This is a genomic window from Bradyrhizobium sp. SZCCHNR3119, assembly GCF_032487775.1.
In the GTDB taxonomy this organism is placed as follows: domain Bacteria; phylum Pseudomonadota; class Alphaproteobacteria; order Rhizobiales; family Xanthobacteraceae; genus Bradyrhizobium.
In genome coordinates this window covers 1359019-1401595 of sequence record NZ_JAUEUV010000002.1, presented here as the reverse complement: position 1 = coordinate 1401595, position 42577 = coordinate 1359019, and the positions used below count along the sequence as shown (strand labels likewise).

Annotated in this window: 33 protein-coding genes and 1 pseudogene (1 of these 34 cut by a window edge); 24 read left to right on the top strand and 10 right to left on the bottom strand. The window is 63.2% G+C overall.

Translation table 11 applies throughout. The features are described from left to right. From QX034_RS33945 to QX034_RS33905, 9 genes and pseudogenes are all read left to right on the top strand, one after another. Nucleotides 1–2823 (top strand): annotated as a pseudogene (locus QX034_RS33945) (hypothetical protein); the annotation flags it as partial. 2 nt (nucleotides 2824–2825) lie between these two features. Beyond that, nucleotides 2826–6077: a tetratricopeptide repeat protein gene (locus QX034_RS33940; protein WP_315766582.1), complete on the top strand. Its 3252-nt coding sequence runs from the start codon at nucleotides 2826–2828 to the stop codon at nucleotides 6075–6077. Nucleotides 6078–6105: 28 nt separating this feature from the next. Further along, a complete protein-coding gene (gene hemA, locus QX034_RS33935; protein WP_410052835.1) occupies nucleotides 6106–7362 on the top strand; it encodes a 5-aminolevulinate synthase in 1257 nt (418 codons plus the stop codon). A gap of 260 nt (nucleotides 7363–7622) precedes the next feature. Continuing rightward, a complete protein-coding gene (locus QX034_RS33930; protein ID WP_315704249.1) occupies nucleotides 7623–8384 on the top strand; it encodes a MetQ/NlpA family ABC transporter substrate-binding protein in 762 nt (253 codons plus the stop codon). Nucleotides 8385–8560: 176 nt separating this feature from the next. After that, nucleotides 8561–9598 (top strand): putative FMN-dependent luciferase-like monooxygenase, encoded by a 1038-nt coding sequence (locus QX034_RS33925; RefSeq protein ID WP_316175476.1) that lies wholly within the window; start codon nucleotides 8561–8563, stop codon nucleotides 9596–9598. A gap of 65 nt (nucleotides 9599–9663) precedes the next feature. Then, nucleotides 9664–10821, top strand: coding sequence for an ABC transporter substrate-binding protein (locus QX034_RS33920; protein ID WP_316196337.1), 1158 nt, complete (start codon nucleotides 9664–9666; stop codon nucleotides 10819–10821). Between the two features lie 52 nt (nucleotides 10822–10873). Continuing rightward, on the top strand, nucleotides 10874–12697 hold the full coding sequence (locus tag QX034_RS33915) for an ABC transporter permease (RefSeq protein WP_316196336.1): 1824 nt from the start codon (nucleotides 10874–10876) through the stop codon (nucleotides 12695–12697). After that, a complete protein-coding gene (locus QX034_RS33910; protein ID WP_315744413.1) occupies nucleotides 12697–13581 on the top strand; it encodes an ABC transporter ATP-binding protein in 885 nt (294 codons plus the stop codon). The genes QX034_RS33915 and QX034_RS33910 overlap by 1 nt, the downstream gene beginning before the upstream one ends. Continuing rightward, entirely contained in the window at nucleotides 13578–14321 is a 744-nt protein-coding gene (locus QX034_RS33905; RefSeq protein ID WP_315703207.1) for an ABC transporter ATP-binding protein, read from the top strand. The genes QX034_RS33910 and QX034_RS33905 overlap by 4 nt, the downstream gene beginning before the upstream one ends. Nucleotides 14322–14376: 55 nt before the next feature. On the opposite strand, the gene QX034_RS33900 is transcribed toward QX034_RS33905, so the two are convergent. Then, nucleotides 14377–15135 (bottom strand): SDR family oxidoreductase, encoded by a 759-nt coding sequence (locus QX034_RS33900; RefSeq protein WP_315703208.1) that lies wholly within the window; start codon nucleotides 15133–15135, stop codon nucleotides 14377–14379. A 78-nt stretch (nucleotides 15136–15213) separates the two neighbouring features. Next, nucleotides 15214–16485, bottom strand: coding sequence for an ROK family protein (locus tag QX034_RS33895; RefSeq protein ID WP_315703209.1), 1272 nt, complete (start codon nucleotides 16483–16485; stop codon nucleotides 15214–15216). Nucleotides 16486–16729: 244 nt separating this feature from the next. On the opposite strand from QX034_RS33895, the gene QX034_RS33890 reads away from it, so the two are divergent. From QX034_RS33890 to QX034_RS33880, 3 genes are all read left to right on the top strand, one after another. Continuing rightward, nucleotides 16730–17692: a sugar-binding protein gene (locus QX034_RS33890; protein ID WP_315703210.1), complete on the top strand. Its 963-nt coding sequence runs from the start codon at nucleotides 16730–16732 to the stop codon at nucleotides 17690–17692. 64 nt (nucleotides 17693–17756) lie between these two features. Beyond that, nucleotides 17757–19283, top strand: coding sequence for a sugar ABC transporter ATP-binding protein (locus tag QX034_RS33885; RefSeq protein WP_315703211.1), 1527 nt, complete (start codon nucleotides 17757–17759; stop codon nucleotides 19281–19283). Further along, nucleotides 19280–20341: an ABC transporter permease gene (locus QX034_RS33880; protein ID WP_315703212.1), complete on the top strand. Its 1062-nt coding sequence runs from the start codon at nucleotides 19280–19282 to the stop codon at nucleotides 20339–20341. Before QX034_RS33885 ends, QX034_RS33880 begins: the two co-directional genes overlap by 4 nt. Before the next feature lie 123 nt (nucleotides 20342–20464). Here QX034_RS33880 and QX034_RS33875 read toward each other — a convergent pair whose 3' ends face one another. The 3 genes from QX034_RS33875 to QX034_RS33865 are packed head-to-tail and all read right to left on the bottom strand — an operon-like array spanning nucleotide 20465 to nucleotide 23646. After that, nucleotides 20465–21493 (bottom strand): class II aldolase/adducin family protein, encoded by a 1029-nt coding sequence (locus QX034_RS33875; RefSeq protein ID WP_315703213.1) that lies wholly within the window; start codon nucleotides 21491–21493, stop codon nucleotides 20465–20467. Nucleotides 21494–21502: 9 nt separating this feature from the next. Next, nucleotides 21503–22369, bottom strand: a complete 867-nt coding sequence (locus QX034_RS33870; protein WP_315703214.1) for a TIGR01459 family HAD-type hydrolase — start codon at nucleotides 22367–22369, stop codon at nucleotides 21503–21505. Next, nucleotides 22366–23646, bottom strand: a complete 1281-nt coding sequence (locus QX034_RS33865) for an FGGY-family carbohydrate kinase (RefSeq protein WP_316196335.1) — start codon at nucleotides 23644–23646, stop codon at nucleotides 22366–22368. Before QX034_RS33865 ends, QX034_RS33870 begins: the two co-directional genes overlap by 4 nt. Nucleotides 23647–23807: 161 nt before the next feature. On the opposite strand from QX034_RS33865, the gene QX034_RS33860 reads away from it, so the two are divergent. From QX034_RS33860 to QX034_RS33815, 10 genes are all read left to right on the top strand, one after another. Beyond that, nucleotides 23808–24821: a sugar-binding transcriptional regulator gene (locus tag QX034_RS33860; RefSeq protein WP_315703216.1), complete on the top strand. Its 1014-nt coding sequence runs from the start codon at nucleotides 23808–23810 to the stop codon at nucleotides 24819–24821. Nucleotides 24822–24841: 20 nt separating this feature from the next. After that, nucleotides 24842–26281, top strand: a complete 1440-nt coding sequence (locus QX034_RS33855) for an extracellular solute-binding protein (RefSeq protein WP_315703217.1) — start codon at nucleotides 24842–24844, stop codon at nucleotides 26279–26281. 144 nt (nucleotides 26282–26425) lie between these two features. Then, nucleotides 26426–27352: a carbohydrate ABC transporter permease gene (locus QX034_RS33850; RefSeq protein ID WP_409977517.1), complete on the top strand. Its 927-nt coding sequence runs from the start codon at nucleotides 26426–26428 to the stop codon at nucleotides 27350–27352. Between the two features lie 16 nt (nucleotides 27353–27368). Then, nucleotides 27369–28226: a carbohydrate ABC transporter permease gene (locus QX034_RS33845; protein ID WP_315703219.1), complete on the top strand. Its 858-nt coding sequence runs from the start codon at nucleotides 27369–27371 to the stop codon at nucleotides 28224–28226. A gap of 6 nt (nucleotides 28227–28232) precedes the next feature. Then, a complete protein-coding gene (locus QX034_RS33840) occupies nucleotides 28233–29339 on the top strand; it encodes an ABC transporter ATP-binding protein (RefSeq protein WP_316196334.1) in 1107 nt (368 codons plus the stop codon). A gap of 22 nt (nucleotides 29340–29361) precedes the next feature. Continuing rightward, the gene (locus tag QX034_RS33835; RefSeq protein ID WP_315806623.1) at nucleotides 29362–30471 is read left to right on the top strand and encodes an ABC transporter ATP-binding protein; all 1110 of its coding nucleotides are present in this window, start codon (nucleotides 29362–29364) and stop codon (nucleotides 30469–30471) included. 2 nt (nucleotides 30472–30473) lie between these two features. Continuing rightward, the gene (locus QX034_RS33830) at nucleotides 30474–32045 is read left to right on the top strand and encodes an FGGY-family carbohydrate kinase (protein ID WP_315806620.1); all 1572 of its coding nucleotides are present in this window, start codon (nucleotides 30474–30476) and stop codon (nucleotides 32043–32045) included. After that, a complete protein-coding gene (locus QX034_RS33825) occupies nucleotides 32038–33093 on the top strand; it encodes a 2-hydroxyacid dehydrogenase (RefSeq protein WP_315703222.1) in 1056 nt (351 codons plus the stop codon). Before QX034_RS33830 ends, QX034_RS33825 begins: the two co-directional genes overlap by 8 nt. An 18-nt stretch (nucleotides 33094–33111) precedes the next feature. Beyond that, entirely contained in the window at nucleotides 33112–33846 is a 735-nt protein-coding gene (locus tag QX034_RS33820) for a class II aldolase/adducin family protein (protein WP_315703223.1), read from the top strand. Further along, nucleotides 33843–35351, top strand: coding sequence for a glycerol-3-phosphate dehydrogenase (locus tag QX034_RS33815; RefSeq protein WP_315703224.1), 1509 nt, complete (start codon nucleotides 33843–33845; stop codon nucleotides 35349–35351). The genes QX034_RS33820 and QX034_RS33815 overlap by 4 nt, the downstream gene beginning before the upstream one ends. Before the next feature lie 91 nt (nucleotides 35352–35442). On the opposite strand, the gene QX034_RS33810 is transcribed toward QX034_RS33815, so the two are convergent. The 5 genes from QX034_RS33810 to QX034_RS33790 form a co-directional block, all read right to left on the bottom strand. Further along, on the bottom strand, nucleotides 35443–36315 hold the full coding sequence (locus QX034_RS33810) for an ABC transporter ATP-binding protein (RefSeq protein ID WP_315703225.1): 873 nt from the start codon (nucleotides 36313–36315) through the stop codon (nucleotides 35443–35445). After that, on the bottom strand, nucleotides 36312–37184 hold the full coding sequence (locus QX034_RS33805) for an ABC transporter permease (protein WP_409977516.1): 873 nt from the start codon (nucleotides 37182–37184) through the stop codon (nucleotides 36312–36314). Before QX034_RS33805 ends, QX034_RS33810 begins: the two co-directional genes overlap by 4 nt. A 35-nt stretch (nucleotides 37185–37219) precedes the next feature. After that, complete coding sequence (locus QX034_RS33800; RefSeq protein ID WP_316196333.1) at nucleotides 37220–38641, bottom strand: ABC transporter substrate-binding protein; 1422 nt, start codon at nucleotides 38639–38641, stop codon at nucleotides 37220–37222. A 165-nt stretch (nucleotides 38642–38806) separates the two neighbouring features. Beyond that, complete coding sequence (locus QX034_RS33795; RefSeq protein WP_315703228.1) at nucleotides 38807–39592, bottom strand: Crp/Fnr family transcriptional regulator; 786 nt, start codon at nucleotides 39590–39592, stop codon at nucleotides 38807–38809. 182 nt (nucleotides 39593–39774) lie between these two features. Further along, the gene (locus QX034_RS33790; protein ID WP_316196332.1) at nucleotides 39775–40080 is read right to left on the bottom strand and encodes a gamma-butyrobetaine hydroxylase-like domain-containing protein; all 306 of its coding nucleotides are present in this window, start codon (nucleotides 40078–40080) and stop codon (nucleotides 39775–39777) included. Nucleotides 40081–40306: 226 nt separating this feature from the next. Between QX034_RS33790 and QX034_RS33785 the strand changes: the two genes are divergently transcribed. Together QX034_RS33785 and QX034_RS33780 are read left to right on the top strand one after the other, a co-directional pair. Then, nucleotides 40307–41080: a ferredoxin--NADP reductase gene (locus tag QX034_RS33785; protein ID WP_315703230.1), complete on the top strand. Its 774-nt coding sequence runs from the start codon at nucleotides 40307–40309 to the stop codon at nucleotides 41078–41080. 112 nt (nucleotides 41081–41192) lie between these two features. Further along, nucleotides 41193–42577 carry the 5' portion of a fumarate reductase/succinate dehydrogenase flavoprotein subunit gene (locus QX034_RS33780; protein WP_316196331.1) on the top strand. It continues 388 nt past the right edge of the window, so the window shows 1385 of its 1773 coding nt (coding positions 1–1385); it begins with the start codon at nucleotides 41193–41195; its stop codon lies off the right edge, out of view.

The following is a 42577-nucleotide window of genomic DNA, read 5'->3' as shown; positions in this document are numbered from 1 at the left end:
GCGTCGGTGTCGACGGCGCGCTGCGACAGCTGCCACAACGGCTCCTACACCGGCCAGGGCACCAAGGGCGCGATGGGCACGGCGTCCTATCCGAACCATGTCCCAACCGGCGGCCAGGACTGCATCACCTGCCACGCCAAGGCAGCGAGCGGTGGGTTCGCCAGCTGGGGCGGCGCCGGCTACAAGCATGCGGCCACCGACACCAACTGCGCGACCTGCCACAACGGCAAGACCGCGATGGGCATGACGACGCCACCGCACATCCCGGTGACGGGGGTGCAGTGCTCGAACTGCCATACGAACACCGCGGCGAGCTTCGCCACCTACACGATGAACCATGCGGCGGTGTCGACGGCGCGCTGCGACAGCTGCCACAACGGCTCCTACACCGGCCAGGGCACCAAGGGCGCGATGGGGACGGCGTCCTATCCGGGTCACGTCGCCACCGGCGGCCGGGACTGCGTCAGCTGCCATACCAAGGCAGCGAGCGGCGGCTACACCAGCTGGGCAGGCGCCGCGTTCGCCCATACCGCGGCCGACACCAACTGTTCGTCCTGCCACAACGGCTCGACGGCAAAGGGCATGACGACACCGCCGCACATCCCGGTGACGGGCGTGCAGTGCTCGAACTGCCACAGCAACACCGCGGCGAGCTTCGCCACCTACACCATGAACCATTCGGCTGTTCATGCGACCAGGTGCGACAGCTGTCACAACGGGGCGTATCGGAGCCAGGGGCGAAGGGGCGCGCAAGGACCTGGCCACAGTGCCAAAGCGCAGGATTGCGGCTGCTGTCATCAAGGCGCCGCGGCCAACTTCTCGACCTGGGATGACGATCCGCGGGAATCGGCTGGTGGCTGCTCGACCACGGCGAAGTCGCTCACCCCGGCGAACCCGACGGCCAAGTCGGCGACAGCGGCCACTGCCAATCGGACCATGACCACGGCTCCGGCGAACGCGCCGCAAGCAGCGACTGCGCCGTCCGCGACGACGCCAGCGGCAAAGCCTGCCGCAACGGCTGCGGCGCCAGGCGGGAACGCGGGCATTCTGCTCAGCAACAAGCCGGTCGCGAATGCGGCGAATCCGATGGCATCGGCACCGGCAAACGACAACGTCGGAGCGGGTGGCGCGGCCAAGCCGGATGCGGCGCCGAAAGCCGGAGCCTTGCCGACCTTCTCGACGGCGCCGCAGTCGGCCAATCCTCAGGCTGCTGCTCCGGGATTGGGACAACTCCCCTCGACAGATCCGCGGACAAGGCTGTCGCCTGCGTTCGGCCGGCCAGCAGCGGACCAGTCGGAGACTTCCGCAGGCGGACTCTCGTCGCTGGATCCAACCAAGCAACTCAAGCCTGGCCTCACTGGTTTGGGGACGCCGAGCCTTGGCGCGAGAAAGTTCGATCATCTTACGGCGAGGGGACCATGCGCCTCCTGCCACAACGGAAGAGACGCCACCGGAAAGCCCCAGAACCATATCGCGACCAATGCGCCCTGCGACACTTGCCACAAGAGCACGGCCACGTTCGCCGGCGCGCGGTTCAGCCACACCGGCACGACGGCGGCGTGCAGCTCGTGCCACAACGGCACGATTGCGATGGGCAAGCCGCAGAAGCACGTCGTGACCAATGCGCCCTGCGAGACCTGCCACAAGAGCACCGCAACGTTCGCAGGCGCGCGCTTCGATCACGCCGGTACAACGGGGGCGTGCAGTTCCTGCCACAACGGCACGATCGCGATGGGCAAGCCGCAGAAGCACGTCGTGACCAATGCGCCCTGCGAGACCTGCCATAAGAGCACGACAACGTTCGCCGGCGCGCGGTTCAGCCACACCGGCACGACGGCGGCGTGCAGCTCGTGCCACAACGGCACGATCGCGATGGGCAAGCCGCAGAAGCACGTCGTGACCAACGCGCCGTGCGAGACCTGCCACAAGAGCACGGCCACGTTTGCCGGCGCGCGCTTCGATCACGCCGGTGCGACGGGAGCTTGTAGCTCCTGCCATAACGGTATGACTGCAACCGGCAAGCCGCAGAAGCACGTCGCGACCAATGCGCCTTGCGAGACCTGCCACAAGAGCACGGCCACGTTTGCCGGCGCGCGCTTCAATCACACCGGAGTCACCGCACCATGCGCCAGCTGTCACAACGGGGCGGTCGCAACCGGCAAGCCGCAGAAGCACGTCGTGACCAATGCGCCCTGCGATACCTGTCACAAGAGCACGGCAACGTTCGCCGGAGCTCGTTTCAATCACACCGGAGCCACCGCACCATGCGCAAGCTGCCACAACGGGGTGACCGCGACCGGCAAGCCGCAGAAGCACATTGTGACCAACGCAGCCTGCGACACTTGCCACAAGGGGACGGTCTCGTTCAGCGGCGCACGAATGGATCACGCGACCTTGTCCGCGCCGTGCGCGAGCTGTCACAACGGGACGACCGCAAGCGGAAAAAGCCCGCGGCATTTCGTGACCAACGCACCCTGCGAAAGCTGTCACCGAAGCGTTAGCTGGACCTCTGTCACCTACCAGCACATGTCGGCCAGCTTCCCGAACCATGGCGCTGCGATCAGCTGCGTCGGCTGCCATGCCAGCAATTCACAAGTCGTTCCCTGGAAGTTCGCGGCCTACAAGCCCGACTGCGCCGCCTGTCACGCCGGTGACTTCCATCCGCAACAGCACGCAAAGTATCTCAAGCCCGTACCGATGAACTACACCGCTGCCGAGCTCCGGGATTGCACCGGCGCCTGCCACCTCTATGCCGATCAATCCCAGACGACGATCGTGACGCGGCGACCGAAGGCGCATCGCGTGAACGGAGGCGGATGGTGAGCATGTGCAGCTTCCTCTCGCTCGCCGGCCGTTCGGCGAGCGCCGCCGTGCGGCTATCGTTTGTGCTGTTTGTTGCCGGCGCCTGCCTGTTCGGCTCGAGCGTCCGGCGCGTAAACGCCCAGCCGGTCATCGACCAGTTCGTGTCCTCCGCCGACGTCACGACGATCGGCAATTGCAGCCTGCTGCGGATCAATTTCCATGTCCGCGTCCGCTATACCGGACACTTTCCGCAGGATCGCGGTGACCAGCTGAGCATCAACCTTCAGCTGGTCGATCGCGAAGCGGTTCTGGCGCGGCGTCTGGTCAGGCGCGAGGGTATCAGGATCGAGAGGGCGCAGTCGTCGGGAATCCAGGATGTCTACCTCGCCCTGGATGAAGCCAAGGGCCCGGTCCTGGTCGCCCAGTTTGCGGGCCCGGTTGCCTATCAGGTCGTGCAATCCGGAAGCTTCGAAACGATCGCGGTGGTGATCGCACGGAAGGGGCCCGTCTCGGCCTGCAAGGTGGGGGCGCTGTTCCCAACTGCTCCTGCCCCAGGTGCTCCGGACGTCCGCAACCCCAAGCAGAAGGGCTCTGCCACCGCTCCGACCTCGGTGCGTAAAGAGGGACCTCAGCAAAGCCTTACGGAAGCCGACATCAGACTGATCGAGGGGTCGATGGACGAAGCGCGGGCTGCGGTCCGGAAAGGCAATTTCAGCAGCGCGATCGCCATCCTGCGGCGGGTCTTGAAATATCCGGAGAACAGCGCGAGCGCCGAAGCCCAGGAGTTGCTCGGCGTCGCATTCCAGAAGTCCGGGCAGACCGCTGCGGCACAGGCCGAATACGAAGACTACCTTCGGCGCTACCAGAGCGGGGAGGGCAGCGAGCGCGTCCGGCAACGTCTTGCGGCCATTCTGACTGCGACGAGCAGCGCGCCCGAGCGGCCCCGCGACATGCCGGCGGGCTCGCCCGATACGCTTCCGGTCAAGGCCGGGACGCCCACGGGCGAAACCCGTTGGTCGGTGTCAGGCAGCGCCTCTACGACCTTCATCACCAATGACAGTACGAATGCGGTGAAGGATCTGTCGACCGCTCCCAATCCGAATGCCGATGCGGACGCGCACCGCGTGCACCAGAACACGCTGCTCACCAACATCGACGTGTTCGGGACGGCCGACAATGACCGCGTCAGAACCAAATTCAAGCTGGCCTTCACCCATGAACGGCAGTTCGACACCAGCACCGACAAATACGGCGTCTCGACCGCACAGGTCGACTACACCCTCAAGGAAGCCGACGTGACGCTCCGTGTCGGCCGCCAGTCCCGCAACACGGGCGGCGTGATTGGCCGGTTCGACGGCGCGGTGGTGAGCTGGCAGCAGAGCCCCGCGTTCCGCTTCAACGTGCTGGCAGGTTCGCCAAATTGGAGCCGGTTCGACGCGCCGTTCAAGGACAACAAGTCTCTCTACGGCGCCAGCATCGATTTTGGCAAGATCCTGGGCGGCCTGGAGACGAGCGTCTACCTGATCACCCAATATGATCGGAACGTCATCGACCGCCAGGCAGTCGGAGCTGAATTTCGCTACTTCGACAGCAACAAATCGATCCTCGGCACGATCGATTACGATACCTATTTTCGACAGCTGAATGCGGCGATCTTCTCAGGGACCTATACCCTGGAGGACAAGTCGGTGTTCAATGCCTCGGTGGACTACCGCAAGGTGCCGTATCTGTCGACGTGGAATGCACTTCAGGGCCAGCCGTTCCTGACGCTTTACGACATGATGAAGTTCAACACCGCGGCGGAGATCAAGCAGTTTGCGATCGACCGCACGCCCACCTTCGAGTCGGCGATGATCAGCTACTCCAAGCCGTTGAACGATACGTGGCAGGTCAGCACCGATGCGACGGTCACGAATCTGACGGGAACGCTGCCCTCGGGCGGCGTCGATGGCACGCCGGCAAGCGGGCTGGAATATTACCTCTCCGCACAGTTGACCGGAAACAACATCTTCACGCCCGGAGACCTGTTCATGGGGGCGGTGCGCTATGCGAGCCTGGCGGATTCCAAGATCTATGTGCTCGATCTCAATTCGCGCTATCCGATCACACCCAATCTCTCAGTCAGTCCAAGGGTGCGGCTGGGCTACAGGACGGGGACCCGGACCGACCTGAAGGAATACACGTTCCTTCCATCGTTCCTTGCGACCTATCTCTGGTCCAATGAGATCAGTACGGAGGCGGAGATCGGCTACAGATACGTCGACAGCACGCTTGCCAATATCAAATCGACGACCAAGGACCTGTTCGCGACCGTGACGTTGAGGCGTGACTTCGGCGCGGATGGCGTCACCAAATGTCAGGCTTCGATGGTTAGCTGCGCATGGGCTCGCCCGGCGGCGATGGCCGCCGGCCAGAGCCCTGGGGCGGGTTTGCCGGTCAAGTCGTCGTCATCGCCGTTCGCGTCCTATGCGCTCGAGGCCGGATTGCGCTACTGGTACAGTTCGGGGCAGAACCGATACCGCTATTTTGCCGATCAGACCGGGACCGCGCAGGTATCGCGCCTGGCCTACAGCGGGCTGACCGGGCACACCGGCGAGATGTTCTTCAGGGTGGACGCACTCGATGGTCCGTTCACGAACATGTTTCTGAAGGGCTACGTTGGTGCAGGCAAGATCAGCTCAGGCAGCCTGGTCGACGAGGACTTCGCGCCCTTCGTCAATCCGTCATCCAAGACTTTGAGCAGCGCCAGCGGCCAGCTGCAGTACGCAAATCTCGACGTCGGCTTCAATCTCCTGGAGATGGAGCGATTTCGGCTCGGCGCCTTCGTCGGCTATCACTATTGGACGGAGACTGTCGATGCGCGAGGCTGCACCCAGGTCGGCGCCAATCCGGTGATCTGCGCGCCTGCGCTTGGGCCATCGGTCAAAGTCGTGACCGAGCAGGATCATTGGCACACGGGACGCGCCGGCATTACGGTGGATACGCGGCTGTGGGACCGGTTGAGCTGGCAGGCCGAGGTCGCCTATGCGTGGACCCGCCAGAACGCGGTCGATACGCACTACTTCACCTTTGGACGCGATCCCGCCTCCGGCAGCGGCAGCGGCTTTCAAGTCGAGACGGTGCTGAACTATCAACTGACTGACAGCTTTCGCCTCGGCATCGGCGGGCGCTGGTGGCATCTCAGCACGGATTCCGTGGACTCGTTCAATCAGCTCCTGAGATACACGACCGAGCGCTACGGCGTGTTTGTGCAGGGGTCCTATAAATTCAACTAATATTGGTCCAGATCTGGAGGTCTATGTCATGAACTATCAAGCAAGGGCGATCGGCCTCGGTATTGATTACGACGCCTATTTCGATCGCGCCCTTGGTCAGCTGCATCAGGAGCGCCGCTACCGGGTGTTTGCCGATCTCGAGCGCCTGGCCGGCCGCTTTCCCCATGCGATCTGGCATTCGCCGGAGGGCGAGCGCGACGTCGTGATCTGGTGCTCGAACGATTATCTCGGCATGGGCCAGCATCCCAAGGTCATCGGCGCCATGGTCGATGCGGCGACGCGGATGGGGACCGGCGCAGGCGGCACCCGTAACATCGCCGGCACCAACCATCCGCTGATCGAGCTCGAGCGGGAGCTCGCCGATCTCCACGGCAAGCAGGCCGCGCTGGTCTTCACCTCAGGCTATGTCTCCAACGAGACCGGCATCTCCACCATCGCCAAGCTGCTGCCGAACTGCCTGCTGCTGTCGGATTCGCTGAACCACAATTCCATGATCGAAGGCGTCCGCAAGGCCGGCACCGAGAAGCAGATCTGGCGGCACAACGACACGGCGCATCTGGAGCAGCTCTTGCGCGCCGCCGATCCGGATCGGCCCAAGCTGATCATCTGCGAAAGCCTGTATTCGATGGACGGCGACGTCGCGCCATTGCACCGGATCTGCGACCTCGCCGAGCGTTATGGCGCGCTGACCTATGTCGACGAGGTGCATGCGGTCGGCATGTACGGCCCGCGCGGCGGCGGCATCGCCGAGCGCGACGGTGCCATGGACCGGATCGACATCCTGGAGGGCACGCTGGCCAAGGCCTATGGCTGTCTCGGCGGCTATATCGCGGCCAATGCGAACCTGATCGACGCGGTGCGCTCCTATGCGCCGGGCTTCATCTTCACCACCGCGCTGCCGCCGCCGGTCTGCGCGGCGGCCACCGCCGCGATCCGTCACCTGAAGACCTCGCAATGGGAACGGCAGCGGCATCAGGATCGCGCAGCGCGGCTCAAGGCCGTGCTGCATGCGGCGGGCCTGCCGGTGATGCCGAGCGACACCCATATCGTCCCGGTTCATGTCGGCGATCCCGAAAAGTGCAAGCTGGCCTCCGACCTCTTGCTGTCGGAGCACGGCATCTACATCCAGCCGATCAACTATCCGACCGTGCCGCGCGGGCAGGAGCGGCTGCGCATCACGCCGTCGCCCTATCATGATGACGGCCTGATCGATGCGCTCGCCGAGGCGCTGGTCGAGGTCTGGGCGCGTCTTCAGCTACGAAGGTACGAGGATCGAGGCCTTTAGTCGTCGACCCGATTCCCGCGCGACGTCGATCGGCGTTGCGCCGAGGAATCTGACGAAATCGCTCCTTGCGCTGCTGGCGGCGCGGCGCCAGCCGGGGAGCGTAGATCCATTTCCTTTTGGGGCGCCGGCATAGAACCGGCACCCCGCCACAAGCACAAATTTGGATTTCCATTTCATTGATTTCATGGGCGGCGCGGGAGATGACCATGCCATAGTTCTGAATTCCAGGAGAGGCTGAGGTGTCGTTTCGTTCCGTTTTCATGCTCCCGACCTTGCTCGTGGCCTGGTCGGTGGGCGCTTCAGCCGAGACCATCAAGGTCGGCGTGACCCCGGGGCCCCATGCGCAGATCCTGGAAGCCGTAAAGCCGATCGCCGCGAAGAGTGGGCTCGATATCCAGCTGGTCGAGTTCTCGGATTATGTCGTGCCGAATGCCGCGCTTGATGCGGGCGACATCCAGGCCAACTCGTTTCAGAACCAGCCCTATCTCGACAACCAGAAGGCCGATCGCGGCTACAAGATCGAGTCGGTCGGGTTGACCGTCAATTTCCCGATCGGGGTCTATTCCAAGAAGTACAAGACCTGGGCGGACGTGCCGGAGGGCGGCAAGATTTCGATCCCCAACGATCCGACGAATGGCGGGCGGGTGTTGCTGCTGCTGCGCGACAAGGGTGCGATCAAGCTGAAGGATGGCGTCGGCTTCAAGCCGACAGTCCTAGACATTTCCGACAATCCAAAGAAGCTGAAGTTCATCGAAGTGGACGCAGCGCAATCGCCGCGCGCGTTGGACGACGTGGACGCCGCTGCGATCAACACCAACTACGCGACCCAGGCAGGACTTGATCCGGTGAAGGACCCGATCCTGCGGGAGGACCCCAAGGGCCCCTACGTCAATCTGATCGCCGTCCGCGCCGCCGACAAGGACAAGCCCTGGGTCAGGATTCTCGTGGACAGCTACCACGCGCCAGAGGTCAAGGAATTCGTTCTGACGAAGTTCAAGGGCGCAGTACTGCCGAGTTGGTGATCCGATCGAACCGGTTGCCTGACGCTATCCCTGCAAGCACAGTTTGAAGCCGGCAGAGGCTGCGTGCCTCGTGCTTGCGTGCGTCGATTTGACGGGACGATGATCTGCGCGCAAACTTGCCGGACGGTGGCGAAGCCGGACAAGCCCGACCGGTGGGTTTCAAGCTAAAGGTCTTCATGAACCGTTTTGCAGAACTTAAGAGATTGGGATTCTTCACGCGTCTGCTCGATGATGCGGCACCGGCTGAGCGCTACCGACTGGCAACCGAGCAGATACTGCACGCGGAAAAGGCAGGTCTCGATTCAGCGTGGATTGCGCAACACCATTTCCATGAAGGCGAGGGTGGGCTTCCGTCTCCGTTCGCCTTTCTAGGATTCGTCGCCGCGCGAACCTCGCGCATCCGCTTGGGGACGGGCATCGTCACGCTCCCTTTGGAGCATCCGGTGCGCGTGGCGGAGGATGCGGCCGTTCTTGACTTGCTCTCCGGCGGGCGGCTCGAGCTTGGCGTCGGGACCGGCGGAAATCCATCCGCCTTTGCCTCGTTCGGGCTCGACAGTGCGCAGCGCGCGGAGATCTTTGCCCGCAATCTCGACATTGTCCGCAACGCACTCGGCGGGATGACGCTCCCCGGCGGCGACATGATCTATCCGCCAGGACCGCAGCTTTGCGATCGGATCTGGCAGGCGACGTTTTCGGTGAGCGGTGGCGCGAGAGCAGGCAGGACGGGTGACGGCTTGTTGTTGTCGAGGACGCAGCCCCGATCCAAGGACGCGCCACGTGCCTCGCTGGCCGAGATTCAGGACCCGATCATCGATGCCTATCTCGAGGCCCTGCCGCGGGGGCGGCAGCCAAGGATCATGGCCTCGCGCAGCGTGTTTGTCGCGGACGGTCGCAAGGAGGCGCTGCGCTTGGCCGATATCGGCCTGCGGCGTGCCCGGGAGCACTTCATCGCCGGTGGCCACGCCCCGCCCGGAGATACGCTGAGCGAGATGATCACCGCGTTCGATGTCCATGTCGGCACGGCCGACGACGTGATCGATTCACTTCGTGCCGACAGCACCCTGCAGCGGGTGACCGATCTGGTGTTTCAAGCGCATTCCATCGACCCGCCTCATCCGTTCATTCTGCGATCCATCGATCTGATGGCGAGCGTGGTGGCGCCGGCCTTGGGTTGGACGAGAGAGGCTGAAGCCGAAGCGCCAGTGGCGAACTGATGGGCACGAGACCAGCGAACGGGACCAGCGTTCCAGAGCAGAATGAAGAATGAATGGAGCCGCACATGAGCAAGATGAACCGTCGGACCGTGGTCAAGGGATCGCTCGCAGTGGCCGTGATGGCCGCAGCCGGGGCCCGCAATGCCCTGGGGCAGTCGTCCGAGCCGATCATGCTCGGGGTGAGCGGACCGCTGACCGGGCCGAATGCGCAATATGGCGCGCAATGGAAGCAGGGTTTCGACCTCGCACTGGATGAGATCCAGGCGGCCGGTGGCATCAATGGGCGCAAGCTCGCTTACAGGTTCGAGGATAGCCAGAGCGATCCGCGCCAGTCCGTCGCTATCGCCCAGAAGTTTGTGTCGGACCCGAGTATCGTGATGGAGCTCGGCGATTTCTCCAGTCCGGCATCGATGGCGGCCTCGCCGATCTACCAGCGCGGAGGCCTGGTCCAGTTCGGCTTCACGAACTCTCATCCGGATTTCACCAAGGGTGGCGACTTCATGTGGAGCACCTCGGTGAGTCAGGCTGACGAGCAGCCGCTGCTGGCGCGTTACGCGGTGAGCAAGCTTGGGCTCAAGAAGCTCGCCATTCTGCACCTGAACACCGATTGGGGGCGTACCAGCCGCGACTATTTCGCCAGCGCCGCCAAGGAGCTTGGCGCTGAGGTGGCCATCACGGAAGGCTATATTCCCGACGAGCGCGATTTCCGGTCGACGCTGGTACGCGTTCGCGACGCCAATCCGGATGGCCTCATCCTGATCTCGTATTATTCGGATGGCGCGCTGATCGCACGTCAAGCGCGACAGCTCGGCCTGAAGCAGACGATCTGCGCTGCGAGTTCGGTCTACTCGCCGAAATTTTTGGAGCTCGGTGGAGAGGCGGTCGAGAATGTTCATCTCGGCACCAGGTATTTTCCCGAAGATCCGCGGCCGGAGGTGCGCAAGTTCATCTCGGGCTTCAAGGCAAAATACAACGGCCAGGAACCCGATGCGTTCAACGCCTATTCCTACGATGCGATGAATGTGGCGGCGGCCGTGCTGAGAATTGGCGGGACCGATCGCCGCGCCATTCGCGATGCCTTCGCCAAGGTCCACGACGTCTCCACGGTCATCTTCGGACCGGCGACCTTCGATATCCAGACCCGCCGCGTCAAAGGCGCCATGAATGCAGAACTCGTCGTCAAGAAAGGTCAATTCACGCTGTGGGATGGCAAGCCGAGCTGATGTTCACTGGCCGGCTTCAATAGGCGCCGGCGCTTTTGATTAGGAATCACGCGTGTCTTCCTGGCTCGACTACACGATCAATGGGCTGATCGTCGGCAACGTCTACGCACTCATCGCGGTCGGGCTTGCCCTGATCTTCGGCGTCAGCCGCCTGATCAATTTCGCGCAAGGCTCGATCTACCTTGTCGGCGCCTATATCGGCTGGGTCGCGGTGGTCGGGCTGCGCACGCCGCTGCTCCTCACCATCTTTCTGGTCGTGGCAGCCTCCGCGCTGGTCGGATTGATCATCGAGCGCTTCGGACTGCGCCCGCTGCAAAATTCGGCCCGTATCGCGCCGCTCCTGGCTACGATCGGCATCAGCTTCGTGCTCGATCAGCTCGTCATGCTCACCTTCTCGCCCAATCCGCGAGCGCTGCCGAGCCAGCTGCCGGATATCCGTTACCAGATCGGCAACGGAACGATCGGTCCGCTCGACATCTTGATCGCCGGCATTGGCATCACCAGCGCTGCTCTGCTCTTCGTTTTCCTACGCTACAGCAAACTCGGCTGGGCCGTGCGAGCCACAGCGCAGGACCGCGAGGCTGCCATGCAGATGGGGGTTGACGTCAACCGGGTCAATCAGACCGTGTTCGGGATAGCTGCCGCGCTTGGCGGGCTCTCCGGCATGCTGGTCGGCATGTATTACAACCAGATCGATACAGCGATGAGCCTTCAGGCAACGCTCAAGGGCGTCGTCGCGGAGGTGGCCGGCGGGGCGGGCAATGTGCCCGGCGCGGTCGTCGGCGGTCTCCTGCTTGGGCTGGTCGAAAGCTACGGTGTCGCGCTGTTCGGCACCAGTTATCGCAATCTCTTCGCGTTTCTACTGCTGATCCTGGTCCTCGTGCTGCGGCCGAACGGCCTGTTCGCGAGCTCCAAGCAAACCCCTCCGGAGCCGCTGACCGGCACTTTCGTTGCACCCAGCCGTCCGCTCCGGATTCCGCGCTGGAGCTTGGCGATCGCGGTCGTGGTGTTCGCATCGCTGCCGCTGCTGCCACTCTCGTCCTACGTGCTTCAGGTTCTCACCAATGCCTGGCTGTTCGCCATGCTGGCGCTCAGCCTGACGCTTGTCGCCGGCACGGTGGGGCAGGTTTCCCTGGGCCATGCCGCGCTGCTTGCAATCGGTGCCTACACGTCGGCGCTGCTTTCGCTCGAGCTTTCCGTGCCGGTCGGAATTGCGATCATCTGCGGCGGACTGATGAGTGCTGGGCTCGGCACGGCTCTTATCTCGCCATCTTTCCGATTGCGCGGTCACTACGTCTCGATTGCAACATTGGCGATCGGCGAGATCGTATCCTTGGTCATCTTGAACTGGGAATCGGTCACGCGCGGACCGATCGGCATTTCGGGCATTCCGCCACTGTCGCTGTTTGGCTACGAGCTGGTCAGCCCTGCAGCAGTCTACTGGTTCAGCTTCGCCGTCATGGTTCTGCTGGCGCTGCTGCAGACGAGGCTGCTTGCGTCGCATCTCGGTCGCAGCTTCCGTGCCATCCGCGACGACGACGTGGCCGCGCGCAGCTACGGCCTGGGATTGAACCGTTACAAATCGCTGGCATTCATTTACGGCGGATTCGCTGCCGGCGTGAGCGGAGGCATCGCTGCCCACCTGTACTCCTATATCAATCACGAGACCTTCAACACGCAGCAATCCATCCTGGCGCTCACTATCGTGATCCTGGGAGGATTGGGCAACGTGGTGGGCGCTATCGTCGGATCGGTAGCGCTGGTTGGTCTGCCCGAAGTGTTCCGCGTCGCAGCCGAGTACCGCATCCTGATCTACGGCATCGTCCTGTTGCTGCTGGTGCGATTCAGGCCGCAGGGCCTGCTGGGGACGATCTGATGGCCGCACCCAGCGCAGCGCAGACGAACGCGACCGGCGGTGGCCCGTCAACCCTGCTTTCCTTGCGCGGGCTGACCCGGCGCTTTGGCGGACTCACGGCGGTGGACGGCATCGACCTCGATCTCGCCGAGGGCGAACTCGTGAGCATCATCGGCCCGAACGGTGCCGGCAAGACGACCTTGTTCAATCTCGTCACCGGGCTGGATGCGCCCGGCGCAGGTCAGGTGTTTTTCGATGGCCGGGACATCACAGGTCTGTCGCCCGAGAGGCTGGCCGCCGGCGGCATGGCGCGCACATTCCAACTGGGGCGCGTCTTCGGCAATCTCAGCGTGATGGACAATGTCCTGATCGGTGCCCATACGCGGCTCCGCGCCGTCAGGCCGCCGGCGATCCTGGCCGCGCCGTTGCTCGAGCTCGGCTTGGCGCTGCTGCGGCCGGGCAGCGTGAAGCTTGAGGAGGAGCGGCTGCGCGAGGAGGTGAGGGGGATTCTTGCCCGGTTCGGCGAGCGTCTCCTGCCACGGATCGACCAGCCAGCTTACAGCCTGTCCTACGCCAATCGCCGGCGGGTCGAGATCGCACGTGCGCTCGCGCTCCGGCCGCGGCTGCTGCTGCTCGACGAGCCGACCGCGGGGATGAACCCGACCGAGACCAGCGAGATGCAGGAGCTGATCGCCGAACTGAAGGCGGAGGGTCTGACGATCCTTCTGATCGAGCACAAGCTCGACATGGTGATGCGCCTGTCCGACCGTGTCGTCGTCATGGACGAGGGCAAGAAGATCGCCGAGGGGACCGGCGAGGAGGTGCGTAACGATCCCAAGGTGATCGAGGCATATCTCGGTCATGGCCTGTCGCAACCCGCGGACGACGAAGAGACGGTGGCATGAACCCACCATCCTGCTCCGATCCGCTGCTGCGACTGTCTGCGATCAATACCTTCTATGGCCAGGCGCAGGTGCATTTCGACCTCTCGATCGAGGTGCCGCGCAGTCATATCGTGTGCCTGCTTGGCGGCAATGCCAGCGGGAAGTCGACCACGATGAAGATCATTCTCGGCCTGGTGCGGCCGCGCTCGGGCGAGTTTGAGTTCGACGGAACCTCGATGCTCGGTTTGACGACGCCGCAGATCGTGCGCCGCGGTATCGCGTCCGTGCCGGAGGCGCGCCGGCTGTTCGCGGACATGAGTGTTCGCGAGAACATCCTGATGGGCGCATTCGTGCGCACGGACGGTGCGGAGGTCGGGCGTGACCTGGATCGCATGCTGACGCTATTTCCAAAGCTCGGAGAGCGGCTGTCGCAACGGGCCGGCTCGCTGTCCGGTGGCGAGCAGCAGATGGTCGCCATGGCCCGTGCGCTGATGAGCCGCCCCCGATTGATCGTCATGGACGAGCCCACCATGGGGCTGTCACCGCTCTATGTCGATCGTGTGCTGGAGCTGATCCGGACGATCAACCAGGAGGGCGTCTCGATCTTCATGGTCGAGCAGAACGCAAGCCTTGCTCTCGAAATCGCCCATGAGGCCTATGTTCTGCAAACCGGCAGGATCGTCCTGTCCGGTCCGGCGCGCGAGCTCAGGCAAGACCCGCGCGTGCGCGACGCTTATCTCGGCGGTGCCACCTCTGAATGAGAGGGAGCGGCGGCCTGCGGGCGAGCGCACCTGCCACCCCGGTCGGCCAGGTGGGTCAAACCCAGCCGCCGTCGACGATGTAGTTCTGGTTGGTGCAGGCGCCGCTGTCGTCCGCAGCAAAGAAGAGGACGACGCGGGCGATGTCATCCGGCACGAGCTTGCGCTTGAGGCATTGGCGCTGCATGATTTCGGCCTCACCCTCAGGCGTTAACCAGAGATCCTGCTGCCGCTGGGTCATGATCCATCCGGGCAGGATGGAATTGACGCGCACGTTGTTCGGCCCAAGGTCGCGGGCGAGCGCACGGGTCAGGCCTTGAATCGCTGATTTGGCGGTGGTGTAGCAGGGCATGTTGCCTTGGCCGATCACCCAGCTCACCGAGCCGATGTTGACGATCGAGCCGCCGCCTGCCTGGGTCATGTCCGGCGCGATCGCCTGGGCGGCAAAGAACTGGTGTTTGAGATTCACTGCGATCCGCTCGTCCCAATATTCGGGCGTGACCTCCTCGATGGTGTGACGGTCGTCGCGAGCCGCGTTGTTGACCAGGATGGTGATCGGCCCCAGCGCCTCGCGGACGCCGGCGACCGCGCGCCGCAGGGCGGCGATATCGCGCAGGTCGGCGGGCTCGAAATGCACCTTGGCATCGGCTGGCAGGTCGGCCAGCAGCTGATTTGAGGCTTTCACATCGATGTCGATGAAGCCGACCCGCGAGCCTTGGCCGACGAATTGCCGAACGATGGCCTCGCCGATGCCGGAACCGCCGCCGGTCACCAGTACGGTCCGGTCCTTGAGACTTGGATAGATAGCGCCCAGCATTGGCGTCCTCTCGATGTGGCGCCTGAAGGGCGTCGGTTGCACGGCTGCAGCTCGAACAAGGGCCGCAGCTTCCGGTGTTCACTCGCTGCTTTCCATGTGGGTCCGGTCCACCACACGCAAGGTCCGCCGCACCATGCCATCGACGATCGCCGCCGACTCGCAGGGACGCACATAGATCGCCGTGGACTTGAGCAGCCACGGCAACACCGCCTGCGCGAGCCGCTCCTCATAAGCGTGGCGCATCATGTCAAATCCCTGCAGGCCGGGGCCGGCCAGGATGACATGGTTGGGGCGCAGCACTGAAATCGTTGCGGCAACGGCCTCCGCAAGCGCGTGGCCTGCCTGCTGGAACAACTGCTCGAAGCGGGGATCGCCGCCCAGTGCTCGCTGGCGAAGCAAGTCCATCTGCGCCTCCGACGGCTGCTGCGATGCCGCAGGCGGCAGGTCGAGAAAGGTGCGGGCATCGCGATAGAGCGCATAGTCGGCGAGGTAGGCCTCGACGCAGCCGCGCTGGCCGCAGCGGCACTGCGGACCGTTCGGCGCCAATTTGATGTGGCCGATCTCGCTGCCGGCGCCCCAGCGCGCTTCGCCGTCGACGACGACGCCCATCCCGACGCCGTGGCCGACCATGATCGTGGCCGACAGGCCCTCTGCCAGTGCCGGTTCGGCGGCTGCCAGCGCCAGCGCGACTGCGACCGCGTCGTTCGCCATCACGACCTCGACCCCGAACGCCTGACGCAGCGGCTTCGCCAGATCGACATCGGTGACCGACAACGCGGGACTCCACAGATGCCGCCCGGCGTCGGCATTGACGATGCCTTGCAGCGCAATTCCGATTCCGAGCAGCCGGTGGCGCGGCGTCGCGGTCGCGTCAAGCATCGCGTCGATCTGCGTGATTACGAGATCGCACAACGCAGCTGCATCGAGAGCGCGCGTCGCCAGCGTCAGTCGCGATTGCGCCAGACCGGAGCCACTGAAGTCTGCGATCAGCGTCTCGATCAGGTTCATGCGCAGCGAAACCGCAATGATGCGGCCGAACTCCGGATTCATGGTCAGCAGCACCGCCGGCCGGCCACGGCGACGGCCATTCAGCCCGTCAGCATCCTCTTCATCGGTATCGTCGGGCCACGATGTCGCTGCCCCGGCTTCGGTCTCGGCCTCGCACAGCAGTTCTTCCGACATCAGTTTCGACGTGATCGCCGAAATGGCCGGGAAGCTCAGCCCCGTACTCCGCGCGAGCTCCACGCGCGGCAACGGCCCTTGGCGCCGCAAGACCTCGACGAGGCGGCCGCGATTTGATCCGCGGGTCACACTCGCAGCACGTCTCGTCGGTTCGGGTTCGTCATCCATGCCAGTGTTTTAATTCGATAGGTGAAGTTAATCAACGTGTGCGGTGCGGCCGTGAAGAAGTGACGCAGCGAAAGTCTGCCTGATTGTACCTCGTGCACTATTTTTGCGGGAGCGAAGGAGCAAGAACATCCTTGACCTGAGGTATTCTTCTCCATAATTTATTCGAAGCGTAAATAAAATAAGGCGCAAGAAGCGCCGCGCATGAATCCCCTCATAACGGGGGTGACATAAGGGAGAGGTGCACATGAAGGGCTCAATGAAGCTGATCGTGCCACTGCTGGCGAGCGCAGCTGTGCTCGTGACGGCCATCGGGACGGCGCAGGCTCAGCAGAAAAAGACCATCGCGCTGGTGACCAACGTCGCGGCCGATTTCTGGACCATCGCCGGTCGCGGGCTTGAGAAGGCGCAGAAAGAACACCCGGATTACAATATCGAGTTGATCGTCACCAACGAAGGGACCGCGGCGGGCCAGCGGCGGGAACTGGATGACTTGCTGGTGCGCGGCGTCGCCGGCATCTCCATCTCCGTCGACGATGCCCCACATGCAACGGAAGAACTCAACAAGGTCGCCGCCAAGACCGTGTTGATCACGACCGACAGCGACGCGCCGCAGAGCAATCGTCTTGCCTATATCGGCACCGACAATGTCGCGGCCGGGCGGCAGGCCGGCGAGGAGATCAAGAAGGCGCTGCCGAACGGCGGCAAGATCGCGCTGTTTGTCGGAACGATGGACGCTGACAATGCTCGCGAGCGGGTGCAGGGGATCAAGGACGCGATCGCCGGCACTAAGGTCGAACTGGTCGACGTGTTCACCGACCAGGTGGATTTCGCCAAGGCCAAGGCGAATATGGAGAACGTGCTCGTCAAATATCCCGACATTGCGCTGTTGTCGGGTCTGTGGAGCTACGAGACGCCGCTGATCTATGACGCGGTGAAGGCGGCCGGCAAAGCCGGCAAGGTGAAGATCGTCGGCTTCGACGAGGACCAGCGCACGCTGCGGGGCATCTCGGACGGCACCATCGAATCCACCGTCGTGCAGCAACCCTACGAGTTCGGCTATCTCTCCGCCACCAACATCATCAAGACGCTGAATGGCGACAAGTCCTGGATCCCGAAGGACAGCAAGCTGATCGTGCCGACCAAGGTGATCGACAAGACCAACGTCGCGCAGTTCACCGCATCGATGAAAGAGCTGCTGAAGAAGTAACATCAGCGGTGCTTTACCGCCTGGCGGCCACCGCCGCCGGGCGTTGTGCGGGAGGAAACGCCGAATGGCGGAGACGTTGCTGGAACTTGCCGGGATCAGCAAGACCTATCCCGGTGTCAGGGCCCTCGACGATGTCAACCTGCGCGTCGAGCGCGGCGAGGTGCTGGGACTGATCGGCGAGAACGGCGCCGGCAAATCGACCTTGATGCGCGTGCTGGCGGGCGTGATCGCGCCGAGCGCGGGCGTGATCCGCATCGGCGGCAACGATCATGCGCGCATGACGGTGAGCGAGGCGACGCGGGCCGGCATCGCCTTCGTCCACCAGGAACTGAACCTGTTCGAGAATCTCGATGTCGCGGCCAACGTATTCATCGGGCGCGAGACGCTGATCGGCGGTCCGCTGAAGCTGGTGGACAACACGAAGATGCGTGCCCGGGTGACGCCGCTGCTGGAGCGGTTGGGTGCCGATTTCATGCCGGATACGCCGGTCGACAACCTGTCGATCGCGCAGCGCCAGATGGTGGAGATCGCCAAGGCGCTCTCGATCGACGCCCGCGTCATCATCATGGACGAGCCGACCTCCAGCCTGACGATCTCCGAGACCGAACGGTTGCTGGAGGTGATTGCCGACCTGAAGGGGCATGGCATTTCGGTGATCTATATCTCCCACCGGCTTGGCGAGATCACGACTTGCGCGGACCGCGTCGTGGTGCTGCGCGACGGGCGCACGGTCGGCGAACTGGCGCGGCACGAACTCAGCCATGCCGCGATGATCCGGCTGATGATCGGTCGCGACCTGAAGGCGCTATATACGCCGCCGGGACGGCCGCCGCAGCCGGGCGGCTGCGATATCGTCGGCCTCGTCACATCAGCGTTTCCCGACCGGCAGATCAATCTTTCCGTGCGCCGTGGCGAGATCCTCGGCCTGGCAGGGCTGGTAGGTGCGGGCCGCACCTCGCTGGCCCGCGCGGCCTTCGGCATCGACCCGCTGCTTGGCGGGGAGATCAGGATCGACAACGAGCCGGTCGGTGTCGCTTCCCCGCGCGATGCGATCAGGCAAGGGATCTATCTGGTCCCGGAGGACCGCAAGAAATCCGGGCTCGTGCTGGATCTGCCGATCCGGGAGAACGTGACGCTCGCGAACCTTTTGAACTATGCGCGGATGTGGCTGGTGAGCGGCACAGCCGAACGCAAGGTCGCCAAGGAACAGATGAGACGTCTGTCCATCAAGGCGCCGAGCGCCGATATGGAGGCCGTGACGCTCTCCGGCGGTAACCAGCAGAAAGTGGTGCTGGGCAAGTGGCTTTCGATGCAGCCACGGGTAATGTTCTTCGACGAACCGACCCGTGGCATCGATGTCGGTGCCAAGAGCGAGATCTACCTGCTGATGCGCCATCTCGCCGATCAGGGCGTCGCGATCGTGATGATCTCCTCGGATATGGAGGAGGTGATCGGCGTCTCCGATCGGGTGGCGGTCATGCATGAGGGCTGTGTCAGCGGCGTGCTGCCGCGCGAGCAGCTCAGCGAATACAACGTGCTGCGGCTGGCGATCGGCCAAGCGCTGGAAACCGTGGAAGCCGCTGCGCCATGATGAAGAAGGAACTCGGCCTGCTCCTGCTCCTGGTCGTGATTTCCGCGATCACGGGCGCCATCAATCCGGCCTTTCTGTCGCTGGTGAACTTGCTGAACATGGCCAATCTGATCGGCCTGTTCGGTGTGTTCGCGCTGGGCGAGGGGCTCGTGATCATCACGGGAGGCATCGATCTCTCGCTTGGCTCGATGTTCGCGCTGCTTGGCGTGGTCTTCATCGACCTTCTCACGACTTATGAGATCTATTGGCCGCTCGCGCTGCTGCTTGTCCTGGCGGGCGGGCTGGCTCTCGGCGCGATCCAGGGTTTCCTGATCACGCGGCTGAAAATGCAGCCCTTCATCGTCACGCTGTGCGGGTTGCTGATCTATCGCGGCGCCGCCCGCTACTATACCAGCGATTCGACGCGGGGGTTCGGCTACGGTGATGAAGCCAAGACATTGAGCGACATCGCGTCCGGTAGTATCGCCGGCATTCCGAACACCTTCATCTTCCTGATCATCCTTGCGCTGATCCTGGGCGTGCTGCTGCACCGCTCGGTCTACGGGCGCTGGCTCTATGCGGTGGGCAAGAACGAGGAAGCGGCGCGCTTCTCCGGTATCAACACGGACCTCGTGATCGCGACGGCCTATATCATCAGCGGCGGGCTCGCGGGCGTCTCAACCGTGCTGTTCGTGTTCTATACGAACTCGGTGTCTCCGAGCTCGTTCGGCAATTTCTACGAACTCTACGCCATCGCAGCTGCCGTTCTGGGTGGGTGCAGCCTGCGCGGCGGTGAAGGCTCCATTCTGGGCATCGTGCTGGGAACGGCGCTGCTGCAGGTGCTGCAGAACCTCGTGAATATCCTGGGCATCCCCAATTCCCTCAACTTCGCCGTGATGGGGACGGTGATCTTGCTCGGCGTGCTGGCGGACCAGCAATTGCAGGCGCGCCGGCGCCGCCAGATGGCGCTGGCCGGGCCGGCCCGCACGACACCGAGATCGACGCTTGTGCAGGGGATGCAGAGCGCATCACCTGGCGGCGCGGCTGCGTTGCCGACGAGAACAGGTGATCAGGCATAATGGCTCTCACGTGCTGACGCGGCGGGAGTTGCCTTGGTCAAGCACAAGAAAGATGGAACATGCGGTCTGCGGCCCGCCGGAAGGCCCTATTAATGCCTCGTCCCACAGGTGCGCCGGTTCTTGTCAGCGACGAGCGGTCAGCTGCTGGCGGTAGCGCTCGGCGTCCCAATTCAGAAGAGCTTGTTCATTCTCGGCGGTGAGATAAGCGACTTCGGCGCTTAGCGGCAGGCGCGCGGTGACCAGCGCAAGGCAGCTCAGCATGGCTTCGGCGCCGGGACTGGCATCGGTGCGAATGACGGCACCCTTATCTGGTACGAGAACAGCCACGGGCGGCGGCAGTCCGTTTGCGCTGGCGCGCGCCCCCATCGCGAGAAGGTCCTCGCCTTGGCCCAGCATCGGCAGGCCAGGCCCCAGAAAGACGACGTGATCGGGATAAAGCGAGCCGCTCGTTGCAACGGCACGACTGAAGCGATCGGTGGCGATGGCATGGCAAAGCGGATCTGTCGGCAAGCGATAGTCCGTCCCTCGACATAGTTCGTGAAGCGCTTTCTCGTCCGCTGCCGGCGCAGCACGGGGCACGAGTGCAAGGCGCTCTTCGACCTCGTGAACAAGCGCTTCTGCAGCACCGCAGCTCGGTGCACCGACGACAAGGCCGTGATTGCCGAGGATCAGGACGTCGATTGTGTCCTGTGCGATGACCGCGCCGACGGCGCGGGCCAGCGGCAGTCCGGGGTGATAGTAGTCGAGGTGACGCCAAGCCAGCCCATCCAGTCGCCTGGCAAATTCCTCGGGCGCATCGGTTCGGACCGCCCATGCGATGGTGTTGACGGAATGCACGTGCAGCACCACCGGATGTGGCAGAAGCGCGTGGAGAGACGTCTCGATCGAAGCGCGCAGCGCGGTTTGGCCATGATCGGCGAGGGGGATGCGCTCATCGCCGCGTGCCAGCGCCGCCTGCGCCTGTTTGAGCAAGACCGGCACGAAGATGTCCTTGTGCTCGGCATCGGCAAGCCAGGTGCCCGAGGCTTTGACCCATAGCATATCGCCATGCTTGATCGAGGAGTTGCCGCCTGCACCCTGCACCAGGCGAATATCGCGGCCGACCCGGGCCGACATCAGGCGAAGCTCGTGGAGGTCTGCAGCGTCTTGCATCAACGTCCCTCACCAGGTCAGAGCGCCCATGATCCAATTCGGCATGCGGTCGCGCGAGCCGGCCAGCTTTCGTATCGGCTCATCGATATCGCGTGTGGCGAGGAAATCCCGGTGCACGCCCGAACTCAGGAGCAATGTCAGCATTCCGGCGGCGCGCCCTCCGGCGACATCATGGTCAAGGGAATCGCCAACCATCAGCACGCACCTTGGATCGGGGTGGCCGAGGCGCTCCAGCGCCGCCTCAAAGATCGGGGCATGCGGCTTGCCGACGAACCTCACGGCGCCGCCGAGCTGCTCATAGACGCGCGCCAGCGCGCCGGGCGCGGGGACCAGCCCGGCCTCGCCGAACATCTTGAGGTCGGGATTGGCGCAGAGCATCGGAAGCCCGCGCGCGATGGCCAAGCTGAAGCATTCGCGCCAGCGGTCGGGCTCCGCGCGCTTATCGTCGACGCCAGCAAGCAGGACGAAATCGGCTTCTCTCACATCCGCGACGATCGCTAGATTAAGCCCGTCGACAATGGACCGGTCGCTCCCTCGGGTGATGAGGAAACAGGAATGGCCAAACTCGGTGAACGGCTTGTGCGTCCGATTTCGCAGGCCCTGCCAGGTCACTTCTCCCGAGGTAAGAATGCCGTCATAGGCCGACGGCGGCAGACCGAGCCGGGCAAGCCGTTCGGCATTGCTGCGTGCGCGCTTGCCCGAATTCGAGAGCACCAGGACGTGCTTGCCGGCTTCCCTGAGCTTGGCCATGCAATCCCGCGCAGCCGGAAAGATCCTGCCGCCTTCGTGCAGCGTGCCCCATTGATCGAGCAGGACATGGTCGAACCGGTCTGCGATCGCTGAGAGCCCCGCGATTGCGAGGGTTTCGCGCGTCATGGCCGACCACCTCGCAACGCGAGAAGCGCGGCGCCATAACATGCCTCGGTCTGCTCGGCGACGCTCACGGGCACACCAAGGATCCGGCGCCGGATCTCCGTCCAGACGGCGTTCTTGGCGCCACCGCCGATGCTGATCACGCGGCGGAGCGGTGGCGCTCCGAGTTGCGCCAGCCGTCGGTAAGCGAGCGCTTCGACCGATGCGATGCCTTCGAGAAGAGCCTGGAAGAAGCGATGATCCTCGGACGGGCGCGGCGCGATCCGCGGCGCGAGAGCAGGATCGGCGATCGGGAAACGTTCGCCCGGTTTGGGAAGGGGATAGTAGTCGAGGCCTGTCGGCACATCGGGGGTGAGCAGCGGAGTCAACCGATCCATCTGTTGCGCGGTGAAATGCGCCAACAAAGCCCCGCCGCCTGAATTGGAAGCCCCACCGGCGAGCCAGCGATCGCCGAGCCGGTGCGAATAGACGCCCTGGTCCGCGGCAAAGATCGGTTGCGTTGCAAGCAGTTTGACGACCAGTGTCGTTCCGAGCGACGTCACGGCGTCCCCCGGAGCATCAGCGCGCGTCGCAATGAAGGCTGCAACGCCGTCGGTGGTGCCGGCCGCGACGTGGGCTGAACGCGCTATACCAAGCGCGGATGCAACCTCCGGATCGATCGCAGCAAAGGACGTGCCGGGCACCAGCACTTGAGGCAAAAAGCCGCGGCTGACGCCGAGCTGGTCGAGCCACGCCGGCCAGGCGCGCGCGACCGGGTCGTAACCCAGCTTCAGCGCGTTGTTTTCGTCGCTGATGCCGTGACGGCCGGCAATGCGTCCAGCAATCCAGTCTGCTTGATGCACGGCAATGCGTGCCTCCTTGGCCGGCGCGCGATCCAGCAGGAAAAGCAACTTCGCGAGCGCGCTGCTTGCGCCATGTGCTCCGCTTTCCGCTGGCGCGATCGCTGCGATGCGGGCGGCTTGGTTGATCGCGCGCGCGTCATTGTACATGAGCCCCGGCGTACAAGGCCGGCCGGTCGTGTCGATCAGCAGGAGAGTGCCGGAGGTGCCATCGACCGCGATCCGTTCGACACGCTTGAGGTCAACTGTGCGGCCGAGTCCTGAAATCGCCGAGGTCGTCGCCTGCCACCAGAGTTCCGGGTCCTGATCGATCGCGTTGCCGTCCTGGTGCGGCGGAGGGAGGTTCGCCGATTCGATCCCCTGGATTTCGCCGCGCGCGTCGATCGCGCAGGCGCGGACGCCACCCGTGCCGACGTCGATGCCGAGAAACAGACCCGTCATTGGACTCACCATCTGGCAGCCGCCTCCGAAGCGAGGCGCGGATAACGTCACAACGCGATCCGGGCTCGACTGCACCGCAGCACGTTTGGGGGATTGACGATCGTCCGCGCCTCTGCAATTTTTTGCAAGGTGTGAAGAATTTTGCAAGCGGGCTTTTCGGCGTGGGGACACCAGACAGGCTGCCGACGGTTGATGGCGAAGCTTCGCTTGCGACGCGCGCGGCGTGGCTGTACTTCGCCGCCGGGCTGACGCAGTCCGAGGTCGCCGAGCGGCTGAACATCCAAAGCACCAAGGCGCATCGGCTGATCGCGCGCGCGAGTCGCGAAGGCATGATCCGCGTCTTCGTCGAGGGGCCGGTGGCCGAATGCGTGGCGCTGGAGAACGCGCTTGCCGAACGCTATGGCCTGTCCTTTTGCCGCGTCGCACCCGACCTCGGCGAAGGCGAGTTGCCGCTGAAAGCACTCGCGCTCGAAGGCGCGAGCTTCCTGCGGCAGATCCTTGAGCGCGGCGAACACAAGATCATCGGCGTCGGGCATGGGCGCACGCTCGCGGCCGTCGTCGAGCAATTGCCGCAGACCCCCGCGCGCGATGTGCAGTTCGTGTCGTTGCTCGGTGGCCTGACGCGGAAATTCGCTGCCAATCCGTTCGACGTGATTCATCGTCTGGCCGAGCGAACCGGCGCGGAAGCCTATCTGCTGCCGGTGCCGGTGTTTGCGAATTCGGTCGCCGACCGTGCCGTGCTGATGAAGCAGTACGGCATCGCCGATGTGTTCGCGCTCGCGCGCAGGGCGTCGCTCCTGGTCGTCGGCATCGGCCAGATCCACAGCGACGGCTTTCTGGTCTCGAGCGGCATGATCAAGCCCGACGAGGTCGTGGAGTTGAAGCGGGCCGGGGCCTGCGCCGATCTGCTCGGCCATTTCTTCAATGCCAAGGGTGAGATGCTCGACATCGATCTCTCGGCGCGCGCCACCTCGATGGAGGCCGCGGATCTCAGGAAACACCGCATTGTCGCCATTGCCGGCGGGCTCGCGAAAGTGACGGCACTGCTTGCCGTGCTGCGCAGCGGCCTCCTGCATGGCCTCATCATCGACGAAGCGACCGCGCAAGCGCTCGCAAGCGAAAAGCCGGAGGCAACATCCGGCAAGACCAAGACCAAAAGTCGGAAGGGCAGGTAACGCCAACATGGGAGGCTTCAATGTACGATCGCGAGAAGAGTCTATTCGAATCCTACGCCGCCAAACGCATCAGTCGGCGTGATCTCCTCGACGGCGCCGCCAAGCTCGGCATCGCCGGTGTCGCGGCCAATGCCGCATTCGCATCAGCGATGTCGCGTGCGATGGCGGCGGACTTCAACTGGAAGGCCTATAGCGGCAAGTCCATCAAGCTGCTCTTGAACAAGCACCCTTACGTCGACGCGATGATCGCGGATCTTGACGCGTTCAAGAACCTTACCGGGATGAACGTCGCCTACGATATCTTCCCGGAAGACGTCTATTTCGACAAGGTGACGGCGGCGTTGTCGTCGAAGTCGGATCAGTACGACGCGTTCATGACCGGCGCCTACATGACCTGGACCTATGGTCCGGCGGGCTGGATCGAGGACCTCAACCCCTACATCAAGGATCCCGCGAAGACCAATCCGGCCTTCGCCTGGGACGACGTGCTGCCGAACCTCAGGGCATCGACGGCGTGGGACGGCGTTGCCGGCTCCGAGCTCGGCTCCGGCAAAGCCAAGCAATGGTGCATCCCCTGGGGTTATGAGCTCAACAACATCACCTACAATCGCAACATTTTCGACAAGGTCGGGGTGAAGCCGCCGAAGAACCTCGACGAGATGCTCGACGTCGCCGCGAAGATCACCAAGGACGCGGGCGGATCTTACGGCATCGGTGTCCGCGGTTCGCGCTCCTGGGCGACCATCCATCCGGGTTTCCTGTCGGCCTACTCGAACTTCGGCCAGAAGGATTTCGTGATGGAAGGCGGCAAGCTAAAGGCCGCGATGAACACCAAGGCCTCGAGGGAATTCCACGAGAAATGGGTCAAGATGATCCAGACCTCGGGTCCGAAGAACTGGTCGACATACACCTGGTACCAGGTCGGTACCGATCTCGGCGCCGGTGCTTCCGGCATGATCTTCGACGCCGACATCCTCGGCTATTTCATGAACGGCGGCGACAACAAGGAGAAAGGTCACCTCGGTTACGTTCCCTTCGCCGCCAATCCGGAAGCCAAGGCCCCGACACCGAACGTCTGGATCTGGTCGCTGGCTCTGTCGAGCTTCTCCAAGCAGAAGGATGCGGCGTGGCTGTTCATGCAATGGGCGGCCTCGGTCGAGCACGATCTGTTCGGCGCCCGCAAGATGGACTTCGTCAATCCAGTGCGCGCGTCGGTGTGGAAGGACCAGGAGTTCCGCGACCGGATTGCAAAATCCTATCCCGGTTATCTCGAGCAGTTCGACGTCTCGTCTCCCGGGGCGAAGATCTACTTTACCGCGCAGCCATTGTTCTTCGACCTCACGACCGAATGGGCGGCTTCGCTGCAGAAGATGGTAGCCAAGGAGGTCAGCGTCGATGAAGGGCTCGACAAGCTCGCCGACAGTATCAACCGCCAGCTGAAGCAGGCAGGTCTTGGTTGAATTCGCCTCGGTTGAAGCCTGGTGTTCCGGGCGCTGACGTTCGCATCCCATCTACGATGCTTGCGAATGTCGGCGCCAAAGCACCGCATGGCAGTCATGTTGATGCTGGCGCAAACGAATGAGCGATCTCTTATCGTCATGAGCATGGTTCAACTTCTTCAGGCCAATGCGCTACCACGCGGTGCGACAAAGCTGCGTGGCCGCATCCTGCCTTACCTGCTGAGCCTGCCGGCGCTGCTCGTCTGCATCGCCATCTTGGTGCCGTTCATCACGGCGGCAGTGTATTCGTTGCAGCGCTACCGCCTGAATTTGCCTTACCTTCGCGGCTTCATCGGGATCGACAACTATATCGACTTCCTGTCGGACCCCGCATTCTGGAACACGCTTCGAATCTCGCTCGTCTACACGGCCTCGACGGTGGTCGTTGAGCTGCTGCTCGGCCTCTGCATTGCGCTCTTGCTGCGACGGCCGACACGCTTCCACAATGCGGTCTCGATCATGCTGCTGCTGCCGCTGATGACGGCGCCGGCGATTGCCGCGCTGATGTGGAAGCTCATGACCAATCCGAGTTTCGGCATCCTGTCCTATCTCGTCAGCCTGTTCGGGGTCCATGATTTCAAGTGGGCCTCCGATCCCTCGACTGCGCTGTTCACCGTGGTGCTGGTCGACGTCTGGGTCTATACGCCGTTCATCATGATCCTGCTGCTGGCCGGATTGCGCTCGCTGCCGCGCCAGCCGTTCGAGGCCGCCGCACTCGATGGCGTGCCCGCGAGCTTCGTGTTCTTTCGGATCACGCTGCCGATGCTCGCGCCCTATATCATCACAGCCTCGCTGTTCCGGCTGCTCGATTCCATCCAGCAGTTTGACATCATCTACGCCATGACGCAGGGCGGACCCGGCGACCGGCTGATGGTGTTCCAAGTTCAGGCCTATCTCGAGTTCTTCCAGTACACCAACGTCGGACGATCGGCGGCGCTGCTGATGATCCTTTGGCTGATCACCAACATTCTGTCGAACATCTTCATCAAGAACTGGCTGCGGCTGCGGGCGCGCGCCCACGGTCACGCCTAGGCGAGGGGAGGCGGCGATGGATCACTCCAGTCTGGCGGGACGCATCTTCCGGGGCGTGGCGCTCACGGTCGTGCTCGTCTTCTTCATGTTCCCGATCGTCTGGATTCTGTTGATGTCGTTCCAGACCAACGAGCAGATTTTGCGGATTCCGCCACGTCTCTTGTTTGAGCCGACTCTCGCCAATTATGAGGCGCTGATCTCGGGCCAGCTGCATACGGCAGCTGGGAATCTCGAGATCTCCTTCATGCGTAACCTCTTCAACAGCTTCGTGCTGTCGAGTGCGGCGGTGGTCCTGGCTCTGCTGCTCGGCATTCCGGCAGCCTATTCGTTTGCGCGGTTCAAGTTTCGGCTGGGCGAGACCATTGCGTTCACGCTGTTGTCGTTCCGTTTCGCGCCGCCCTTGCTGGTGCTGCTGCCGCTGTCGCTGTACTATCAGCAACTCGGGCTCAGCGACACCTATATCGGGATCGTGTGGGTCTATCAGCTGATCGCGCTGCCGCTCATTCTGTGGATCGTGCGCGGGTATTTCGAGGATATCAGCCCGGACATCGAGCATGCTTATCGGCTCGCCGGGCATTCCTGGCGCGAAGCCTTCACGCGGATCGCGGTGCCGCTTGCCGGGCCGGGAATCGCGGCTGCGGGCTTGCTGTCCTTCATCTTCTGCTGGAACAATTTCGTGTTCGCGTTGATCCTGGCCTCCGCCGACAAGCAGCCGGTGACGGTGGGTGCGCTCGCCTTCGTCACGGCGTCAGGCATCCAATATGGCCAGATTGCTGCGGCGATCGTGCTCTCGGTGATGCCGACGCTGGTGCTTGCACTTTATGCGCAACGTTACCTCGTCGAAGGGCTGTCGCTCGGGGCGGTGAAAGGCTGAGAACGTATGGCACGGCTCGAGCTCAATTCGCTGATGAAGACATTCGGCACAGTGCGCTGCGCCGACGATGTGTCGCTCACCGTTGAGCCCGGCGAGATCGTGGCTGTCTTCGGCCCGTCCGGCAGCGGCAAGACGGTGCTGCTGCGCATGATCGCGGGGATGTTCGAGCCGGATGACGGAGACATTTTGATCGGCGGACAGTCGGTCGTCGGCGCGCCGCCCGAGCGGCGCGGCGTCGGCATGGCGTTTCAGAATTTTGCGCTGTTTCCGCATATGACCGCCCGGGACAACATCACGAGCGGGCTGCGTGCGAAGCAGGCCGATACTGACCGCGCCGCACGGGTCAAGTCGATCGCCGGCCTTCTGAAGATCGAGCATGTGCTCGGCCATATGCCGCGCGAACTGTCGAATGGGCAGAAGCAGCGCACGGCGTTGGCGCGCGCCCTGATCGGCAATCCCGAGGTTCTGCTGCTCGACGATCCCCTGCGCAACGTCGATGCCAAGCTGCGCTATGAGATGCGGCTCGAGCTGCCGAGCCTGTTGCGGCGAGGCACCGCGGCGGTCCTCTATGTGACCCAGGATTATCGCGAGGCGATGGCGATCGCCGATCGCATTGCGGTCCTCGTCAACGGGCGGCTCGAGCAGGTCGCTCGTCCGGATGAGATCTACAGCCGCCCTGCGTCGGTCGCGGTTGCCCGGCTGTTTGGCGACCCCAGCATCAATCTCGCCGAAGTGACGCCACGCGCGGAGCAGGGGGCAGGGTTCGCGGAGATTTCCGGCTCGCGCGTGCGGCTTGCCCCGTTTGAGCAGCAGCTGGACCATCACGGAGCATGCTGGCTCGGCATCCGGCCCGACGATCTCGTGATCTCAGGGGAAGGTAGCGAAGGCGGAATCCCGGCGCGGATTATCGCGGTCACGCCGATCCATGAAAGAGCCGTCGTGCTGCTCCGCTTTTCCGACGGTACCGAATGGCTGGCTGCGCAGCCGCCGGAGTCGCGGAGTCTCAGCGCCGACGAGAATGTGCTGGTCCGCTTCGCGCCGGAATCGGCCCTGCTGTTCGACCGTGCGACCGGGCTTCGCGTCGGCCAGCCGCACCGGCGGCACGCCGCGTGAGGGAGGGAGCTTGGTGATGGGCATGCTCGAACTCGGAAATGTCGACAAATTCTATCGCAGTGCCGGTAAAGCGCCCGTTCACGCGGTGCGCGCGCTCGACATGCAGGTTGCGGAAGGCGAGATCGTCGCGCTGTTGGGATCGTCAGGTTGTGGCAAGACCTCGACGTTGCGCATGATCGCAGGGTTCGAGGACGTGAGCTCGGGGTCGATCGTGTTGGGAGGCCGGCAGATCCATCGGCTGCCGCCGGCCCAGCGCAAGGTGGCGATGGCGTTCGAGGGCTATTCGCTTTATCCGCCGCTGACAGTGCGCGAGAACATCGCGTTTGCGCTGAAAGCGCAGCAATTGCCGCGCAGCGAGGTCAACCGCCGGGTCGACACCGTCGCGCGATTGGTCGAGATCGAAGACATTTTGGACAGCTTTCCCCGCACCATCTCGGGCGGCCAGCAGCAGCGCGTCTCGCTGGCGAGGGCGCTGGTGCGCGACGCCGATCTCTATCTTCTGGACGAGCCGATGGGACAGTTGGAGCCGCAGCTCCGTGCCGTGCTGCGCGGCCGGATCAAGGGGCTGCTTGCCGAGCGCGGCATGACCGCGATCTTCGTCACCCACGACCAGACCGAGGCGAGTGCACTGGCCGACCGCATCGCGGTGATGGAAGACGGAGTCCTGCAGCAATTTGCCAGTGAGCGGGAATTGAAGGATCGCCCGGCCAATCTGTTTGTCGCGAGTTTCATCGGCGAGCCGCCCATGAACCTGCTGCAGGCGGAGGTCATGCGCAGCGACGGTGGTTTCGGCCTGTCGGTTGCTCCGGATCTTGTTTTCCAGATCCAGGGCGCCACGCTAAACGATACCGCACAGAAGGTGTTGGCGGGGAGTGCGCGCCTGACGGTCGGAATCCGGCCGCATAAGATCGCGGTGGGAAGGGGAGACGTGCGCCTGCACGTTGTCTCCAATCAATGGCTGGGAGACCAATCCCACGTCGCAGGCGACTGTGCCGGCAAGCTCCTGATTGCAGTCACGTCGAACCGGATTGCGGCGCGGCCGGGTGATGTCGTCCCGTTCGCGATGGAGTCGCGGCATCTTCATATCTTCGCCGCCGACGGCGCCTGCATTCATCATGCGGAGGCCGCCTGACCATGCAGAGCCGCGACGTCATTATCGGCATCGATGCCGGCACCTCCCTGATCAAGGCTGTGGCGTTCACCGCGAGCGGCCGGCAACTTGCCGATGTCTCGCTGCCGAATGCCTATGACGCGGCTGGCGCAGGGCACGTCGAGCAAGACATGACGCGGACCTGGACTGATACTGTCGCGGCGCTTCGCGGTCTGAGCGCGGCCGTTCCTAATCTCGCAGCGCGCGTTGCGGCGATCGCGGTGACGGGCCAGGGCGACGGCACATGGTTGATCGACGACAACGGCCAGCCGGTCGCGCCGGCGCTGTTGTGGCTCGACTCTCGCGCCGGTGCCATCGTGGAGGAGATCCGCGCGAGCGATCGCAATGCTGCGCTCCATCGGCGGACCGGCTCCGGATTGAATGCCTGCCAGCAAGGACCGCAATTGGCCTGGCTGCAGGCGCACGCACCAGAGATCATCTCACGCGCCGCGACCGCATTCCACTGCAAGGACTGGCTTTACTTCCTGCTGACCGGCGAACGCGCAACCGATCCCTCGGAAGCGAGCTTTTCGTGCGGCAACTTCCGCACGCGCGGCTTTGATGCGGAGACTGCGCGGCTGATCGGCATCTCTGACCTCGTGCGGCTGTTTCCCCAGGTTGTCGACGGCGTGACCGCCACGCACCCGCTCAATGCGGCCGCGGCTGCCGAAATCGGCCTGCCGGAGGGCGTCCCGGTCGTGCTCGGCTACGTCGACGTGATCTGCACGGCGCTCGGTGCCGGCCTGTATGATCGAGCCCCCAACGTCGGCTGTACGATCATCGGTTCGACCGGGATGCATATGCGGCTCGCGCGAAGCGCTGGCGACGTGACGCTCACCGACGAGGCAACGGGTTATACGATGCCATTCCCGGTGCCCGGCCATTATGCCCAGATGCAATCGAATATGGCCGCCACGCTCAATATCGACTGGCTGCTTGATCTCGCACGAGACTTGCTGGCCTCCGCAGGCGTGACGCGCTCGCGCGCCGACCTGATCCGGGGGCTGGACGAAAACGTGTTGCAGGCCAAACCATGCGAGCTGCTATTTCATCCGTTCATTTCCGATGCCGGTGAGCGCGGTCCCTTCGTTGCCCATGAGGCCTGCGCGCAATTTCTGGGGCTACGCTCGCGCCACGGCTATTGGGATCTGATGCGGGCGGTGATGGAGGGACTCGCATTTGCGGCGCGCGATTGTTATGCCGCGATGGGCTCGCTGCCTGGCGAGGTGCGGATGACAGGCGGCGCTGCGCGGAGCCGCGCACTTGGCGCCATTCTGGGCGCCACGCTCGAAAGCGATATCAGCGTTTGCAGCCGCGGCGAGGCCGGCGCTGCCGGAGCAGCGATGATGGCTGGCGTCGCGACCGGCCTCTATCCGGACATGGCGGCCTGCGCGGAGGATTGGGTGAGGCCCTATTTGAACACGCCGCAAGCGCCGGACAGCGCGCTGGCTTCGCGTTACAGGCAGATGTTCCCCGCCTATGTCAACGCCAGACTCGCCGCGCGTCCGGTCTGGAAGGAGCTCGCAGCGCTGCGCGCGGGAGCCACTCATGTCTAGCTCGATCAAGTCTAGCTCCATCGCCATCGTGGGTGACCGCTTCATGCTGCCGTCGGTGTTCGCCGAACGGATCACGGCGGCCTGCGGCAACGACGTCGAGATCCGCATGCTGGAGCAACCGTGGCCGGATGAGCCGATGGAGCACGGCTACGCCGGCTCGAAGCTCGACGGGCTGAAGGAGTTCATGGGCGATCCCGACGAGGTCGTCGATTTCATCGGCGACGCATCGCTGCTCGTGACACATTTGGCGCCGATCTCGCGGTCGATGCTGCAGCGGCTTCCTCAGCTAAAGTTCATTGCGGTCTCGCGCGGCGGTCCGGTCAATATCGACATGCAGGCCGCGCGCGAGCACCAGGTGCTCGTCGTCAATACGCCGGGGCGCAATGCCAGCGCCGTGGCCGAATTCACGATCGGAGCTATTCTCGCCGAAACGCGCCTCATTCGCAGCGGACATGAATCCTTGCGCGGCGGCGGATGGCGCGGCGATCTCTATCGCGCCGATCGCACGGGACGCGAGCTCAGCGAGATGGTCGTCGGCATCGTCGGCTATGGCGCGATCGGCACGCGGGTCGTGAAGCTGCTCAAGGCGTTCGGCTGCAAGATCCTGGTGACCGATCCCTATGTTCAGCTCAGCGCTCAGGATCGCAATGACGGGGTCGAACATGTCGCCTTGCCGGAGCTGCTGGCGCGTGCCGACGTGATCAGTCTGCACGCCAGGGTCACGCCCGAGACGACGGGCTTTATCGATCGCGAAGCGCTCGCACGGATCAAGCCAGGCGCGGTCTTGATCAACACCGCCCGGGGACCGCTGGTCGACTACAATGCGCTCTACGAGGCGTTGTCCTCGGGGCGAGTTGGCGGGGCCATGCTCGACACGTTTGCAGTCGAGCCGGTACCGCAGGATTGGCCGCTGTTGCAACTGCCGAACGTCACGCTGACGCCGCACATCGCCGGTGCCTCCGTGCGCACAGTCACCTTCGCCGCTGATCAGGCGGCGGAAGAGGTTCGCCGCTTTCTTGCCGGCGAGCCGCCACTCAATCCGTGTTGAAGACGAAAGGTATCTCAGATGACCCGTGAAGAACGACAATTGCGCGAAGCCATCATCGCCAAATGTCGATGGATGAACGCCTCGGGTCTGAACCAGGGCACGTCCGGCAACATCTCCGCGCGCTACAAGGATCGGATGCTGATCACGCCATCGGCAACGCCGTACGATTCGATGAGACCGGAGATGATCGCGTCGATGCCGATCGAAGGCGAGTACGGCTCGTGGGATGGGCCGCTGCAGCCCTCCACGGAATGGCGCTTTCATCTCGACATCATGCGCGGACGACCGGATGTCGGCAGTGTCGTCCACACCCATTCAACCTACGCCACCGTGCTCGCGATCGCCCGCAAGCCGATTCCGGCCTGCCACTACATGATGGCGGCGTTCGGCGGTGACGAGATCCGCTGCGCGGGCTATGCACGTTATGGCACGGCGGAACTGTCCGAGCTGGCGCTGAAGGCGCTGGAAGGCCGCAATGGCTGCCTGCTCGCCAACCACGGCATGATCGCGGTCGGCGCCAATCTGGACAAGGCCATGTGGCTCGCGGTCGAATTGGAGACGATTGCACGGCAATACTACCTCTCGCTCGCGCTCGGCACGCCGCATATCCTCAGCGCCGAGGAAATTGCGGAAACGGCCAAGGGGTTCTCGACCTACGGCCTGCAGGCACCGAAACCGAAGCCGGCGAAAGCGCGCGTGACGGCCGCCGCGGCCCGGAAGCGGCCTGAGAAGAAGCGCAGCAGAACGCGATGACAGGGACTGCGCCGGACGCGGGCAGGGATCACGGTCTGGTCGATATCGCCATCATCGGCGGCGGCATCAACGGAGCCGGCATAGCCCGCGATGCCGCAGGCCGCGGCCTCAAGGTGTTGCTCTGCGAGAAGGACGACTTTGCTGAGGGCACCTCGTCGCGCTCGGGAAAGCTCGTTCACGGCGGACTGCGCTATCTCGAATATTATGAATTCCGCCTAGTCCGTGAGGCTCTGATCGAGCGCGAGATCCTGCTGGCCTCGGCGCCCCACATCATCTGGCCGATGCGCTTCGTGCTGCCGCATTCGCCGGAGCAGCGGCCCGCCTGGCTGATTCGGACGGGCCTGTTTCTCTACGACCATCTAGGCGGCCGCAAGCAGCTGCCGGCAAGCCGCGGGCTCGATCTGGCGCATGCGCCTGAAGGCACGCCCCTCCGCACTGAGTTTCGCCGCGGCTTCGAATATTCCGACTGTTGGGTCGACGATGCCCGGCTCGTCATTCTCAACCTGATCGATGCGTCGCGCAACGGCGCCAAGGTCCTGCCCCGCACGCGCGTTGTGAGCGCGCGGAGGGAGGGCGAGGTCTGGGTCCTCCAGCTGCAGGGCGAGGACGGCGGGGCGCAGGTCGTGCGGTCGCGCGCGCTGGTGAATGCCGCAGGGCCGTGGGTTCAGGATGTTCTGCGCGGCGTAGCGGGAACGAACTCTGCCCACAATGTGCGGCTTGTGAAGGGCAGCCACATCGTGGTGCCGAAATTCTGGCGTGGATCGCAGGCCTATCTGCTGCAGAACACGGATCATCGCGTCATCTTCGTCAATCCCTATGAGGATGACCTCGCACTGGTTGGGACCACCGATATCGCCTATGGGGGTCGCGCTGAGGACGTCGCGATCGATCAGGCCGAAATCTCGTACCTGCTGCAAGTCCTGCAGCGCTATTTTCGGGCGCCGCCACAGCCGCACGAGATCGTGCACGCATTCTCCGGCGTCCGTCCGCTCTACGATGACAACGCCGAGAATCCGTCCGCGGTGACGCGGGATTACGTGTTCGAGATTCACGGCGCCCAGGATACGCCGCCACTGCTCTCCATTTTTGGCGGCAAGATCACGACCTATCGACGGTTGGCGGAACAGGCGCTGCAGCGACTGCAGCCGTGGTTTCTGAAGATGTCGCCGGGCTGGACCGCTGGGCAGCCGCTGCCGGGCGGCGATATCGGCGACAGCTTCGATGGCTTCACGGCACAGCTGGCGCGCGAGTATCCCGATCTACCTCGCACGCTGATCCATCACTACGCCCGTCGCTACGGGACGCGGGCGCGGCAGCTTCTTGGGGCCGCGCGCAGGCTTCCCGACCTCGGCCGCCATTTTGGCGGTGATTTCTATGAATGCGAGGCGGTGTTTCTGCATGAGACGGAATGGGCGAGCAGGGCCGCGGATTATCTGGAGCGGCGGACCAAGCACGGCCTGCATCTGACACCCGCGCAGCGGGAGGCATTTGCGCGCTCTATCTGATGCCGGATGGTGTCTGCCGTACTCGCCCCGTCGTCGATGTGCATTCGTTCATGAGGAGGGAGGCTGAGTGCGGCTGCTCGGCGTCATCCGGCTAAAGCACCTCGGCCAGCGATTGTCCGTGCAGTTCGATGTCCAGTCCCTGCATGCCGAGATCGTTGATCTCCCCTCCCATCGCCTTGAGGCTTTCCTCGCGGATCAGCGACATCAGCCCGCGCCGCAATGCCAGGAATTCCGAGGACATCATCATCGCCTGCTGTCGGGGGCGCTCCAGCGGAATTGCAATTTCGGCTTTGATCGAGCCGGGACGCGCGGTCATGCAGTAGACGCGGTCGGACAAGAAGATCGCCTCATCGATATCGTGGGTGACGAACAGAACCGAGATCTTCAGCCGTTGCCACATATTGGTGAGGATCTGCTGCATGATGACGCGCGTTTGCGCGTCCAGTGCGCCGAAGGGTTCATCCAGCAGCAGCACTTTCGGTCCGGTGGCGAGCGCCCGCACGATGCCCACGCGCTGCTTCATGCCGCCGGAGAGTTTTTCGGGATAGTGCTTCTCGAACGCTTCGAGACCGGCAAGGCCGAGCAGGGTGCGGGCGGCGCGTTCGCGCTGCGAGCGCGGCATGCCGCGCATCTTCAAGCCGAATTCGACGTTCTCTCGCACAGTCTTCCAGGGAAACAGCGAATATTGCTGGAACACCATGCCGCGCTCGGCGCTCGGTCGGCTCACGGCCTCACCGTCAACGGTGACGACGCCGGTCGTCGGTTTCAGGAATCCGGCGACCGCGTTGAGCAGCGTCGACTTGCCGCAGCCGGAGGGCCCCACGATCGAGACGAACTCGCCCGGCTCGACATGGATGTGGGTATTGGTGACGGCCTCGACGGGTCCTTCGATCGTCTCGTATCTCAGCGAGAAATCTCTGACCTCGATATGCCCCCGGGGCGGGTTGGCCAGGCTCTCGTTCATTGCGTCCTCCACGGCATCACCAGATGTCCGGCGCCGCGGATCAAGAGGCTCGACCCCAACCCGAGCACGCCGATTGCGATCATGCCGAGCGCAATGTCGGCGTACTGAACCAGTGAATAGGCTTCCCAGGTGAAATAGCCGATGCCGTATTGACCCGAGATCATCTCGGCTGCGATCAGCGACACCCAGGCGACGCCCATGCCGACGGTGAGGCCGGTGAAGATGTGCGGCAGCGAGGCCGGAAAGTAGACCTCGCGGAAGATCGATCGCTCCCGCGCGCCAAGGCATTGCGCCGCCCGCACCAGCACCGGATCGACCAGGGACATGCCGTGCAGCGTGTTGACCAGGATCGGGAAGAACGAGCCGAGGAAGGTGATGAAGACAATGCTCTGCTCGTTGGTCGGCCACAGCATGATCGCCATCGGCACCCAGGCGATCGCTGGAATCGGCCGCAGCACCTCGGCCACCGGGAAGACGATCTCGTGGATCAGCTTGAACCGGCCCATGATCAATCCGAGCGGCACACCGATCAGGGCTGCCAGCGAGAAGCCGATGAAAATGCGCCGGCAGCTCAGCACGACATGCAGCAGAAATTTCGGATCATGGATCGCCCTGGTGAAGCTTGCATAGACCTCCAGCGGCGCGGGCACGTTGGTGAAGCGGACGAAGAACACGACCCGGTAGGTCGTGAGCAGGTGCCAGACGATTAGGAAGGCGACCAGGGAGACCACGCCCATGGCGGTTGCGCGCAGCCTATCCTGGTTGAGCCGGAACCAGCGCACCGCCAGCTCGCCAAATGAGCGCGGCCTCGGTGGCGGGGCTTCGCTCGACGCCTCGCCTCGCTCGGCGATCGCAGGCGCAGCCGGCATGTGGTCCTCCCGATGACGCAACGCGGCGGGTGTGCTCACGTCTTGCCTCCGGTCACAGCCGCCTTCACCGCATCGTCAAAGCCGAGCACCTTGCCGCTGATCTTCGCCGCGTAAGCCTCGGCATCCCTTTTGAGGAGAAATGGCGCAATCTCGTCGCTTCCGACTGCAAAGAACGCCTGGTCAGCGAACAATTTGATGCCACGCGTGGTGTCGAACACGTAGGCCACATTGATCTTCTTGCCCTGCGCCTTGAGGGCGGCATAGGCACCGAGCGTACAAGTTGCGCTCGCATAGGAGACGATACCGACCTCATCGACCCAGATCTCGCCTGCCTTGCGCGGATCCGTGATCGGCTTCTTGCAGAAGCTATCCTCGCCTGAGACCTCGTAGTTTTTCGTGCTGTGGAGCTCGGTGTCATAATCGAGTTTCATCTCGGCGTAGGCTTTGCGGACATAAGTATCGTCGACCCATTTCTTTGGATCGAACTCCTTCATGCGACCGAGGCTCTGCAGCACCTTGACGTCGGCCGCCGCGGCATCGATCAGGGCCGGCTTGATGGTGGGATCAGTGATCATATTGCCGCTTGGTCCTAGGAAGATGTAGACCACCTCTTTGTTGATCCCAGTCCATTCCTGGATCTTTTCCGCTGCAAGCCTGGGATTGTCGCGCAGCCACTGGTTGGCGGCGATCAGCGCCTTCAGATAGGCGACGACGACCTCGGGGTATTTCTCGGCGAAGTCGGTGCGCACCACAATGCCGTGAAAGGTCGGCAGGTTGGTCTCGACGCCGTCGAAGATCTTTCGGGAAAATCCGCGAAACGGCAACAGTTCGGCGAATGGAACGAAGTCGGCATGGGCGTCGATCTTCTTTTCCTGCAGATTGGTCGAGCCAACTTCCGGGCTTTGGCTCACCAGCTGGAAGAAATCGGCAGGATAGCCGCGGTCCTGCAGCGCCTTCAGCACCATGCCGTGCGCCGCGGAGCCGAAGGGCACGCTGACCAGCTTGCCCTTGAGATCGGCGAGGTCGTAGTAGGAGGAGTCCTTGTGCACGACGATGCCATTGCCCGAGCCGGAGGGACTGTAGGCCGCGATCGCGATCAGCCGGCTCTTGCTTTCGGGATTGTTCTCGAAGGTGAAGCCGTTCACGATCAGGGGATAGTCGCCCATCATGCCGATCTGCAGCTTGTTCGCCATCATGGCATTCGTGACCGGCGGACCCGAGGTGAAGTTCTGCCAATCAAGCTCGAACTTGGCGTTGGCGTATTTGCCATCCTTCGGCAGATATTGTTCGAGAAGATGAAGTTGCCTGATGACGACGCCGGCCGTCACGGTGTTGGTCGTGGTATCCTGAGTTCCGATACCGATCGTGACCGTTTCCGCCATCGCTGGCTGCGCAATGAGGAGCGCCAGCGATGTCACCGACATCGCGATCGAGTGGGGTGGAAGATGGCGGACCATTTTCATCCTCTTGCGGTTGGATGTGCTGTGGTTGCCATGATTGGGCGCGGGACCGGACAGGGCAAATCCGCATTGACCGTTGCAGTCGATTAGTTGCCCGCAAACGCTTGTTGCATACTCCTTGGGCATTTTTGCAGGTGAAAGCCGCTTGCATGTGCAGTGACGTCATTCGGTGGCATGGCCGCGCATTTCCTCCAGGACGTCGGCGCGGCGGATCACGATCTGGGAGCGTTTGGTCAACACGATCCCTTTCTCCTGCATCCGCTTCAGGCTGATCGTGACCCACTGCCGCGTGGCCCCGACCATGTGGGCGATATCGGCATGGGTGAAAGCGGCGGCGATCACGGTGCCATCGGCATCCTTGATACCGTAGAGTTCGACGAGGTGAAGCAGGAGATGCGCAAGGCGTTGGGTGATCGAGCGCGTGCCCAGCATCTGCGCTAGCGCCGAATAGCACTTGCCCTTGAAGGTCAAGCCTTCGATCAGGCCGATCGCCAGGTTCGGGATTTCGGCGGCAAGCGTCCGCAGCTGTTTGCCGGGCAAGTGCACCACGCTGCTATTGCTGGAGGCGACCCCCGACCATTGATGGATGGTGCCTTCGAAGACTTCGGGGCCCCCGACGAAATTGCCGGCATGCCAATAGGCGAGGGTGATCTCGCGGCCCAAGGGCGACGTGTAGAACACGCGGATGCGTCCGCTCTCGATCAGCCAGATACCGTCATGCTTGGCGCCCTGGCTGAACAGCGTCTGGCCGCGATTGAGCACCTTGCGCCGCCCTTGCTTCAGAACCAGCTCCCGCTCGCGCAACGTCAGCTTATCCATCAGCGGCGGTGGACCGCCGATGGCCTGCTGGTTCTCCGTGAGTAAGAGCGAGGTACTGGCGGCGGATCGTGACGGCGAGGGTGCCGTTGGAACATTGCCCCGAGCCGCATTGGCCGCCTGCAGCATCATCATCCGCCTCCGGACTTTTCGAATTGATCCAGAAGGCAGCAATGTTTGTGCCAGCCGCGGACTGCAGGGCTGGACCAAGTGCTAGCAGCCGCCATGCCGCCGCCACGCCCTTCATCGGGCGGGAAGCCTGGGGACGATCGTGGCGGGCTCGTGAGGCCTAGGCAGTCGCGCCCTTAGCGGCGTCAGCGGGCGGCCAGACTCAGCAAATATGGCTTCGGATAAATCCCGCGATCGTGCCCGTCCGAGAACGAGATGTTCAGTCCATATCCGAGGTCGCCGATGCCCGTCATCGCAATGTCGGGAAAGCGTTCCGGGAAGTGGCCGTCGAATCGGGCGCGGGTGCAGCGGGCGCATTTGCAGGCGAGCCGTAGCTGCTCGGCGGCAATCTTAAGCTCATCGTTCTGAGCGGTTCTGACGATGAGCGCCGTGCGATCCGAGTTCGGCTCGTAATCCGTCACAGTTGGCGCAACGAATGCGGTCGTAGCCATGACGCACCTCCGCTCATGGCCTAGACCGGGACAGGCACCGTTCGATAGCAACTAATTGCCAATCCTGAGCGGAAATTCCTGGCATCGTCCGCCTCCAAGTGCCTGTCGTGCAGGCGCTGCACCAGATTGGGAAACTAATCGACGGAGAACGGCGAGCCGACGTTGCGAGATCGACTGGTCTGCGAAACGTTCCGCCGCGACATGCTTCGGACAAGGAGAGAAGAGAATGAACGCTTTTCAGAAGGAAACGGTCCTGTCCGTCAAGCATTGGACCGAGTCCCTGTTCAGCTTCACTGCGACGCGCAATCCCGGCTTTCGCTTTCAGAATGGGCAGTTTGCCATGATCGGCCTGGAGGTGGATGGCAAGCCCTTGATGCGCGCCTACAGCATGGCAAGCGCCAACCATGAAGAGGCGCTCGAGTTCTTCAGCATCAAGGTGCCTGACGGTCCGCTGACCTCCAGGCTGCAGGAGATCAGAGAAGGCGACATCATTCTGGTCGGCCGAAAGGCGACCGGCACCTTGGTTACGGGTAATCTGCTCCCCGGCAAGCGGCTTCTGCTGCTCTCGACCGGCACCGGGCTAGCGCCCTTTGCAAGCCTCATCAAAGATCCGGAAGTCTATGAAAATTACGAGACGATCGTGCTCGCCCATGGGTGCCGGCAGGTCTCAGAGCTCGCTTATGGCGAACAGCTGGTCGAAAGCTTGAAGAGCCACGACTTCTTCGGTCCGCTGATTCGGACCAAGCTGGTCTATTACCCCACGGTTACCCGCGAGCCATTCCGCAATCGCGGCCGCATCACCGATCTCATGGCGTCGGGTGAGCTGTTCTCCGACATCGAGCAGGGCGGCCTTGATCGCGACACCGACCGCATCATGCTCTGTGGCGGTCCGGCGATGCTCGAAGAGCTGCACGCGATGTTCACGGAGCGCGGATTTATCGAAGGCAGCCACAGCGAGCCCGGGCATTTCGTCATCGAGAAGGCGTTTGTCGAACGGTGAGCCAAGACGACCAAAATCCGCGTGCGGCGACAACTAATTGCTATCGCTGAGTATCGGTCTGAACAAAGCTGACGCAGAGGCGCCGGATATGCCGGCGAACCAGGAGCAAGTGATGGCACTCGATCGGATCGTCGATGGAATTTCAGAGGTTCCCTGCGACGTGCTGGTGATCGGCGGCGGAACCGCCGGCCCGATGGCGGCGCTGAAGGCCAAGCTGAAAAATCCGAAGGCCAACGTCGTGCTGCTCGAGAAGGCCAACGTCAAGCGCTCTGGCGCGATTTCGATGGGCATGGACGGGCTCAACAACGCGGTCATTCCGGGCTATGCGACACCGGAGCAGTACACGAAAGAGATCACGATCGCCAATGACGGAATCGTCGATCAGAGAGCGGTCTATAAATACGCCCAGAACTGTTACAAGATCATCGAGGAACTCGATGGTTTCGGTATCCGTTTTCTCAAGAACGAGAACGGCGATTATGCCGTCAAGAAGGTCCACCACATTGGTACTTACGTGCTGCCGATGCCGAATGGCGAGACCGTCAAGAAGGTGCTATATCGCCAGCTCCGCCGCGCCCGCATCCTGATCTCGAATCGCTACATGGCGACGCGGTTGCTCAAATCGGCCGACGGCCGCGTGGCCGGTGCGATCAGTGTCAACACACGTACGGCCGAGTTCCTGGTCATCAAGGCCAAGGCAGTCATCCTCTGCATGGGAGCTGCCGGCCGGCTCGGCCTGCCGACCTCGGGCTACATGTTCGGCACCTATGAGAATGCCGCCAATTCCGGCGACGGCTATGCCATGGCCTATCACGCAGGCGCGGCGCTCGCGAATCTCGAATGTTTCCAGATCAATCCGCTCATCAAGGATTATAACGGACCTGCCTGCGCCTATGTTGCCGGTCCGTTTGGGGCGTACACCGCCAATAACGAGGGCTCGCGCTTCATCGAATGCGACTACTGGTCTGGGCAGATGATGCTGGAGTTTTATAACGAACTGCTGTCCGGCAAGGGCCCGGTCTTCCTGCAGCTGAAGCATCTGCATGACAAAACCATCGAGGAGATCGAGCAGACCTTGCACAAGGTGGAGCGGCCGACCCGCGGTTTGTTTCAAGAGGGGCGGGGCGTCGACTATCGCAACGAGTCGATCGAGATGCATATCTCCGAGATCGGCTTTTGCTCCGGCCACAGCGCCTCGGGCGTATTCGTCGACGAAAATGCCCGTACCACGGTGTCGGGCCTTTATGCCGCCGGCGATATGGCGAGCGTGCCGCACAACTACATGCTCGGCGCCTTCACCAACGGTTCGTTCGCCGGTATCGATGCGATGGAATTCGCAGACAGCCACGACTTCGCGGATTTCGATGCCGAGGAGGTCGCAATGGAGCGCAATCGTGTCCTGGCACCGACCAAGCGCGACGACGGGATTCCGCCGAACCAGATCGAATACAAGACCCGCCGACTGGTCAACGATTATCTGCAACCGCCAAAGGTCAC

Bases quoted from the DNA above. Each gene is read 5' to 3' on its own strand.
- QX034_RS33880 (WP_315703212.1), top strand. From the start codon at position 19,280: ATGATGAAGAAGGAACTCGGCCTGCTCCTGCTCCTGGTCGTGATTTCC.
- QX034_RS33800 (WP_316196333.1), bottom strand. From the start codon at position 38,641: ATGGTCCGCCATCTTCCACCCCACTCGATCGCGATGTCGGTGACATCG.
- QX034_RS33820 (WP_315703223.1), top strand. From the start codon at position 33,112: ATGACCCGTGAAGAACGACAATTGCGCGAAGCCATCATCGCCAAATGT.
- QX034_RS33815 (WP_315703224.1), top strand. From the start codon at position 33,843: ATGACAGGGACTGCGCCGGACGCGGGCAGGGATCACGGTCTGGTCGAT.
- QX034_RS33865 (WP_316196335.1), bottom strand. From the start codon at position 23,646: ATGACGGGTCTGTTTCTCGGCATCGACGTCGGCACGGGTGGCGTCCGC.
- QX034_RS33805 (WP_409977516.1), bottom strand. From the start codon at position 37,184: ATGCCGGCTGCGCCTGCGATCGCCGAGCGAGGCGAGGCGTCGAGCGAA.
- QX034_RS33810 (WP_315703225.1), bottom strand. From the start codon at position 36,315: ATGAACGAGAGCCTGGCCAACCCGCCCCGGGGGCATATCGAGGTCAGA.
- QX034_RS33940 (WP_315766582.1), top strand. From the start codon at position 2,826: ATGTGCAGCTTCCTCTCGCTCGCCGGCCGTTCGGCGAGCGCCGCCGTG.
- QX034_RS33905 (WP_315703207.1), top strand. From the start codon at position 13,578: ATGAACCCACCATCCTGCTCCGATCCGCTGCTGCGACTGTCTGCGATC.
- QX034_RS33840 (WP_316196334.1), top strand. From the start codon at position 28,233: ATGGCACGGCTCGAGCTCAATTCGCTGATGAAGACATTCGGCACAGTG.
- QX034_RS33870 (WP_315703214.1), bottom strand. From the start codon at position 22,369: ATGACGCGCGAAACCCTCGCAATCGCGGGGCTCTCAGCGATCGCAGAC.
- QX034_RS33890 (WP_315703210.1), top strand. From the start codon at position 16,730: ATGAAGGGCTCAATGAAGCTGATCGTGCCACTGCTGGCGAGCGCAGCT.
- QX034_RS33930 (WP_315704249.1), top strand. From the start codon at position 7,623: ATGCTCCCGACCTTGCTCGTGGCCTGGTCGGTGGGCGCTTCAGCCGAG.
- QX034_RS33795 (WP_315703228.1), bottom strand. From the start codon at position 39,592: ATGATGCTGCAGGCGGCCAATGCGGCTCGGGGCAATGTTCCAACGGCA.
- QX034_RS33885 (WP_315703211.1), top strand. From the start codon at position 17,757: ATGGCGGAGACGTTGCTGGAACTTGCCGGGATCAGCAAGACCTATCCC.
- QX034_RS33845 (WP_315703219.1), top strand. From the start codon at position 27,369: ATGGATCACTCCAGTCTGGCGGGACGCATCTTCCGGGGCGTGGCGCTC.
- QX034_RS33900 (WP_315703208.1), bottom strand. From the start codon at position 15,135: ATGCTGGGCGCTATCTATCCAAGTCTCAAGGACCGGACCGTACTGGTG.
- QX034_RS33785 (WP_315703230.1), top strand. From the start codon at position 40,307: ATGAACGCTTTTCAGAAGGAAACGGTCCTGTCCGTCAAGCATTGGACC.
- QX034_RS33830 (WP_315806620.1), top strand. From the start codon at position 30,474: ATGCAGAGCCGCGACGTCATTATCGGCATCGATGCCGGCACCTCCCTG.
- QX034_RS33790 (WP_316196332.1), bottom strand. From the start codon at position 40,080: ATGGCTACGACCGCATTCGTTGCGCCAACTGTGACGGATTACGAGCCG.
- QX034_RS33855 (WP_315703217.1), top strand. From the start codon at position 24,842: ATGTACGATCGCGAGAAGAGTCTATTCGAATCCTACGCCGCCAAACGC.
- QX034_RS33925 (WP_316175476.1), top strand. From the start codon at position 8,561: ATGAACCGTTTTGCAGAACTTAAGAGATTGGGATTCTTCACGCGTCTG.
- QX034_RS33835 (WP_315806623.1), top strand. From the start codon at position 29,362: ATGCTCGAACTCGGAAATGTCGACAAATTCTATCGCAGTGCCGGTAAA.
- QX034_RS33850 (WP_409977517.1), top strand. From the start codon at position 26,426: ATGGTTCAACTTCTTCAGGCCAATGCGCTACCACGCGGTGCGACAAAG.
- QX034_RS33920 (WP_316196337.1), top strand. From the start codon at position 9,664: ATGAGCAAGATGAACCGTCGGACCGTGGTCAAGGGATCGCTCGCAGTG.
- QX034_RS33875 (WP_315703213.1), bottom strand. From the start codon at position 21,493: ATGCAAGACGCTGCAGACCTCCACGAGCTTCGCCTGATGTCGGCCCGG.
- QX034_RS33895 (WP_315703209.1), bottom strand. From the start codon at position 16,485: ATGGATGACGAACCCGAACCGACGAGACGTGCTGCGAGTGTGACCCGC.
- QX034_RS33825 (WP_315703222.1), top strand. From the start codon at position 32,038: ATGTCTAGCTCGATCAAGTCTAGCTCCATCGCCATCGTGGGTGACCGC.
- QX034_RS33910 (WP_315744413.1), top strand. From the start codon at position 12,697: ATGGCCGCACCCAGCGCAGCGCAGACGAACGCGACCGGCGGTGGCCCG.
- hemA (WP_410052835.1), top strand. From the start codon at position 6,106: ATGAACTATCAAGCAAGGGCGATCGGCCTCGGTATTGATTACGACGCC.